Origin of the sequence: Paenarthrobacter nitroguajacolicus (assembly GCF_051027655.1) — a bacterium.
GTDB classification, from domain to species: Bacteria; Actinomycetota; Actinomycetes; order Actinomycetales; family Micrococcaceae; genus Arthrobacter; species Arthrobacter nitroguajacolicus.
Genome location: NZ_CP073234.1, coordinates 2,965,077 through 3,022,159, shown reverse-complemented (window position 1 = coordinate 3,022,159; position 57,083 = coordinate 2,965,077). Strand labels below are relative to the sequence as shown.

The 57,083-nt window shown below is 61.8% G+C and carries 52 protein-coding genes, 1 tRNA gene, 1 other RNA gene and 1 riboswitch (2 of these 55 cut by a window edge); of the genes, 29 read left to right on the top strand and 25 right to left on the bottom strand.

Annotation, left to right across the window (positions count from 1 at the left end):
- Together ssrA and KCX59_RS14345 are read left to right on the top strand one after the other, a co-directional pair.
- Positions 1-250: a transfer-messenger RNA gene (gene ssrA, locus KCX59_RS14350) on the top strand; it begins 119 nt to the left of the window's first position.
- A 171-nt stretch (positions 251-421) separates the two neighbouring features.
- Positions 422-1,405, top strand: a complete 984-nt coding sequence (locus tag KCX59_RS14345) for a S1C family serine protease (RefSeq protein ID WP_179017158.1) — start codon at positions 422-424, stop codon at positions 1,403-1,405.
- On the opposite strand, the gene KCX59_RS14340 is transcribed toward KCX59_RS14345, so the two are convergent.
- Positions 1,402-1,770 carry a hypothetical protein gene (locus KCX59_RS14340; protein WP_256871374.1) on the bottom strand — a complete coding sequence of 123 codons (369 nt, stop codon included), beginning with the start codon at positions 1,768-1,770 and terminating at the stop codon, positions 1,402-1,404. The two genes, KCX59_RS14345 and KCX59_RS14340, sit on opposite strands and share 4 nt — an antisense overlap.
- A 31-nt stretch (positions 1,771-1,801) precedes the next feature.
- Between KCX59_RS14340 and KCX59_RS14335 the strand changes: the two genes are divergently transcribed.
- Complete coding sequence (locus KCX59_RS14335) at positions 1,802-3,256, top strand: DHA2 family efflux MFS transporter permease subunit (protein WP_179017159.1); 1,455 nt, start codon at positions 1,802-1,804, stop codon at positions 3,254-3,256.
- A 49-nt stretch (positions 3,257-3,305) separates the two neighbouring features.
- On the opposite strand, the gene KCX59_RS14330 is transcribed toward KCX59_RS14335, so the two are convergent.
- From KCX59_RS14330 to KCX59_RS14300, 7 genes are all read right to left on the bottom strand, one after another.
- Positions 3,306-4,019 (bottom strand): metal-dependent transcriptional regulator, encoded by a 714-nt coding sequence (locus KCX59_RS14330; RefSeq protein WP_091468491.1) that lies wholly within the window; start codon positions 4,017-4,019, stop codon positions 3,306-3,308.
- Positions 4,020-4,028: 9 nt separating this feature from the next.
- Positions 4,029-4,853, bottom strand: coding sequence for a class I SAM-dependent methyltransferase (locus KCX59_RS14325; protein WP_218649026.1), 825 nt, complete (start codon positions 4,851-4,853; stop codon positions 4,029-4,031).
- Between the two features lie 60 nt (positions 4,854-4,913).
- Positions 4,914-6,323 (bottom strand): aminotransferase class V-fold PLP-dependent enzyme, encoded by a 1,410-nt coding sequence (locus KCX59_RS14320; protein WP_179017161.1) that lies wholly within the window; start codon positions 6,321-6,323, stop codon positions 4,914-4,916.
- Between the two features lie 32 nt (positions 6,324-6,355).
- A riboswitch (SAM riboswitch) is annotated at positions 6,356-6,469 on the bottom strand.
- Positions 6,470-6,650: 181 nt separating this feature from the next.
- Entirely contained in the window at positions 6,651-7,463 is an 813-nt protein-coding gene (hisN, locus tag KCX59_RS14315; protein WP_091468486.1) for a histidinol-phosphatase, read from the bottom strand.
- Between the two features lie 56 nt (positions 7,464-7,519).
- A complete protein-coding gene (gene rsgA / locus KCX59_RS14310; RefSeq protein WP_178996844.1) occupies positions 7,520-8,635 on the bottom strand; it encodes a ribosome small subunit-dependent GTPase A in 1,116 nt (371 codons plus the stop codon).
- Between the two features lie 2 nt (positions 8,636-8,637).
- Positions 8,638-10,020, bottom strand: a complete 1,383-nt coding sequence (aroA, locus tag KCX59_RS14305) for a 3-phosphoshikimate 1-carboxyvinyltransferase (protein WP_256871375.1) — start codon at positions 10,018-10,020, stop codon at positions 8,638-8,640.
- A 6-nt stretch (positions 10,021-10,026) separates the two neighbouring features.
- Positions 10,027-10,542 (bottom strand): DoxX family membrane protein, encoded by a 516-nt coding sequence (locus tag KCX59_RS14300; RefSeq protein WP_178996843.1) that lies wholly within the window; start codon positions 10,540-10,542, stop codon positions 10,027-10,029.
- A gap of 181 nt (positions 10,543-10,723) precedes the next feature.
- On the opposite strand from KCX59_RS14300, the gene KCX59_RS14295 reads away from it, so the two are divergent.
- Both KCX59_RS14295 and rsrA read left to right on the top strand, forming a co-directional pair.
- Entirely contained in the window at positions 10,724-11,518 is a 795-nt protein-coding gene (locus tag KCX59_RS14295) for a sigma-70 family RNA polymerase sigma factor (protein WP_091469589.1), read from the top strand.
- Positions 11,515-11,775: a mycothiol system anti-sigma-R factor gene (rsrA, locus tag KCX59_RS14290; RefSeq protein WP_017198486.1), complete on the top strand. Its 261-nt coding sequence runs from the start codon at positions 11,515-11,517 to the stop codon at positions 11,773-11,775. Before KCX59_RS14295 ends, rsrA begins: the two co-directional genes overlap by 4 nt.
- Positions 11,776-11,876: 101 nt before the next feature.
- Here the strand turns inward: rsrA and KCX59_RS14285 are convergent, their stop codons facing one another.
- From KCX59_RS14285 to KCX59_RS14270, 4 genes are all read right to left on the bottom strand, one after another.
- Entirely contained in the window at positions 11,877-11,951 is a 75-nt protein-coding gene (locus tag KCX59_RS14285) for a 50S ribosomal protein bL37 (protein WP_369299106.1), read from the bottom strand.
- Positions 11,952-12,065: 114 nt separating this feature from the next.
- Entirely contained in the window at positions 12,066-12,680 is a 615-nt protein-coding gene (locus tag KCX59_RS14280; protein WP_179017162.1) for a PadR family transcriptional regulator, read from the bottom strand.
- Positions 12,680-13,528: a DUF4097 family beta strand repeat-containing protein gene (locus tag KCX59_RS14275; RefSeq protein ID WP_179017163.1), complete on the bottom strand. Its 849-nt coding sequence runs from the start codon at positions 13,526-13,528 to the stop codon at positions 12,680-12,682. Before KCX59_RS14275 ends, KCX59_RS14280 begins: the two co-directional genes overlap by 1 nt.
- Before the next feature lie 104 nt (positions 13,529-13,632).
- Complete coding sequence (locus KCX59_RS14270; RefSeq protein ID WP_256871376.1) at positions 13,633-14,658, bottom strand: serine hydrolase domain-containing protein; 1,026 nt, start codon at positions 14,656-14,658, stop codon at positions 13,633-13,635.
- Here KCX59_RS14270 and KCX59_RS14265 point away from each other — a divergent pair.
- A complete protein-coding gene (locus tag KCX59_RS14265) occupies positions 14,657-14,953 on the top strand; it encodes a hypothetical protein (protein ID WP_256871377.1) in 297 nt (98 codons plus the stop codon). The two genes, KCX59_RS14270 and KCX59_RS14265, sit on opposite strands and share 2 nt — an antisense overlap.
- Here the strand turns inward: KCX59_RS14265 and KCX59_RS14260 are convergent.
- Positions 14,931-15,530 carry a GDSL-type esterase/lipase family protein gene (locus tag KCX59_RS14260; protein ID WP_026005442.1) on the bottom strand — a complete coding sequence of 200 codons (600 nt, stop codon included), beginning with the start codon at positions 15,528-15,530 and terminating at the stop codon, positions 14,931-14,933. The two genes, KCX59_RS14265 and KCX59_RS14260, sit on opposite strands and share 23 nt — an antisense overlap.
- 138 nt (positions 15,531-15,668) lie before the next feature.
- Positions 15,669-19,463 (bottom strand): multifunctional oxoglutarate decarboxylase/oxoglutarate dehydrogenase thiamine pyrophosphate-binding subunit/dihydrolipoyllysine-residue succinyltransferase subunit, encoded by a 3,795-nt coding sequence (locus KCX59_RS14255; protein WP_178996840.1) that lies wholly within the window; start codon positions 19,461-19,463, stop codon positions 15,669-15,671.
- Positions 19,464-19,950: 487 nt separating this feature from the next.
- Here KCX59_RS14255 and KCX59_RS14250 point away from each other — a divergent pair, with 487 nt between their 5' ends.
- The 5 genes from KCX59_RS14250 to KCX59_RS14230 all read left to right on the top strand — a co-directional run bounded on the left by KCX59_RS14250 (position 19,951) and on the right by KCX59_RS14230 (position 25,354).
- Positions 19,951-21,303, top strand: a complete 1,353-nt coding sequence (locus KCX59_RS14250; RefSeq protein ID WP_091468474.1) for a hemolysin family protein — start codon at positions 19,951-19,953, stop codon at positions 21,301-21,303.
- On the top strand, positions 21,300-22,370 hold the full coding sequence (locus tag KCX59_RS14245; RefSeq protein WP_179017164.1) for a hemolysin family protein: 1,071 nt from the start codon (positions 21,300-21,302) through the stop codon (positions 22,368-22,370). The genes KCX59_RS14250 and KCX59_RS14245 overlap by 4 nt, the downstream gene beginning before the upstream one ends.
- Positions 22,371-22,476: 106 nt before the next feature.
- The gene (locus KCX59_RS14240; RefSeq protein ID WP_179017165.1) at positions 22,477-23,493 is read left to right on the top strand and encodes a metal ABC transporter solute-binding protein, Zn/Mn family; all 1,017 of its coding nucleotides are present in this window, start codon (positions 22,477-22,479) and stop codon (positions 23,491-23,493) included.
- Positions 23,494-23,629: 136 nt separating this feature from the next.
- A complete protein-coding gene (locus KCX59_RS14235; RefSeq protein ID WP_178997623.1) occupies positions 23,630-24,463 on the top strand; it encodes a metal ABC transporter ATP-binding protein in 834 nt (277 codons plus the stop codon).
- Entirely contained in the window at positions 24,464-25,354 is an 891-nt protein-coding gene (locus KCX59_RS14230; RefSeq protein ID WP_179017166.1) for a metal ABC transporter permease, read from the top strand.
- On the opposite strand, the gene KCX59_RS14225 is transcribed toward KCX59_RS14230, so the two are convergent.
- On the bottom strand, positions 25,351-25,818 hold the full coding sequence (locus KCX59_RS14225) for a Fur family transcriptional regulator (RefSeq protein ID WP_178996835.1): 468 nt from the start codon (positions 25,816-25,818) through the stop codon (positions 25,351-25,353). The genes KCX59_RS14230 and KCX59_RS14225 overlap by 4 nt on opposite strands.
- A gap of 94 nt (positions 25,819-25,912) precedes the next feature.
- Between KCX59_RS14225 and KCX59_RS14220 the strand changes: the two genes are divergently transcribed.
- On the top strand, positions 25,913-26,566 hold the full coding sequence (locus tag KCX59_RS14220; RefSeq protein ID WP_179017167.1) for an MBL fold metallo-hydrolase: 654 nt from the start codon (positions 25,913-25,915) through the stop codon (positions 26,564-26,566).
- Here the strand turns inward: KCX59_RS14220 and KCX59_RS14215 are convergent.
- Complete coding sequence (locus KCX59_RS14215) at positions 26,563-27,645, bottom strand: PLP-dependent cysteine synthase family protein (protein WP_178996833.1); 1,083 nt, start codon at positions 27,643-27,645, stop codon at positions 26,563-26,565. The genes KCX59_RS14220 and KCX59_RS14215 overlap by 4 nt on opposite strands.
- Positions 27,646-27,727: 82 nt before the next feature.
- On the opposite strand from KCX59_RS14215, the gene KCX59_RS14210 reads away from it, so the two are divergent.
- From KCX59_RS14210 to KCX59_RS14200, 3 genes are read left to right on the top strand one after another with little or no spacing between them, the layout of a single operon-like run.
- Positions 27,728-28,627, top strand: a complete 900-nt coding sequence (locus tag KCX59_RS14210; protein WP_179017168.1) for a sulfurtransferase — start codon at positions 27,728-27,730, stop codon at positions 28,625-28,627.
- On the top strand, positions 28,624-29,772 hold the full coding sequence (locus KCX59_RS14205; RefSeq protein ID WP_256871378.1) for an NAD(P)-dependent alcohol dehydrogenase: 1,149 nt from the start codon (positions 28,624-28,626) through the stop codon (positions 29,770-29,772). The genes KCX59_RS14210 and KCX59_RS14205 overlap by 4 nt, the downstream gene beginning before the upstream one ends.
- On the top strand, positions 29,769-30,197 hold the full coding sequence (locus KCX59_RS14200; protein WP_091468455.1) for an HIT family protein: 429 nt from the start codon (positions 29,769-29,771) through the stop codon (positions 30,195-30,197). Before KCX59_RS14205 ends, KCX59_RS14200 begins: the two co-directional genes overlap by 4 nt.
- Positions 30,198-30,266: 69 nt before the next feature.
- Here the strand turns inward: KCX59_RS14200 and hrpA are convergent, their stop codons facing one another.
- The 3 genes from hrpA to KCX59_RS14185 all read right to left on the bottom strand — a co-directional run bounded on the left by hrpA (position 30,267) and on the right by KCX59_RS14185 (position 35,550).
- On the bottom strand, positions 30,267-34,214 hold the full coding sequence (hrpA, locus tag KCX59_RS14195) for an ATP-dependent RNA helicase HrpA (protein ID WP_179017169.1): 3,948 nt from the start codon (positions 34,212-34,214) through the stop codon (positions 30,267-30,269).
- Positions 34,215-34,227: 13 nt separating this feature from the next.
- Positions 34,228-35,220: a helix-turn-helix transcriptional regulator gene (locus KCX59_RS14190; protein WP_178996830.1), complete on the bottom strand. Its 993-nt coding sequence runs from the start codon at positions 35,218-35,220 to the stop codon at positions 34,228-34,230.
- A 159-nt stretch (positions 35,221-35,379) separates the two neighbouring features.
- A complete protein-coding gene (locus KCX59_RS14185; protein ID WP_014922190.1) occupies positions 35,380-35,550 on the bottom strand; it encodes a hypothetical protein in 171 nt (56 codons plus the stop codon).
- A gap of 81 nt (positions 35,551-35,631) precedes the next feature.
- Between KCX59_RS14185 and KCX59_RS14180 the strand changes: the two genes are divergently transcribed.
- The gene (locus KCX59_RS14180) at positions 35,632-36,600 is read left to right on the top strand and encodes a GlxA family transcriptional regulator (RefSeq protein ID WP_091468447.1); all 969 of its coding nucleotides are present in this window, start codon (positions 35,632-35,634) and stop codon (positions 36,598-36,600) included.
- Positions 36,601-36,656: 56 nt separating this feature from the next.
- Here KCX59_RS14180 and KCX59_RS14175 read toward each other — a convergent pair whose 3' ends face one another.
- The 6 genes from KCX59_RS14175 to KCX59_RS14150 form a co-directional block, all read right to left on the bottom strand.
- Positions 36,657-36,959, bottom strand: a complete 303-nt coding sequence (locus KCX59_RS14175) for a protealysin inhibitor emfourin (RefSeq protein WP_178996829.1) — start codon at positions 36,957-36,959, stop codon at positions 36,657-36,659.
- Between the two features lie 80 nt (positions 36,960-37,039).
- Complete coding sequence (locus KCX59_RS14170) at positions 37,040-38,080, bottom strand: M4 family metallopeptidase (protein ID WP_256871385.1); 1,041 nt, start codon at positions 38,078-38,080, stop codon at positions 37,040-37,042.
- Between the two features lie 158 nt (positions 38,081-38,238).
- Positions 38,239-38,311 (bottom strand) — tRNA-Arg (locus KCX59_RS14165).
- 130 nt (positions 38,312-38,441) lie between these two features.
- Entirely contained in the window at positions 38,442-39,944 is a 1,503-nt protein-coding gene (locus tag KCX59_RS14160) for an FAD-dependent oxidoreductase (protein WP_179017171.1), read from the bottom strand.
- Positions 39,941-40,813, bottom strand: coding sequence for an FAD:protein FMN transferase (locus tag KCX59_RS14155; RefSeq protein WP_179017172.1), 873 nt, complete (start codon positions 40,811-40,813; stop codon positions 39,941-39,943). The genes KCX59_RS14160 and KCX59_RS14155 overlap by 4 nt, the downstream gene beginning before the upstream one ends.
- A 5-nt stretch (positions 40,814-40,818) precedes the next feature.
- Entirely contained in the window at positions 40,819-41,313 is a 495-nt protein-coding gene (locus KCX59_RS14150; protein ID WP_178996825.1) for an FMN-binding protein, read from the bottom strand.
- Between the two features lie 235 nt (positions 41,314-41,548).
- Here KCX59_RS14150 and argS point away from each other — a divergent pair, with 235 nt between their 5' ends.
- The 13 genes from argS to KCX59_RS14085 all read left to right on the top strand — a co-directional run.
- A complete protein-coding gene (gene argS / locus KCX59_RS14145; RefSeq protein WP_091468428.1) occupies positions 41,549-43,198 on the top strand; it encodes an arginine--tRNA ligase in 1,650 nt (549 codons plus the stop codon).
- A gap of 4 nt (positions 43,199-43,202) precedes the next feature.
- The gene (gene lysA / locus KCX59_RS14140) at positions 43,203-44,675 is read left to right on the top strand and encodes a diaminopimelate decarboxylase (RefSeq protein WP_179017173.1); all 1,473 of its coding nucleotides are present in this window, start codon (positions 43,203-43,205) and stop codon (positions 44,673-44,675) included.
- Positions 44,668-45,984 carry a homoserine dehydrogenase gene (locus KCX59_RS14135; RefSeq protein ID WP_091468423.1) on the top strand — a complete coding sequence of 439 codons (1,317 nt, stop codon included), beginning with the start codon at positions 44,668-44,670 and terminating at the stop codon, positions 45,982-45,984. Before lysA ends, KCX59_RS14135 begins: the two co-directional genes overlap by 8 nt.
- Complete coding sequence (gene thrC, locus KCX59_RS14130; RefSeq protein WP_091468420.1) at positions 45,985-47,088, top strand: threonine synthase; 1,104 nt, start codon at positions 45,985-45,987, stop codon at positions 47,086-47,088.
- 2 nt (positions 47,089-47,090) lie between these two features.
- Positions 47,091-48,065, top strand: a complete 975-nt coding sequence (gene thrB, locus KCX59_RS14125; protein WP_179017174.1) for a homoserine kinase — start codon at positions 47,091-47,093, stop codon at positions 48,063-48,065.
- 304 nt (positions 48,066-48,369) lie between these two features.
- Positions 48,370-50,532 (top strand): transcription termination factor Rho, encoded by a 2,163-nt coding sequence (gene rho / locus KCX59_RS14120; RefSeq protein ID WP_179017175.1) that lies wholly within the window; start codon positions 48,370-48,372, stop codon positions 50,530-50,532.
- A 256-nt stretch (positions 50,533-50,788) separates the two neighbouring features.
- A complete protein-coding gene (gene prfA / locus KCX59_RS14115; protein ID WP_014922181.1) occupies positions 50,789-51,862 on the top strand; it encodes a peptide chain release factor 1 in 1,074 nt (357 codons plus the stop codon).
- A gap of 34 nt (positions 51,863-51,896) precedes the next feature.
- Positions 51,897-52,769, top strand: a complete 873-nt coding sequence (gene prmC / locus KCX59_RS14110) for a peptide chain release factor N(5)-glutamine methyltransferase (RefSeq protein ID WP_179017176.1) — start codon at positions 51,897-51,899, stop codon at positions 52,767-52,769.
- A gap of 12 nt (positions 52,770-52,781) precedes the next feature.
- Positions 52,782-53,609 (top strand): L-threonylcarbamoyladenylate synthase, encoded by an 828-nt coding sequence (locus KCX59_RS14105; protein WP_091468410.1) that lies wholly within the window; start codon positions 52,782-52,784, stop codon positions 53,607-53,609.
- A complete protein-coding gene (locus KCX59_RS14100) occupies positions 53,606-54,391 on the top strand; it encodes a WecB/TagA/CpsF family glycosyltransferase (RefSeq protein ID WP_179017177.1) in 786 nt (261 codons plus the stop codon). The genes KCX59_RS14105 and KCX59_RS14100 overlap by 4 nt, the downstream gene beginning before the upstream one ends.
- On the top strand, positions 54,392-55,348 hold the full coding sequence (locus tag KCX59_RS14095; protein ID WP_179017178.1) for a glycosyltransferase: 957 nt from the start codon (positions 54,392-54,394) through the stop codon (positions 55,346-55,348). It begins immediately after the preceding gene.
- 281 nt (positions 55,349-55,629) lie between these two features.
- Positions 55,630-56,742 (top strand): MraY family glycosyltransferase, encoded by a 1,113-nt coding sequence (locus tag KCX59_RS14090; protein ID WP_091468403.1) that lies wholly within the window; start codon positions 55,630-55,632, stop codon positions 56,740-56,742.
- 119 nt (positions 56,743-56,861) lie between these two features.
- A protein-coding gene (locus KCX59_RS14085; protein ID WP_178996816.1) for a hypothetical protein crosses the window boundary here: on the top strand, positions 56,862-57,083 show its start. 270 nt of this gene lie beyond the right edge of the window; only the first 222 of its 492 coding nucleotides appear in the window; it begins with the start codon at positions 56,862-56,864; its stop codon lies off the right edge, out of view.

Below are 57,083 nucleotides of genomic sequence, written 5' to 3'. Positions count from 1 at the left end.
CTCTCGCTGCCTAAGCAGTAAGACAGTCCGTCAGCCCGGGGTTGCTATCGCCCCGGTTCCTGGCGTCATTTAGATAGCCACTGCTGTTTGCCTTCGTCATTGAGGTAAACGGGACTCTTAGATGACTGGGCCCGGATCAGCCACCTGTTCGCAGGATGGCTGGGGCCGAGAAAATCCGACGCGAACTGCGCCCGGAGAAGCCCTGACAAAACGACATCGGACGGGGGTTCAATTCCCCCCATCTCCACCCCGGAAAGCCCTCGGATCCTCGTGATCCGGGGGTTTTCTTTTGCCACCTGCCATCGTTCACCCACGGCGTAGCAACTTCCGGACTACCGGCAACTGCATGGCAGTTATACAGGGTAGACGCGTCGCCGAAGGTTAGCGGTGAAGCGCGGCGGACCTTGGCAGGAGGCACGAGATGACGACAAACCAGGCTTTCGAAGAACAGGCGTCAGACGACGACGGAGCCTTGGACGCGTACTCACAGATCGTCATACAGGTTGCCGAGTCGGTGACGCCCCACGTTGCTGCAATCGAAATGACGAGTACAGACCGCCGCGGACGGGTCCGCGGAGGAAGCGGTTCAGCTGTGGTCTTCACCGGCGACGGATACATGCTGACCAACGCCCACGTGGTGGCAGGCATCCAGTCCGGTCGGGCCGTTTTCGCGGATGGCAAGCAAACTGATGTGGAGCTGGTGGGCGCAGACCCCCTCTCCGACCTGGCCGTGCTCCGTGGCGTGAAGTCAACCCCGCCTCCGGCTTTGCTGGGCAACGCTGACACGCTACGGGTGGGCCAGCTGGTGATTGCTGTGGGGAACCCGCTCGGTTTGGCCGGTTCGGTAACTGCTGGCGTGGTGAGCGGGTTGGGGCGTTCCATCCCCGTACGAGCTGGCGAACACAGGCGGGTGATTGAGGACGTCATTCAAACCGATGCTGCGCTCAACCCAGGGAACTCAGGGGGTGCACTGGCGGATACGAGGGGACGCATCGTGGGCATCAACACCGCCGTTGCGGGTCTTGGGCTGGGGCTGGCAGTACCCATAAACACCACAACCCAGCGCATCATCGCAGCGCTGCTGAGGGACGGCCGCGTGCGCCGCGCTTATCTTGGCCTGGTAAGCACTCCGATACCTCTGGATGCAAGTTCGGTGGTTCGAACCGGCCAGAAAGAAGGCCTGAGAGTAGTGGAGGTCATTCCGGGCTCGCCGGCGGAATTGTCCGGGCTCCAAGCGGGGGATGTGGTGCTGCGTGCGCAGGATCGTGCGGTGTCCAGTGCGGAAAGTTTGCAGAAATTGCTGTTTGCCGATGCTATCGGCCAGCCGTTCCCGCTGACGGTGCTCCGGGAAGGCACAGTACTGAAGCTGACTGCCGTGCCATCCGAAATGAGCCAGCTGGCCTAACCATCGCGAACGTCGACAACGCCGATGAAACGGCTTCCCACGCCTTCATATTCGCTGCGGACATCGCCGAGGAACAGTTCGGGAAGTTCGCTGTTCCGGTGGGTGCCACAGAAGACGAAGGAAAAGTCCGGCCACCATTTCTTGGGGCGAACGGCCTCGGTGTATCCGCAGACAGCACACGTCAGGTGTACCCAGACGGGTCGCTTGCCGGTGCGGTTGGCCCTGGACTGAACCAACCACGCCGGGGGATTGTCCTGGATGTCCCGGAGTTCGGCCTCGGAGAGGCGGGACGGAATGCCGTGGCGTTGGGCCATTTCCATCGAAATATCAAGGGCCAATGCGGCATCACGTCTGCTAATCACCATTCAACGATACGGGACTTCCCGGGCGTAGGCTGTGCACATGACTGATGCTGCGGTCCTTCCGCCGAGCACACCTCTCCAGAAACGCGTGCTGGTGGTGGCAATTGTGGCGTCGTTCATCGCCATCCTCGATGGATTTGTGGTGAATCTCGCATTGCCAGCCATTGGAAGGGAACTGGGTGGCGGCCTGGTCATTCAACAGTGGGTGGTGGACGCGTACCTGCTCACACTGGGGGCATTGATCCTGGTTGCCGGTTCACTATCTGACCATTTCGGCAGGGCAAGGATCCTTGAATGGGGGCTGGCCGGTTTTGCCGTGACCTCGGTGATGTGCGGGCTCGCGTGGACGGGCGAAGTGCTGGTAATCTCCCGGGCACTGCAAGGGATCGCCGGCGCCCTCCTTGTTCCGAGCTCGCTCGCCATGATCATCTCGTCGTTCACCGGCCCGGCGCAGTCAAAAGCCATCGGGCAGTGGTCGGGTTGGACGAGCGCTGCGGCTATTGTGGGTCCGCTGATCGGCGGCATTGCTGTCGACTTGCTCTCATGGCGGGTGATCTTCTTCATCAATGTCATCCCTGCTGTTGCCATCTGGCCAATGCTTGCAAGCCTGCGGTCGTCGGATGCGGCGAGGGACAAGAGCAAAAGCATCGACTACCTGGGAGCTTTCCTGGCCATGGTTGGCTTGGGCGGGCCAGTGTATGCCTTCATCGAACAGGGGAGGATGGGATGGGGCAGTGCCCAGGTATGGGCTCCGCTTCTGGTGGGTGTAGTTGCCATGGTTCTGTTCCTCATCCACGAGGCCCGGACTGCTGAGCCCATGTTGCCGTTGCGACTCTTCAGTATCCGTAATTTTGCCTGGGGTAATCTCGCCACTCTGGCCATCTATGCCGCGATCTCCCTGGGTTTCTTCGTGTTGGGCATTTACCTGCAGCAGGTAGGCGGCATGGGCGCCACCGTGGCGGGCCTGGCGCTGCTTCCGGGCACGGTCATCCTGATGCTGGGTGCGTCCTACTTTGGTGGTCTCGCGGGAAAGTACGGTCCCAGATGGTTTATGACGGTGGGCCCTCTACTGTGCGGTGCGGGCTTCCTGATGTCATTGACTGTCCAGGAGCCGCTCAACTACTGGACGCAGGTGTTGCCGGGGCAGATTGTCTTTGGCCTTGGCCTGGCGACGTTGGTTGCGCCCCTTACGGCTGCCATTCTGGGCGCTGTTCCCTCGGAGGAGGCCGGGATCGGTTCAGCCGTGAACAACGCTGTTGCCCGTATTGCGGGTCTGATCTCCATCGCCTTCGCAGGGGTGATTGTGGGGCCGGCCTTCACCCGGGACGGACTGTACAACGCTCTGCTTGTGACAGCGGGCCTGTTCCTGTTCGGGGCGCTGGCGTCCGCCGTCGGCATCCGGAATCCTGTGCAGGAAGCTGCGGCGGCCGCCGTCAGCGAACCTCATACCGCGTCCGACGACGGCGGTGCGAGCGGGCAGCCCAGCTGACCTAAAGCGCGCCTGGGCTCAATGGGGCCTGGGCTTGTCGGGATCGGGCTTACCGGGCTGGAAGGATGCAGCCTTCGTGCGTCTCCGCGCTTTGAACCCAGAGAGCTGAAGTGACCTCGTCCGCGAGGTCGAACTCGCGGCCTTTAGCGCCGCTGCCGATGCGCACCACCAAAGCTCCGCCGAAGGGTTTGCGGCCCACCACTTCAACGGGCGCGTCCAAGGAAATTTCTTCAGAGGCGAGGTATCGCAAGAGGTCCGGATTCTCATCGCTGATTCGCGTGATCCTGCCTGAGTGGCCCTGATCCAGTTCAATCATTCGGTAAGCGTGCGGCAAGTCGACCGAACCATCTTCCGAAGGAATCGGGTCTCCGTGTGGGTCCCGGACAGGATGTCCAAGCTTGGCCGACATCCGCTCAATGAATGTATCGGACACGGCGTGCTCCAACATTTCGGCTTCGTCGTGGACCTCGTCCCAGCTGTAGCCGAGTTCATCCACCAAGTACGTCTCAATCAACCGGTGCCGGCGCACCATGGACAGCGCGAGCCGCATACCTTGAGGGGTCAGCCTGATGGCACTGTAGGGTTGGTGATCAACCAGGCCTTGGTCCTTGAGCTTGCGCACCATCTCAGACACCGAGGAGTTAGCCACTCCCAGGCGCTGGGCAAGCTGGGACGACGTAATTGGTTTGTCCTGCCACTCCGTGTAGGAGTAGATGACCTTGACGTAGTCCTCGATCGAGGATGAGGGCGTACTGGTCTTCACACCCCAAGCCTACCGTGGCGTTGTACCTTGAACCTTGACTGCCCGCCAGGTCTGCGTCATGTAGGGCAACCCGATGGTTTCACCAGGGACATGGCCGAGGTGGTCGTAGAAGTACCACTCCAGGTTGCCCATGACCTTCGCACGGGTGGCGTCGTTGGCGCGGAGGTAGTAGCTGCGCGACTTGGTCAGTTCCATGATGTCCTCCGGCGTCAGGGCATCCTCCCACCGGGTCAGATGACTTTCCAAACCTTCAAACTCCGGGCCGATGACTGGCCGGAATCCGGGCTTGTGGACATCGCCTGCATGCATGATGCGTGAAAGGCGGTGAACCCACGGGACTGAAGTGTCCAGTTGATTCCAGATCAGTCCCAAGATCCCATGAGGCCGCAGGATCCGGGCGATCTCCGTGCTCGCTGCGAGGGGCTCGCACCAGTGCCAGGCCTGGGCAACGCTGACGACGTCGAATACTGAGTCCGTCAGTCCTGTTGCCTCGGCCGTTCCCTCCAGCGCATTGACGTGGGGGTAGGCTTTTCGCAATTGCTCCAACATGTCCGTGGAAGGATCGACGGCGGTGACCGCCAGGCCGCGTTCTACGAGGAGTGCCGTGAACTTTCCTGTGCCAGCTCCGAGGTCGGCCGCGGACCTCGTCCCCGGAGGAACCAGCCAGTCCACGGAATCGGCGGGGTAGCCGGGTCGCACGCGGTTATAGTGTTCGCCGCCGTCCTGGAAGCTCTGACCGAGTTCATGCCGGCGGGAAGCATCCAGCCTTGGACCACGCGGCCCCGCTGGTCCGGGAGTACGTGGCTGTCCGCTGGCGGCAGCCGGTGAACGCAGGGCCACGAAAGCTCCTTCACAGGGTCACTAAAAGTACCCTATGAATTTACCGCAGTGTTCCTAGTCAACAGTGCAGGGAGCTGCGCCCGCAGTGCCGGGAGTGTTCGGGGCCCATTCGGGGTAGCTGCGATGGTCATTTGCAGGAACCCAACGGCCCTCGTCCACCACGTAGTCCCAGCCCAGTCCGTCGCGCTTGAGTCCTTCGATACCTGCGAGCAGCCTGGTGGCGTCCTCCAACCGGGAGCCGACGCCGAAGCTGGCGCGCAGGGATCCGGAGGGGAGCCCGAGGCGTTTGAGGAGCGGGTGGGCACAGAACCGGCCATCGCGGAGGCCAACGCCGTGCTCGGCCGCAAGATAAGCCGCAACCAGTCCGGCGTCGAATCCTTCAACGGAGAAGTTGACCACACCGATGGTGTCCAGGGAGTCAGCGAAGATCTTGTGGACGGTCACGCCATCGATGGCCTCCAGGCCCTGCACCAGGTACGAGCGGATGGCGGACTCGTGGGCGTGCCACGCGTCCTGGTCGAGCCCTGCGAGGACTTGGGTGGCGCGGGCAAGTGTCGCGGCGCCCAGCACGTTGGGGGAGCCGCCCTCGTGGCGCGCCGGGCCCGCGGCCCAGCTCACTGAGTCCAGGCGCGCTTCACGTACCGCGCCGCCTCCGGCCAGGTGCGGTATGCCGGCGTCGAGCCAGTCCGGACGACCCACCACGACACCCGCACCGAAGGGGGCATAGAGCTTGTGTCCGGAGAAGACGATGTAGTCGACGTCCGCCTCGGTGATGTTGATCCGGCGATGAGGTGCGAGCTGCGCAGCGTCCACCACGATCCTTGCGCCGTATTCGTGGGCAAGCGAAGCAAGGCGGGCGATGGGAAGAATCTCCCCCGTCACGTTCGAGGCGCCGGTAACAGCCAGCAGGCTGACCCCGCCCTGGGCAAGTTCGGCCTCGAGCTTGTCCACCGTTTCGGCCAGGGTTGGTGCCGCGACGACGCTGCGGTGGGGGACTCCCTGCCACGGAAGCAAGTTGGCGTGGTGCTCGATGTCCAAGTACAGGACCTCGCCCGCAAATCGGCCATCCACCTGCGGGAGGCATCCGGCCAGGAGGTTCAACGAGTCAGTGGTGTTCCGTGTGAAGATCACTGAGTCATCGGCACGCCCGCCGACGAAATCACGGACGATGTTCCGCGAGTTCTCGTACACCGACGTGCTGATTTGCGAGGCGTACCCGGCGCCCCGGTGAACGCTGGCGTAGTAGGGCAGGACCTCGTTGAGGTAGGCCGAAACGACGGTCAGGGCCGGGGCCGATGCGCCGTAGTCCAAGTTTGCGTAGCGGACGTGGCCACCCTGAATCAGGGGAGCCTGAAGCTCAGCGCCAGTGACCGCGGCAAGCGGACGCACAGCGGTTATCGTCTCTGCTGTGGATTCTTCAACAAAGGACGGAATGATGTTGGAGTTGAACGTGACAGTGCTCATGGAACCTCACTCAAGAGGGACCCCCATAGGGGGATCCGCGCTTGCCGCATCCGTTCCGGACCGGCCGGGTCGTCACCCGGGGCACCCCACCGCGAATGGAGGGTTGCCGGCCAGCAAACCGGGGTTTAGCGCTGGCACTCGTGACCTGTAAAAAAGGCTAAGGCACGTCCGGGGAGGCTTCCAAAGCCGCTCCCTTTTGTTAAGCCCTTTGTTACGTCGAATGCGAAATCCCTTCTTCGCCGAATAAAAAACGGCGGAGACCCCCTACGGGGGCCAACCGCCGTCGAAAATTCCGCCTGCTGCTTGGTTGGCCAGGCGTGGATAGGTTTAGAGAAGGTCGTCCAATCCGGGGTTGAGGCGCTTGAGGACCTCGGAGTGCAGGATCGAGTTGGTGGCCAGGGCGTTACCGCCAAACGGACCGTCTTCGCCTTCCAAGGACGTGAAACGGCCGCCTGCCTCGGTGACGATCGGGACGAGTGCTGCCATGTCGTAGAGGTTCAGTTCAGGCTCGCAGGCGATATCCACTGCCCCCTCTGCCACGAGGCAATACGACCAGAAATCACCATAGGCGCGTGTCCGCCAGATGTCTTCCGTCAGCCCCAGGAATTCATCCAGGTTGCCGCGTTCCTTCCACCCCGAAAGGCTGGAATATGACATGGAGGCGTCGGCCAGGCGGGAAACGTTGGACACCTTGAGCCGCGTTGCCGAGGCCAGGGAGCGGCCCATGTAGGCGCCCATGTCCTTCGCAGCCCACCATCGCTTGCCTAGTGCAGGCGCACTGACTACGCCCACCACAGGTTCCCCCTCATCCACGAGGGCGATCAACGTTGCCCACACCGGGACACCGCGGACAAAGTTCTTGGTCCCGTCGATGGGGTCTATGATCCAGCGACGTGAACCGTGACCGCTGCTGCCGAACTCCTCGCCCAGGACCGCGTCCCGCGGACGGGAGCGGGACAGTTGACCGCGGATTGCTTCCTCTGCGGCCTTGTCAGCGTCAGTGACAGGTGTGAGGTCGGGCTTGGTTTCGATCTGCAGGTCCAGTGCCTTGAAGCGATCCATGGTCTGGGCGTCGACTGAATCGGCGAGGACGTGGGCCAGGCGCAGGTCATCGTTGTAGGTGGAAACGGGATGGGTCATGCCACCAAACTATCCTGAATCGTTCGCTGCATTGGGGACGTGAAGCAGACAACGAATCAGTTGACGGTGCCCAGTTCCTTGGTCTCTTTCGCTTCGAGCCTTGGGTCTGCACCCAGCAATCGGCGCAAGGAGGCCAACCGGGCCACTCCCGATGGCCCGGCATGGCCATCGTTTACCCATGCATCCAGCCCGCAATTAGTGGCTGTGGCACCGTGCTTGCAGCCGCGGTCGCAGGTCTCGGTGCCGGGCTCAAGGTCCGGGAACGAGTGCAGTATCCGGTCCGGATCCACATGCGCCAAGCCGAAGGAGCGGATTCCGGGAGTATCGATGATCCAGCTGCCGGACGGTGCATCGTCCAGCTTCAACGCCAAAGCCGAGGATGATGTGTGCCTGCCACGGCCCGTGACCGCGTTGACGCCCCCAGTGGCGCGCTCTGCGCCTGTCAGCGCGTTAACCATGGTGGATTTGCCAACGCCGGAGTGACCGAGCATGACGGTGACTTTTCCACCCAGGTGCGAGCGGAGTTGGGATACGGCGACCTTGTCCAGCCGGGCTGATAGTCCGTCATCGGAACGGGCATCGATGCCGCCGGCCTCGGAGTCAGCGGTCCGGCTGATGATTACGGGAAAATCCAAGCTCAGGTAATTGGCCAGGAGTTCCGCCGGGTCCTTCACATCCGCCTTGGTGATGAGCAGCAACGGCTCGATGCCGGCGTCGTACGCTGCGACCAAGGCGCGATCAATGAATCCGGTGCGTGGCTCCGGGTTGGCCGCCGCAACAACCACCACGAGCTGATCGGCGTTGGCCACGACCACCCGTTCGATGGGGTCCGTATCGTCGGCACTCCGGCGAAGGAGGGTCTTCCGCTCTTCCACCCGGACCAGGCGCGCCAAGGTATCGGGAGACCCGGAGACGTCACCCACCAATGCGACGAAGTCGCCGGGGACAACGGGGTTGCGTCGCAGTTCGCGGGCGCGGGCTGCGATAACGATCCGTTCGTCGGCGGAATCTTCGCCAACAATTGCCCTGTACCGTCCGCGGTCCACTGTGATGATCCTGCCTATTACGGCGTCATCGTGGCTGGGGCGATCCTTGGTGCGTGGCCTGGATCCTTTTTTGCTGGGACGGATCCGGACGTCGGATTCGTCCCAGGAGCGTGCGTCACGGCCCATGGTTAGTTGCTGGCCTCATCAAGATCGGTGTTGGCATCAGTTGGCTGCAGCATTGCTTCCCACATCTTTGGAAAATCCGGCATGGTCTTCGATGTCGTGGCGATGTCCTCAACCTGTACGCCTTCGACGGCGAGCCCCAGGATGGCCCCGGCAGTGGCCATGCGGTGGTCTGCGTAGCTGTGGACCACGCCGCTGTGAAGGGCCGACGGGCGGATAACCAGGCCATCGGCGGTCTCTTCCGCGTCGCCCCCGAGGCTGTTGATTTCGGCAACCAGCGCGGCGAGCCGGTCCGTTTCGTGTCCGCGGAGGTGGGCAATACCGGTCAGCCGGGAGGGGCCGCTGGCCAATGCGCACAGGGCGGCCACAGTGGGTGCCAATTCGCTTGTTTCGTCGAAGTCGGCACCCTTGATTTCTGCTCCGCCGGTCACCGTCAGTGTCCCGTTTTCGAAAGTTACTTCTGCTCCCATGGTGGTCAGGATGGTGCGCCACTGGTCGCCCACTTGTGTGGTCCCGGCCGGCCAATTGGGGATGCGGACGGTGCCGCGTGTGGCCAGCGCAGCGGCGAGGAAAGGTCCTGCATTCGAGAGGTCCTGTTCGATCCGCTGGTCAAAAGCGCGGATGGGTCCCGGAGAGACCCGCCAGTGGTTGGGCACGGAATCGTCCACGACGACGCCGACGCTGCGGAGGACTTCCACGGTCATGGTGATGTGGTCCAAGCTGGGGACGGGCTTGCCCACGTGTTCCAGATGCAGGCCATCAACGAAGCGGGCACCCACCAGCAGTAACGCGGAAACGAACTGCGATGAGGCGCTGGCGTCGATAACAAGGTGGCCGCCCCGGACCTGGCCGTTTCCCTCTACGGCGAAGGGAAGGGACGACGGCGTCCTGCCGCCGTCTGCTGCCACTGGCACGCCGAGGGCGATCAACGCTTCGATGATGGTTCCCATGGGCCTGTTGCGGGCGTGGGGATCGCCGTCGAAGACGGTGACGCCCGTACGCAACGCAGCCAACGGGGGGACGAACCGCATGACAGTTCCGGCCAGCCCGCAGTCAATTGCCGTTTCAGCCCCTGTTGCGGCGGGATCCATGGGCGTAATTTCCAGGTCCGGTCCGAAGGCGCCGTCCCCGGATACCTCGGTGACGCTTGCCCCCAATTGCCGGAGGGCCTGGATCATGAGCGCAGAGTCGCGGGAATGGAGGGGAGCCCGCAGCCGTGAAGGACCATCCGCCAGTGCGGCCAACACCAGGAACCGGTTGGTCAGCGACTTTGAACCAGGGACCGTCACCGTTGCGTCCACGGGCCCCTTGGCGTACGGGGCCGGCCACAGTGGCAGCATGGTGGCGGCCTTGGTTGATTCGGTGTTTGCGGCGGTGGTACCGGTCATGCTTCCTTATGCTCCAACTGCGTTGTCAACGGCCTTGCGAACTGCTTTGTCTGCACGCTTGATCTGCTTGCCCGTCACCTTCTTGGCATCGGCGGCCAGGTGCTCGGCCCTCCAGGCGATGCTCGGCTGGCCCGCGGTATCAACAGAGGCCAGAAGCACACCACCCGTGAGGGAAATGTTCTTCAGCAGCTGGGCCTTGCGGGCACTTCGGCCTTCCTTGGTGCTGATATCGGCGGACCGCCACTCCACGTAGGAGTTCAAAGCCGACGTCACAGCCAGGACCGTGGCGGCAAAACGGGAGAGCTTGCCGAGCCCGAGCAAGGCTCCGGCGCCCAGTTGCGCCCCGCCGATGACGCGCGCCAGGGTCTTTTCATCAGTTTTGAAGGGAAGGGATTCCGAGGCACGGCGAAGGACTGGCGAGAGTTGCTTCGCAGTGTCGTCCGCGTTCCTGAGCTTATCCAGCCCTGCGACGACGAAGCTCGACGCGAGCATGGGACGTGCGAGAAAACGGATAACAGACATGTCTTGCCTCCTGGATGGCTTGCCACATTAGTTTGATAAGTGTTGTGTTCAAGGGGTGCAGTCTGCTCTAGTCTTGCACTTTTGCGGAATATTTACCCAGCAGCAGCCGTTGTGAACTTCAGGTGCGGTGGAGACCGGACTGCGGCATCGTGTTTGCCGCCTGTTGAACGGAGTTGGTTTTTTGACTTTGGTTAAGGACCGGTTGGTTCTACCGGAGCCTGCGTATGGGATGCAGCCGGAATCCCGGCAGCTGACAGTAGACTTGGCAACGATGAGCACCACTGAACCGGCCGCAGCGGCCATGTACCAGGCAACCGGCGCGGACGACGCGGCGGCTGTAACCGACGTCGATCCTGCTACGGAAACTCCAGAACAGCGGCGGGCGCGCTTTGAGCGCGACGCCATGCAGTACGTGGACCAGCTGTATTCGGCAGCCATGCGGATGGCACGCAACCCATCCGATGCTGAAGACCTGGTTCAAGAGGCTTACACCAAGGCGTTTTCTGCTTTTCACCAGTACAAGCCGGGGACCAACCTCAAGGCCTGGTTGTATCGCATCCTGACCAACACGTACATCAACCTTTATCGGAAGCGGCAGCGTGAGCCGCTGCAGTCCAACTCGGACACGATCGAGGATTGGCAGTTGGCCAAGGCAGAGTCGCATACTTCGGCTGGTTTAAGGTCCGCGGAGACTGAGGCCCTTGACCACCTCCCTGATTCCGACGTGAAGAACGCATTGCAGTCGATCCCTGAGGAATTCCGGCTGGCCGTCTACTTCGCGGATGTTGAGGGGTATGCGTACAAGCAAATTTCAGAAATTATGAATACCCCGATCGGCACGGTCATGTCACGGTTGCACCGCGGCAGGAAGATGCTGCGGGACATGCTGGCGGATTACGCCGCCGAACGGGGCTTCAGGGCCCAAACCGAAGATCAGGCCGCGGCCGGAAGCAACAATCAGGAGAAAGAGAAATGAGCGACTGCCAGGGATTGGGCGATTGCGACGATACGCGAATGCAGCGGATCTACGAGTACCTCGACGGTGCGTTGACCCGCGAGGACTTAACTGAGATCAAGCAGCACCTGGACTCCTGCGAGGAGTGCGCCGAGCAGTATGACCTTGAGTGCCTCATTCGCACCATGGTCAAGCGATCATGCACTGAGTCCGCGCCGGAGAACTTGAAAAACTCCATCCTTGACAGGATTCACTCCATCAAGCCTGTGGACGCCTGATTCGGCTCTCATTCCACTCATAGGGTTTAACATCGAAGGCCCCGGAATCCGCATGGTTTCCGGGGCCTTCGCTTTTAAGCCTGTGACGCTAAGCCGATGGCTTAGGTGTTGGGACGCTTGCCGTGGTTCGCGCCGCCGCGCTTACGGTCACGACGCTTACGTGCACGCTTGCTCATAGCTGGCCTCCTTCAAGGATTGATACTCAATAAAGCTGCCCTCCAGTTTCGCACATCCGGGTGCTGCGCCGCGAACCGGGCGGGTGTTGGGGTATTTCGGAGCCAGCCAGGTGGTTAGCTTTGCAGGGAATTCCTGATCGAGATACGGGCTTGGTCCAAAACTGTGCGAACGGTTTCCAGTGCCAAAGGCGTCAGCGGCTGCGAGGCGCCGTGTTGGCGTAGCTCGACACGGAGGTCGTCCCTGAAGGACTGAACCAATAATTCAGCTTCCTTGAGGATTCGCTGGCCTTCGGGAGTGTAGCCCGCCGTCCTGCTCCGAAAAGCAGCCGAAGAGGCGCCGGTGCGCGCAGCCTCCGCTGTTGCCGCAAGATCTGCCCGCAGGCCACGCATATTTGCCCGGATGTCCTCCCGCAGGTCGTCTGCCAGCCTCCTGACGGAGGCCGATATGGTGTCCTCGACGGCGGCCAACTCCTGCCGGCGGCTGTCCAACTCAGCACGGCCGGAATCGGTAATGAGGTATTTGGTGCGGCGCCCTTCGGTCTCCGTGGCAACGAGTCCTTCCTCCTCCAGCTTGCCCAAACGAGGGTAGATGGTGCCGGCGCTGGGGGAGTAAGTGCCGCCGAATCGGTCGCCTAACGCTTTGATCAGCTCGTATCCGTGCTTGGGACCGGTCTCCAGCAACGCAAGCAAGTACAGTCGCAGGGCGCCGTGTGCAAAGACAGGGGGCATCAGAGGCCCGCTTTCCCAGGAACCGGATGGCCGTTTTCCGGCGTGGGCGCAGATCCGTGCACGATGTAAGTCTTTCCGGATACCGTGTTGGTCCGCACCAGCATCAGCCTTTCGTCCGGGCCGACAATGGTGTGAACGTTGCTGCCAGGCTGGGCGTACATTTGGTCGTCGATCACCACGGTTCCGCTGGCCGATTTCGCTACGATGTCCAGGCCGACGTCGTGCGGCAGCCGGATGGTCAGGTCGCCGGAGACGGAGTTGGCGCCAAGGTCGTTGGTGTAGTCCTGGAGGTCGAAGCTGAGGTCGCCGCTCACGGTGCTCGCACGGACATTCTTGAACTTGCCCGAGGCGGTAACTTCGCCGGAGACGCTTTTGGCGGTGAGGACGCCGTCGTGGTTTCTGGCGATGACCTCGCCACTGACTGTGTTAACGTGCAGTTCGCCGCTGGTGTTGTCCGCCAGGACGGAACCGGAGACGGTGTTCAGGCGGATGCGCCCGCTGATGCCGGACACCATGCCGTCACCACTCACGGTACCTGCTTCAACGTCGACGCCGGACGGCAGCGCAATGCCGACGATCACAGAGTTGGTGCTTGTGTTGTTGACGGTCCCCATCAGGTTGCGGAACCAGCCCTGAGGTCCCTGGAGTTGGTGGCGGACTTCCAGTCTGCCGTCAACAAGCGTGATCGTCAGGGGGTCGCCAGTGATCTCACTGATTTCGATACGGACGTATGGCTCGTCGTGTGTCACCACGTCAAAGCGACCCCTAACGATGCCCAGTTTGAGAGAGCGGACCTCCTCTACATCTATTGTTTGCGGGCCCATCACGGTCCATAGTTCGTCAGGCATGATCCCTCCAAGTTGCGATATATCGCGTTGATACAAAACACGATATATCGCGTCTGATCGGGAGGCAATGGTTTTTTGGCTAATGCGGGACGGCAGGCCTAACGCTAAGGCCGGTAAATCTTGCCGATGAGCGAGCGGGCAATGATTACTGCGGGATCGCGGCCGTCGGCAGTGGGCGCCAAATTAGTCCACACCACCAGCGTGACGGAGTTTATGGGGTCACTGCCCATGAAGGTGTTGAAGCCTGGAAGTTCTCCGGTGTGGCCGAAGAGATTACCGAACTTCGCAATCCCCAAACCATACGAGGCGCCGTCCGGTTTGTCCGGGTTCGTGGGCGTGACGGTCTCAAGCCGCTTTTGTTGCAATTCAGCGTCCAGGAGCTTTCCGTTGACGAGGGCCTCACCAAGAGTCTTCAGATCAGTGGCCGTGGAGATCCCCGAACCCGCTGCCCAAGCCCACGATGGATTGACGTCAGTGACGTCGTTGGGTGCGAGCGTGCCAGCGATGGCTTCCTGCTGCATGGCCTCCGGGAGTGCGGGATTCGTCATGGTCAGGACGTTGTCCCCGAAGAAGTAGCCCTGGGGATGGGGTTCGGGAATACTGTTCGACGCGATGTCGGGGAACACTGTTCCCTTCATGCCCAGCGGCTCGAAGATGCGTTCCTTGAACAGTTGCCCCAACGGTTTCCCGTCGATCTTTTCGGCGATGAGGCCCAGCAGGACCGTGTTGGTGTTGGAGTAATGGAAACCCTGGCCAGGCGCAAAGTACGGTGGGTGTTTGTAGGCCAGGGCAAGAAGTTCGTCCGGTTGCCAAGCCCTTTGCGGGTCCGTGTCCATGGCCGAATTGAGCTCGAGGGTTTCCGTGTAGTTGAACAGCCCGCTCCGCATGGTCAGCAGCTGATCGATAGTGATGTTGTCCCCGTTGGGAACGTCGGGCCGGTGCCGGGACACCGGATCATCCAAGGAAAGCTTGCCCTCCTGGACCATCTGCAGAATGGCAGTTGTGGTCCAGGTCTTGGTGACGGAGCCCACCCGGATATGGTCCTCGGTGGATACTGCGCGCTGGGCGTCGCGGACTCCAGTGCCGTACGAAGCTGTGAGGGTTCCTTCGGGGGTAACCAACAGCATCATGGCCCCGGGTACGAGGACTTCCTTTGCCGTCCGCTCGAAGTCTGCGCGGAGGGTTCCGGCATCGAAGGGCTGCAATGCAGCCGAGGGCGTCGACGGTGATGGCGAAGTGGGTGATGGCGAAGTGGGTGATGGTGACGACGCAGGCGTAGCCGTAGACGACGTCGCTGAAGGAGCCGGTGGACCGGAACTGCAGGAAACTGTGGCTACCACCCCGGCAACAACGGCCGCTGTGAATGCTGCTCTGACAGAAACCTGCACGTTCCGCGTCATGGCTACTCCGGTTGAGCGATATTAAGCCACTGGAACCATCCGCGGTGCAGAACAAGCCACGCAATCAATCCGTAGCCGGCCTGGCCCGGTGTTCCCCCATTGGCTGCGAGGTCCGTCCTCCACTGCTCATGATTGAGCAAGGGGGAGAAGGTGTCAACGTAATGGTGATTTCGGCGGGTGGTGACATCGGCAAACGCAGTGTTCAGTTCAGCAAGCCGCTTATTGCGTGTGGGATCAAGCGTGGGAGGCGGACCCACCACAAAGACTTCCACGCTGCTGTGCGAAGCGCCATCAAGGATGTTGGCAAGATTCAAGCGGCTGCGCGCGGTGGACAGCCCGAACTCGAGATCCCGCCCCGAAAGGCCGATCACCAATCGATTCTCATGCGTATCACTGAAACGCCTGCCGGCTTCATCCTGCCAGCGGGCGGCAAGGCCCTCAGTACCTTCCATGGGGCAGGGGAGCGGGAAACTTTCCACCACGACGGAATCCTGGGGTGTGCGGGCCAGGACTCTTCCGAGCCAACCCAAGGCGCGGGGATCCCCCAGGCCCGCGAGCAGTTCATCTCCTACAGCTGCGATGCGCAGCTTCCTGTCTTCCACGGTTACCTCTTCACACTCGTTACGGTCCTTGCACGGTTTCCGGATCACCGGCCGGTTCGGGAACCGGGTACCTGTCCCATTAAACAGAACTGCCCGGCCTAAGGCGCGCTCATCGCTCCTCAGGCCGGGCAGTTTCGCTTACTTGCGTTCGAACGCCTGCTTGATCAGGGCGTCCTGTTCAGCGGCGTGGCGCTTCATGGACCCGGCAGCAGTGGATGCTGACGCCGGACGTGAAACGAGGCGGAGCTTGCGGTCGAGCTCCGGTGCCAGATTCAGGCCCATGAACGGCCACGGACCCTGGTTGGCGGGCTCGTCCTGTGCCCACACGATGTCAGCGTTCGGGTACTTGGCGAGCTCGGCGTCGATCTCAGCCTTGGGCAGCGGGTACAGCTGCTCTACGCGGATGATCGCCGTGGAGGTATCCCCGGACTTCTGGCGGTTGGACAGGAGGTCGTAGTACAAGCGTCCGGAGACCAGGATGACGCGGTCCACATTGGCGGGCTGCACTTCCGGATCGCCGATAACCGTCTTGAATCCGCCGGTGGTGAAGTCCTCGACAGCCGAGGCGGCACCCTTGAGGCGGAGCAGCTGCTTAGGCGTGAAGATGATCAACGGCTTCCGTGGACGGCTGTAAGCCTGGCGGCGCAACAGGTGGAAGTGAGAGGCAGCCGTGGTTGGGTTGGCCACGATCATGTTGTCCTCGGCGCACATCTGCAGGAAGCGTTCGATGCGTGCAGACGAGTGGTCCGGCCCCTGGCCTTCGTAGCCGTGCGGGAGCATGAGCACCAGCGAGGAGCGCTGGCCCCATTTCTGTTCGGCTGAGGAAATGAACTCGTCAATAATGGTTTGCGCACCGTTGACGAAGTCACCGAACTGGGCTTCCCAGAGGACCAAGGCATCGGGGCGCTCAACCGAGTAGCCGTATTCGAAGCCCATTGCAGCGTATTCGGACAACAGGGAGTCGTAGATCCACAACTTGGCCTGGTCGTCGGAAAGGTTGCCCAGTGGCAGCCATTCGTTGCCGTTGGCGCGGTCGTGGAACACAGCGTGACGCTGGACGAACGTCCCGCGACGGGAGTCCTGTCCGGCCAGGCGAACGGGTACGCCTTCCATGATCAGCGAGCCAAAGGCTGCGATCTCGCCAAAGCCCCAGTCGATGCCGCCTTCACGGGACATCTGCTCACGCTTCTCCAGGAGCTGCTTGAGCTTGGAGTGAACGGTGAAGCCTTCCGGAATTTCCAGGTGCGCCTTGCCGATGCGGGCAAGGGTCTCTGCGGAAATCGCCGTAGACGCGGGCGAATTGGTGCCGAAGTCCGACTGCTGGGCAATGGGACGCTCGATGTCCGAGACCGCCGCGGAGTCAGCCGTGATGATCGGGATCGGCGACGTCTGCGCAGCGTGCGTTTCGGCGAAGACGCGCTCGAGGCGCTCCTGGTAGTCGCGGAGCAGCTGCTCTGCTTCTTCCTCGGTGATGTCCCCACGGCCGATGAGCGACTCGGTGTACAACTTGCGAACGGAGCGCTTGGCTTCGATCAGGTTGTACATGAGCGGCTGGGTCATCGAGGGGTCGTCGCCTTCGTTGTGGCCGCGACGGCGGTAGCAGACCATGTCGATGACGACGTCCTTGTGGAAACGCTGGCGGAACTCGTAGGCGAGCTGTGCAACGCGCACTACGGCCTCGGGGTCATCGCCGTTCACGTGGAACACAGGGGCCTGGATCATCTTGGCAACGTCCGTGGAGTATGTGGACGAACGCGAAGACGACGGAGCAGTGGTGAAGCCCACCTGGTTGTTGACGATCACGTGGATGGTACCGCCGGTGCGGTAACCGCGCAGCTGCGAGAGGTTGAGGGTTTCAGCCACAACACCCTGGCCTGCGAAGGCTGCATCGCCGTGGACCATGATGGGCAGAACCGGGAAGGATTCGCCCTGGTCAAGGCGATCCTGCTTGGCGCGGACGATGCCTTCCAGCACGGAGTCGACTGCCTCGAGGTGGGACGGGTTGGCGGCGAGGTAAACCTTGGTCTGCTTGCCGTTGTCCGATGTGAAGGTGCCTTCGGTGCCGAGGTGGTACTTGACGTCACCGGATCCCTGGACCGAGCGGGGGTCCTGGGTGCCCTCGAATTCGCGGAAGACCTGCGCGTAGGTCTTGCCTGCAATGTTGGTCAGCACGTTAAGGCGGCCACGGTGGGCCATGCCGATGGCAACTTCGTCCAGGCCGTCGTCGGCTGCGTCTGAAATGACGGCGTCGAGCAGCGGAATAAGCGACTCGCCACCCTCAAGGGAGAAGCGCTTCTGGCCGACGAATTTGGTCTGCAGGAAGGTCTCGAATGCCTCAGCAGCGTTGAGCTTGGAGACGATGCGCAACTGCTCTTCGCGGCTGGGCTTGGAGTACGGGTGCTCCAACTGGTCCTGGAACCACTTGCGCTCGGCGGGCTCCTGGATGTGCATGTACTCGATGCCGGTGGTGCGGCAGTAGGCGTCACGCAGTACGCCAAGGATGTCACGGAACTTGAGCTGCGGCTTGCCGCCGAAACCGCCGGTGGGCCATTCCCGGTCCAGGTCCCAGAGGGTCAGGCCATAGGTCAGGACGTCAAGGTCCGGGTGTTTGCGCTGGACGTACTCCAGGGGATCGGTGTCAGCCATCAGGTGGCCACGCACACGGTAGGAGTGGATCAACTGCTGGATACGAGCAACCTTGTTGATCTCGTCAGCGGGGTCAACCTGGAGATCCGGGCTCCAACGCACCGGCTCGTACGGAATGCGCAGGGCTTCGAAGATTTCGTCGTAGAAGTTCTGCGCGCCGAGGAGGAGCTGGTGAACAAGCTTGAGGAACTCGCCGCTGCCTGCGCCCTGAATGACGCGGTGGTCATAGGTGGAGGTCAGGGTCAGGATCTTGCTGATGGCGTTCTGGGCGATGATCTTCTCGCTGGCGCCCTGGAACTCAGCCGGGTAGTCAAGGGCACCGACGCCGATGATGGCAGCCTGGCCCTTGGAAAGACGCGGCACCGAGTGGACCGTACCAATTCCACCGGGGTTGGTCAGCGAGACGGTGGTGCCTGCGTGGTCATCAGCGGTCAGTTTGCCGTTGCGGGCGCGCTTGATGAGGTCCTCGTAGGTGTGCCAGAACTCGGCGAAGTCCATGGTCTCTGCCTTCTTGATGTTCGGAACCATCAAGAGGCGGGTGCCATCGGGCTTGGGCATGTCAATAGCGATGCCGAAGTTTACGTGAGCCGGCTGCACCGCGCTCGGCTTGCCATCGATTTCGTCGTAGTAGACGTTCATCGAGGGGAACTGGGAGAGCGCACGGACAACGGCATAACCGATGAGGTGGGTGAAGGACACCTTGCCACCGCGGGCGCGGGCAAGGTTGGAGTTGATGACCACCCGGTTATCGATGAGCAGCTTGGCAGGAACTGCCCTGACGCTCGTGGCAGTGGGAACTTCAAGGCTGGTCACCATGTTGGTGGCAATAGCCTTGGCCGGGCCGCGGAGGACGGAAACGACGTCTTCCTCAGGTGCCGTGGGAGCCTTGGTGCTCTTGGGCAGTTGTGCCGGGATGGGCTGGGCCGTGGTGCCGGCGGCGGGCTTCTTTGCTCCGTCCCGGGCAACCGTGGCGGGAGCCTTTTTCGCCGGGGCGGGTGCCGCCGGTGCAGCCTCGGGGGCAGCTGCCGGAGCGGCCGGCGCCGGTGCCGGTGCCGCTGCAGACGGAGCTACCACGGGAAGTACTTGGGTTGGGGGATTGGCAGCCGTTGCGGCTGCGGAGGATCCGTTGGAAGAAGTGCCGTCAGCGGAAGCAAAGGACTCGAAGAGCGGCCACCACTTGGCGTCGACCGAATTCTTGTCCTGTTGGTACCGCTCGTACAGTTCGTCAACGAGCCACTCGTTTCCGCCAAATTCCTCTGGTAGACGGTGGCTGGGCTGCTCTGGCACTTGAAATACGCCTCTTCCATGAGTGTTGTTTTCCCGCTGGCCACAGATGCTCTCCACAACGATGGGCCAGGGTCCGGGTCCCGCGAACTCAGACCCATGTCAGTCTAGTTAGGATCGTTGGTTAACTGCCAATAGTGGTGACCTAAATCATGTTGCGGCTGACTTAATGAGCATGTCCTTCATTCATGTAAGCGCACGTGACGCCAGCGGGGCGCCCTGGCCGGGTGGACTGTAGACTGAAATTCTTATGGACAGTAAATCTAGGTGCCGGCCTGGGAACTGTCGGGGGAGCCAATCTGGTAACTCCGCACAGCGCGCCCGTCGAGCCGGCAACACCCGTTCACATGCCCATCACGCGCCGGCGCTCATAGCCGGTGGTGCCGCAGACCATGCGTCCGCGGGACCCGACCAGCCTCCGCCGGGGCGAATCCCCGCGCCAGAGGCGTTACCGCCATTGCACGTGCCCACTCTTGGAGTGATGCGCTAAGTGGAATGGATTCTTCTCCTTGCCGGCTTTGCCCTGATTCTTGGCACCGGCTTCTTTGTAGCAGTTGAGTTTTCCCTTGTTGCCCTGGACCAGGCAAGCGTTCAGCGGGCGGTGGATAACGGCGACCACGCTGCCGCGCCGCTGCTCAAGTGCCTCAAATCGCTCTCCACGCAGCTCTCCAGTTGCCAACTCGGCATCACATTGACGACTCTCCTGACAGGTTTCGTGATGGAGCCCTCTGTGGGGCAGTTGCTCGTTGGGCCCCTCGGCTTGCTTGGCCTCGCCCCTGAGGTAGCGCATTCGGTCGCGCTGATTGTTGCCATGGCGTTTGCCACGCTGCTGTCGATGCTTCTGGGCGAGCTGGTCCCCAAGAACATGGCCATTGCCCTCGCTTTCCCTTTGGGTAAGCGCCTCGCGCGGCCCCAGTTGATGTTTACCGCCGTTTTCAAACCGGCGATCGTGGTGCTCAATGGTTTCTCGAACAAGGTGCTGAACCTGTTCGGCCTCGAAGCAAAGGAAGAGATCTCGGGGGCAAGGACCCCCGCAGAGCTTGCGTCCTTGGTGCGGCGCTCGGCCGAGCTGGGGACGCTGGATGCCGGGACAGCCAACTTCGTTGCCCGCACCCTGAACTTTTCCGGGCGCACGGCGGCGGACGTCATGACCCCCCGCATCCGCATGGAAACCATCGACGCCGATCAGCCGGTCTCAGACGTCCTGGACGCCGCGCGGCGAACCGGATACTCCCGTTTCCCTGTCATTGGGGATTCGACGGACGATATCCGCGGGGTTGTTCACGTCAAGAAGGCAGTTGCTGTCCCTGCGGAGCGTCGGGCCAAGCTTGAGGCGGGCGCGATCATGACTGACGTCCTGCAGGTCCCGGAGACTATCCATCTGGACGCACTCCTGTCTGAGCTGCGCGAAGGCAACCTTCAGCTAGCCGTCGTGCTGGATGAATACGGCGGCACCGCGGGGATCACCACCCTCGAAGACCTTGTGGAAGAGATCGTCGGCGAAGTATCCGACGAGCATGACAAAGTTCGGCCGGGAGTGCTGCAGAGCGCATCCGGTGACTGGTATTTCCCGGGCTTGCTGAGGCCGGACGAAGTGTCCGAGCAGATCCCCAACCTCACTGTTCCTGATGAATCCGCCTACGAGACTGTGGGTGGTTACGTCATGAGCCAGCTGGGCCGAATTGCCAGGACAGGCGATGTGGTGGACACCGTTGGCGGGACGCTGACGGTGACCAGGATGGATGGCCGAAGGATCGACCGGATCTGTTTCCATCACGTGGAGACGGGCGAATCATCATCCGCTGACTCCGGAAGCACGCGTCACGAAGCAGGTGCCGTATGAGCGACTGGGCAGGAATCGTCTGGCTCGTGGTCCTTTTGATCGGCAACGCCTTCTTTGTGGGTGCAGAGTTCGCAGTCATGTCTGCGCGTCGCAGCCAGATCGAGCCGCTTGCCGAAGCGGGATCCAAGCGCGCGCAAACAACGCTGCGCGCCATGGAAAACGTTTCGCTGATGCTCGCCTGTGCGCAGTTGGGTATCACTGTCTGCTCCCTCCTGATTCTTCAGGTTGCCGAGCCCGCAATCCACCACTTGTTGGCGGAGCCCTTGGAACTGGTCGGTGTTCCGGTTGAACTGGCAGACATCATCGCTTTTGCCATCGCGTTGCTGTTCGTCACGTTCCTGCACGTCACCTTTGGTGAGATGGTGCCTAAGAACATTTCGGTCTCCGTTGCGGACAAGGCTGCCCTGCTGCTGGCCCCGCCGCTGATGTTCATAGCCAGGGTGGTCAATCCGATCATCTGGACGCTGAACTGGCTGGCCAACCACATCCTTAGGTTGATGAAAATTGAACCCAAGGACGAAGTCTCCTCTACGTTCACGCTGGAGGAGGTGCAGTCGATCGTCCAGGAGTCCACACGCCACGGCCTGGTGGACGACGAAGCGGGCTTGCTCAGCGGCGCTTTGGAGTTCTCGGAGCATACTGCCTCGCACATCATGGTTCCCCTGGACAAGCTGGTGGTACTGAAGACAGCGTCCACGCCCGTGGACCTCGAGAGGGCGGTCAGCCGCACCGGATTCTCCCGGTTCCCGATGGTTGACGACGACGGCGAACTCGCCGGATACCTGCACGTGAAGGACATCCTGTCCATTCCCGACGAGGGCCGGAGGTACCCCATCGCAGAGGGTCGCATCCGGTCACTGGCAAACCTCTCCCCGGATGACGAGATCGAACAGGCAATGTCCGTCATGCAACGCACGGGTTCACACTTGGCCCGTGTTGTTGGTGGGGGCGGCGAGACTCAGGGTGTCCTTTTCCTGGAGGACGTCATTGAGCAGTTGGTAGGTGAAATCCGTGACGCCACGCAGGCGACCGGCATTCGCCGCTACGGTGGTCAGCAAGCGCAGTAGCAGGAGAAAACGAGTCTGGCGTCGATGGATCACCATCGGCGCCAGATCCGTCTAAACTGGAATCATTCCTATTTAGGGGTACACTGGGTGGAACCCCTAATTGTGTTTGATTCTCATTTTGACTAGATCCGAGGTCTCCGTGCGCCGTTCCGCCGCCCGACTTTCCCTTGCCGCTTCTGCAGGTCTTGCTGCCCTTTTGTTGTCCTCCTGTGCTGCCCCGGCCGGCGGCAATACTCCGTCTTCATCTGATGCCATTGAGGTTGTGACCTCTACCAACGTCTATGGGGATGTGGTCAAGGCAATCGGTGGTGACAAGGTCAACGTGAGTGCGATCATCACCAAGACCAGCCAGGATCCGCACTCCTATGAAGCCACGGCCCAGGACAAGCTGCTGATCTCCAAGGCCAAGCTGGTGGTGGAGAACGGGGGCGGGTACGACGAATTCCTACACAAAATTGCTGACGAGACCAAGGTCGGCCACGAGAATATGATCAGCGCTGTGGAGGTCTCAGGGCTGGCTCCCGACGAAGAAGGCCACGGCACGGAATCCAGTAGTGCCGGGGCCCACAACGAAGATGAGCACGCGCACGATCACGGCGAGTTCAATGAGCACGTCTGGTACAGCCTGGACGCCATGGGCAAGCTCGCCGATGCCGTTGCCGAAAAGTTGGGCAGTCTGGACGCCGGATCTGCCTCCACATTCACTGCGAACGCGGATTCCTTCAAGACCAAAATTTCTGAATTGACCGGCAAGCTCGGTGACATCAAGGCCGGCAACGAGCACGCACCCGTTGCTGTTACCGAACCCGTTCCCCTGTACCTCCTGGAGGCGGCCGGCCTGGAAAATAAGACGCCGGAAGCTTACAGCGCCGCGATCGAAGAGGAAACAGATGTCCCTCCCGCCGTCCTGAAGGAAACCACAGACCTCGTCAGCGCCAAATCTGTGCGTCTCCTCGCCTACAACCAGCAGACGGAGGGGCCACAGACCGAGTCCGTCAAGCGCGCCGCTGAAAATGCCGGGGTGCCGGTTGTGAACTTCACCGAAACACTTCCGGATGGCAAGGACTACCTTCAGTGGATGGCGGATAACGTGGAATCCATTTCGGCAGCACTCAAGAAGTAGCCGTGCCCGCATAACAACGTGCAGTGGAGAGCCCCGTTGGCGTCCTAAGATATTCAGGATGGCTGCGGGGCCTTTTCCTGCCATCAGCACAGCCGCGGATACCAGCGGCACAACTATTGCGCTCCTCCCGGGGCGCATGGATCGAGGACAACTTTTGACACCGGTAGTGAGCCTCCGCGGAGCGAGCCTGCAGTTCGGCAAGAGGACACTGTGGCGGGATTTGGACCTGGACATCCACCCCGGAGAGTTCTTTGCCGTTCTTGGGCCCAATGGCAGCGGAAAAACAAGCTTCCTGAAAGTTCTTCTGGGGCTGCAGGAACTGCATTCCGGAACTGTCTCGCTGGGCGGCCACGCAGTGGAACGCGGCAGTAAACGTATTGGATACATACCGCAGCAAAAGTCCTTTGCAGCGGATACGCCGTTGAGGGCACGCGACCTGGTTGGGTTGGGGATCGATGGGCACCGCTGGGGAATGCGGTTCGCATCCGGCAAGGTCAACCAGCGGATCGACGAGTTGTTGGAGCAAGTGGGCGCGTCAGACTACGCCAAGGTGCCGGTGGGGCAGTTATCGGGTGGCGAGCAACAACGTCTCAGGGTGGCTCAGGCACTGGCCACTGAGCCTCAGGTTCTCCTGTGTGATGAGCCGCTGCTCTCCCTGGACCTGCATCATCAGCAGGGCGTCAGTTCACTGATCAACAAGCAATGCCACGATCGGAACAGTGCCGTGGTCTTCGTGACCCACGAAATCAACCCTGTTATCGACTATGTAGATAGGGTCCTTTACCTTGCCGGCGGCCAGTTCCGTGTAGGGACGCCTCAGGAAGTCATGACCACGGAAGTTCTTTCCGAACTGTACGACAGTCATGTGGAGGTCATCCACACCAACGGAAGGATCGTCGTCGTCGGTCTTCCAGACGCAACCACGCACTTCCATGACGATGCCCACGCCACCGCGGGGGAGGAGTTCTAGATGGATCTCGAGAGCATCCTGCAGACCATTTTCAACTTCGAGAATTACGGTGAGTTGCTGGTACTTGTCCAAAATTCCATCTGGGCAGGAGCTGTACTCGGATTGCTGGGCGGACTGGTTGGCACCTTCGTGATGAAGCGCGACCTTGCTTTCGCTGTTCACGGCATTTCCGAGCTGTCCTTCGCCGGTGCGGCGTTTGCTCTCCTGATTGGCACCGACATCATTTTTGGTTCCTTGATCGGCTCGGTGGCCGCGGCAGTGCTATTGGGTTTCATGGGAGTCCGGGCCCGGGACAAGAACTCGATCATCGGTGTGATCATGCCGTTCGGGCTGGGCTTGGGGATCCTGTTCCTCGCCCTTTACGAGGGGCGCGCGGCGAACAAGTTCGGCCTGCTGACCGGTCAGATTGTGTCCGTGGATACGGTGCAACTGCAGGTTTTGGCCGGCACCGCAGTGGTGGTGATGGCGGCGCTGGCGGCGATCTGGCGGCCACTGAGCTTTGCCAGCGTTGACCCGGAGATGGCTGAGGCCAGAGGTGTTCCGGTTCGCGGCCTGGCTATTGGCTTCATGGTTCTCCTGGGTGTCAGCGTGGCACTGTCCATCCAGATTGTCGGCGCGCTGTTGGTACTTGCCTTGCTGATTACCCCTGCAGCCGCTGCACTGCGGGTCACCACATCGCCCCGTTTGGTGGTGCTGCTGAGTGTTCTCTTCGCGATGACGGCCACCGTGGGCGGTATTCTCCTGGCGCTGGGTAGCCGTATTCCCATCAGCCCTTACGTCACCACGCTGTCCTTCCTCATCTACGTGGTGTGCCGGGTCATTGGCAGGGTCCGCGCCAACAGAGGCATCAACGGCCGGGTGTCGCGGGACCTGCCGGCAGGTGCCCTCTAGAGCTTGCCGGCTGCCTTCCTGGCCGTGCATTCGGGGCATAGCCCGAAGATTTCCACTGTGTGGGCTACCTCGGTGAAGCCATGTTCAGTTGCCGTGCGGGCAGCCCAGGTCTCGACGGCGGGTGCTTCCACTTCTTCTGCTTTGCCGCAGTTGCGGCAAAGCAGGTGGTGGTGGTGCCCGGTGACTGCACAACGACGATAGACGGCTTCGCCGTCTCCGTTTCGGAGGACGTCAATGAGTCCGTCGTCCGCCAAGGACTGCAGAATGCGGTACGCAGTAGCCAATGACACCGAGATGCCCTTGTTCTGCAGCAGCCGGTACAGCTCCTGGGTGCTGACAAAGTCATCCAATTCATCCAGGGCAGCGCTGACGGCCAAGCGCTGCTTGGTGACGCGCTGCTCCTTGACGCCGCTGGTGGCCGGCGCGTCATGGCCGGTCGTGGCGGGACTGGTGCCTTGTGGCATTGAAAGACTCACTTCCCTGGGGATGCTGGCAAACCCCAATTTTACCAGTAGGGGAACCTTGGAAACTGTCAGCGGGCGGCCCTAGGCTGTCTCCATGAAGCTCACCAAGTACACCCATGCCTGTGTTCGGTTGGAGAAGGAAGGAAAGGTCCTGGTGATTGATCCCGGGGCTTTCTCCGAGTCAGAGGAAGCGTTAAGCGGAGCCCACGCTGTACTTGTCACGCACGAGCACAATGACCACATTGACCGCCCGGCAGTAACGGCAGCCCTGCGGAGCAACACCATGCTGGAGGTCCACGCGCCAGCCGGGGTGGCAGCTGCGTTGAAGGAAAACGGGGATGTCGCTGCCCGCGTGCATACTGTGGAACCCAACTCCGGCTTTGACGCGGCAGGCTTCAACGTCCGGACTTACGGTGGTCAACATGCCGTCATCCACGCCCAGATCCCGGTGGTAGCGAACATCGGCTACTTGGTGGACGACAACGTATTCCACCCCGGGGATTCGTTCGTGGTCCCTGACGGAATCAGCGTCCAAACCCTTCTTGTCCCCATTCATGCGCCGTGGTCCAAGGTGGGCGAGGTAGTGGACTTCGTCATTTCCGTACGAGCTCCAAAGGCATTCCCTGTCCATGACGGGCTGCTCAACGAACTGGGCCGGGGGATTGTCGAGGGACATGTCACCCGGATAGGGGCCCGTTACGGAACCACTTACGCGCGACTGGCGCCCAAGGAGTCCGTGGAGGTCTAGCCGGTCCAAACTCCTGTGTTGTGGAAGTTTTCCAAAACTGCTTCATGCGGTGCGGGGTCCAGGCCGTGCGCGGCCAACCATCCGGCATCGTTGTAGCTTCCCGCATAGCGGTCGCCGGCGTCGCACATCAGGGAAACGACGCTGCCCCTGCGGCCCTCAGCCACCATCCCGGCAACCAACTGCCAAACGCCCCAGAGGTTGGTCCCGGTTGAAGGCCCTGCATGCAGGCCGGTGAGTTTCCGGAGGTGCCGCATGGCGGCTACGGACGCGGCGTCGGGCACTTGGATCATATGGTCGATGACCGCCGGCACGAAGCTGGGCTCAGACCGAGGCCTGCCGATGCCCTCAATCCTGGACGGCAGGCCAGTGGCTGCGGCTGCGTTTCCGTCCCGCCACGCCGGGTAGAAAGCCGAGTTTTCGGGATCAACAACGGCCAGGCGGGTGTTGTATCGGTTGTACCGCAGGTAACGGCCGATGGTGGCGCTGGTACCGCCGGTGCCGGCGCCCACAACGATCCATTCCGGAACAGGGTGTTCTTCCAAGGAAAGCTGTTCGAAAATCGACTCGGCGATGTTGTTGTTGCCCCGCCAGTCCGTTGCCCGCTCGGCAAACGTAAATTGGTCCATGTAGTAGCCACCGGACGTCCTGGCCGTCTCTTCGGCCACGGCGTAAACTTCCGAGGCGTGGTCCACCAACAGGCAGGCGCCACCGAAATCCTCGATCAGGGCGATCTTCTCGGGGCTGGTGGTCTTAGTCATGACTGCGATGAAGGGCAAGCCGATGAGCCGGGCGAAGTAGGCCTCTGAAACGGCCGTGCTGCCGCTGGAGGCTTCCACGATCGTGGTGCCCTCGGTGATCCAGCCGTTGACCAGGCCATACAGGAACAGGGACCGCGCCAAACGGTGCTTGAGGCTGCCGGATCTGTGGGTTGACTCGTCCTTCAGGTACAACTGGACTCCCCAGTGGTCCGGGAGTGGAACCGCATAAAGGTGGGTGTCGGCGGAGCGGTTATTCTCGGCCTCGATCTTACGGATGGCCTCGCTGGCCCATGCCCTGTCCTGAATACACGAATTGCTCACCGGATAAGCCTAGGCTGGAATTCGGACACCGGCAGCAACGAAACCTCTGCGGAAGACCAGCCGCCAGAACGAAGGAGATCCCATGGCCACGTTGATGAGTGCGTCAGAACTGCACCAGCGACTCGAAACCGGGCGGCGGACTGTGCTTCTCGACGTCCGATGGGTCCTGGGCCGCACTGACGGGCACCTTGAATATCTGGGCGCCCATCTTCCGGGCGCCGTTTTCGTGGACCTGCCCACAGAGCTGGCCGACCACGCACAGACCGGGCTGGGCCGCCACCCGTTGCCAACCAAGGACCGCTTTCAGGAGTCGGCTCGAAAGTGGGGGATTAACGACGGCGACACCGTGGTCGCGTACGACGACAGCGGCAGCATGGCCGCGGCACGCGTTTGGTGGATGCTGCGGAACGCTGGATTTGTCTCTGTGTACCTGCTCGACGGCGGCCTCGCCGCTTGGCGTTCGGCTGGTTACCCGGTGGAGTCCGGTGAGGTGAGTCCCGCCGTCGGAAATGTCACTTTGGGCGAAGGCCTCATGCCGGCCATCACGGAGCAGGAGGCGGCACAGTGGCATCGCAATGGTGTCTTGCTGGATGCCCGGGCAGGGGAGAGATACAGGGGCGAGGTAGAACCGATAGACCCCAGGGCCGGGCACATTCCAGGTGCGGTGAGCGCGCCGACCACGGGGAACGTCTCAGCCGCCGGCACCTTCCTTCCAAGGGAAGAGCTGCGGAGTCGTTTTGAGGAGTTGGGTCTGGATCAGTCGTCCAACGTTGCTGTTTATTGCGGATCCGGCGTGACAGCTTCCCATGAGATTGCTGCCTTGGAGATCGCCGGATACCGTGCGGCGCTCTATCCGGGTTCATTCTCGCAGTGGTCAAACAATGCTGCGAATGACGTGGTTGTGGGCAGCACGCCGTTTGCCGAGGACTCCGCGGTCCCAAGTGGCACAAGCACGGCTGCCGGGAGTAGCGTCGGAGCATGACTCCCGGACGCCCTGTGCCCCCGCCCCTCGCCAAGCCCGTCACCCTGGATAGCAGTGAACACCGGTCCGGAACGCTGGCTGCAGCGTACGGGGCCACTTCCCCGGACAGTGGTTTGGTGCCGCTGACTGTTGCGCGCCGGACCCCTACAGCGGACGACGTCGAAATCGCGATTGAATTCTGTGGTTTGTGCCACTCGGACGTGCATGCAACGCGCGGTGAATGGCGGGTTCCTCCCTACCCGTTGGTTCCAGGCCACGAGATCGTAGGCCGTGTGACACGTGTGGGTGCCGGGGTGCAGGAATTTGCCCCCGGCGATCGTGTTGGTGTGGGTTGCATGGTGGACTCCTGCCGCGAATGCGAGAGCTGCCTTGAAGGACTGGAACAGTACTGCGAGAGGGGCAACGTTGGTACTTATGGAGCTGCGGACCCGCGTCATGGGGACGACATTACGCAAGGGGGATACTCGACGTCGGTAGTGGTGGACAGGCGCTTCGTGCTGCGCATCCCGGAGGCCGTTGATCCGGCAGCGGCCGCTCCCTTGCTGTGTGCCGGAATCACCACATACTCTCCGCTGCGTTATTTCGATGTGGAGGAAGGCGACTCCGTGGGTGTCGTAGGCTTGGGTGGCCTTGGCCATATGGCAGTGAAGATCGCCAAAGCCATGGGTGCCGACGTCACCGTTTTCACGACGTCGGAATCCAAGTTCGAGGCTGCCCGGGAACTGGGCGCTGACCACGTGGTCCTCTCCAAGGACGCGGACGCCATGGAGGCCGCCAACCGGAGCATCGACGTCATCATCGATACCGTCGCAGCGCCGCATGATCTCAACCCGTACTTCCGGACCCTTCGCCTGGATGGGGCCCTCTTCCAATTGGGCCTCCCCGCGGACGACATGCCGCCGGTCAGCCCGGGACTGCTCATCCGCCGACGACTCGCCTATGCGGGCTCACTGATCGGCGGCATTGAGGAAACGCAGGAAATGTTGGACTTCTGCGCCGAACACGGGGTTGTGAGCGACATCGAGATAGTGGGAGCCGGACAACTCAATGAAGCTTACGACCGCATGGTGGCCGGGGACGTGAAGTACCGTTTCGTACTGGACACCGCAACACTTCAGGAACCATCCGAAAGGGCAGACGCATGAGCACACTGTTCACCAAGATCATCAATGGGGAGATCCCGGGCCGTTTTGTCTGGAAAGACGAGGACGTGGTCGCCTTCCTGACCATCTCGCCCATTACCCAGGGACACACCTTGGTGGTTCCTCGTGAAGAAGTGGATTCGTGGACGCAAGCCAGCCCTGAACTGCTGGCAAAGGTCATGGACGTGGCCCAGCGCATCGGCAAGGTGCAGGAGGCTTTGTTTGACGCCAAGCGCGTTGGCGTGCTGATGGAAGGTTTCGAGGTAGACCATTTGCATGTCCACGTGTGGCCCGCCTACTCCACGGCAGACTTTGAAATCCACAACGTGGACCACAACCCCGATCCCGCAGTCATGGAGGCCACTGCTGTAAAGCTCCGTGCTGCGCTTCGGGAAGCAGGCCACGGCGACGCAGTCCCTCAGGACTGAGTCCTGCACGACTTAACCCGGCGGTGCTTATTAAGCGCCGCCGGGTTTTTTCATGGCATTGCGCCGCGGCTATGCGGGTGCCAAGGCTTGGTTCAGCACCGTGCGGATGCGCTTTTCCGACACCGAGTAGGCAGTACCAAGCTCGACGGCGAAGAGGCTCACCCGGAGCTCTTCGATCATCCAGCGCACCCGGGTTAACTCGGTGCCCGCCCTGCGTCCCGGAAGGAGCGCCGACACAGCGTCGTCGTAGTCGTCCTCCAGTGCCTGCACTATTGCCATGTTGAGGTTGTCCCGTTGAACGTTGCCCGGGAGCTTTTCCAGCCGCTTCTCGATCGCCTGCAGATAGCGTGGCAGTTGGCTGAGCTGCGCATAACCCGTCTGTGCCACAAAGCCCGGGAACACCAGTTGCTCCAGCTGGCTCTTCATGTCATTGAGGGCGCTGATCAGTGGCAGGCTGGTGTTGGACTTCAGCTGCTTCTGGATGCGCCGCGTACTGGCCAGGATGCGTTCGACGACGGCGGTCACCGTGAACACGGTGTCGATCAGTTCTGCCCTGACCACTTCGTACAACGCATCGAAGGCCTCCTTGTCCCACGGCAGATCCTGCGGAACCAGTTTGTCGATGGCTGCCAGTGCACAGTCAGCGATGAGGGCACTCACGGATCCATGCGGGTTTTGGCTGAACGTCAGCTTCTCCGTATTACTGAGGTGTTCCAGCACGTAACGGTCGGGTGGCGGGATCCGGAGGGCCAGCAGCCGGATAACACCGCCCCGCATGGCGGCTTCCTGTTCCGGCCGGGTCTGGAAAACACGAAGGGCGACAGACTTGCCCTCATCGACGACTGCAGGGAAGCCCGTCACGGCGTGACCCTTCACGGTGCGCGTCACTTGGCGTTCCACTGCGCCGAAGTCCCATGCGGTGATACCTTCGCGTTCGGCAACCGCTCCGCCACCGGCAGGAGCCGGCCCTGAAGCCGGCGTTCCGCCGTTGGGTGCGCTCAGCGGGCCGGTTGCCTTGACGCCTTTGGCGCGTGACGTCGTCGCAGGTGTTGCTCCGAGTGATTCGGCAATGGCGCGGCGCGTGGCCGGTGCCAGCTTTTCCTGGAGTCCAGCGAGGTCCTTTCCTTCGTCGAGCACCTTGCCACTGCTGTCCACCACCTTGAAGCTCACGCGCAGATGCGGCGGTACTGCGTCCCAATTCCAGGATCCAGGGGGAATGACGTGCCCGCGGAGCCGTCGAAGGACAAGTTCCAAGGACGGCTCGAGCTCATCGGTGGCGGGATCGAAGTCTGCTTCCAGTGCTGCGGTTGCTTGCCTGGCAACGTCAGGGGCAGGCACGAAATTCTTCCGGACTTGCTTGGGCAGCGATTTGATGAGGGCAGTGACCAGCTCCACCCGTTGGCCCGGGATCTGCCAACGGAAGGGGGCGTCGTCCAATTGGTTGAGGAACAACACCGGAACTTCGGCGGTGACGCCGTCGGACGGGTTGGGGGCCGAGCCTGGAGCCACAGGATGGAATTCGTAGCTCAGGGGCAGTTCGAATCCCTTGTGCAGCCAACTCTTCGGATATGCGGAGTCGTCCAGTGCCTCGGCATCTTCGCTCATCAGCAACGATTGGTCGAAGTCCAGGAGGTCGGGGTCTGACTGGCGGGCATCCTTCCACCACTTATCAAAGTGCCTCTCGGAAACCACTTCCTTGCCCACACGTGCGTCGTAGAACTCGAAGAGCGTCTGATCGTCCACCAGGATGTCGCGGCGCCGCATGCGGGTTTCGAGTTCTTCGATTTCCTGCAGGAGGGCGCGGTTACGGTGGAAGAACTTGTGATGGGTCTTCCACTCGCCTTCTACCAGCGCGTGGCGGATGAACAGTTCACGTGAGAGTTCGGGATCGACCCGTCCGTAGTTGACGCGGCGGTTGGGAATGATCGGGACGCCGTAGAGCGTCACTTTCTCGTGAGCCATGACGGCCCCTTGCCGTGAAGACCAGTGCGGCTCACTGTAGGACCGCTTTACCAGGTCCGGAGCTACCTGCTCGGCCCACAGGGGATCGAACTTGGCGGCGACACGTGCCCAGAGGCGGCTGGTTTCCACCAGTTCCGCCGCCATAACGAACGTAGGCGATTTCTTGAATAGTGCTGAACCTGGGAAGATCGCAAACCGGCTTCCGCGGGCGCCGGCATATTCACGCTTGCGCTCATCCAGCAGGCCGATATGGCTTAGCAAGCCGGAAAGCAGGCTGATGTGGACGCCCTCGTAGTTGCCTACGGGATCCGCTTCCCGTTTGTTGTCCAGCGATATGCCAAGGGGTTTGGCCATCTGCCGGAGCTGGGTGAAGAGGTCCTGCCACTCACGCACGCGCAGGTAATTGATGAATTCGTTGCGGCATAGCTTGCGGAACTGGGTGGAGGACAGCTCGCGCTGCTTTTCCTGGATGTAGTTCCACAGATTGAGGAAGCCGGTGAAGTCCGAGAGTTCGTCCCGGAATCGTGCATGCTTCTCCGCAGCCAGCTGTTGCTTGTCTGTTGGCCGTTCACGGGGGTCCTGGATAGTGAGGGCGGCCGCCAGGATCATGACCTCGCGGACACAGCCGCGCTTTCCCGCCTCCACGATCATCCGGCCCAGCCGTGGATCCACAGGCAGCTGAGCCAATTTCTGCCCGACGGCGGTCAGTCCACTGCCGCTGCGACCGTTGCCACCCGCGTCACCGGACTTGGGCGACGTCAAGGCGCCGAGTTCGCGCAGGAGCGTGACGCCGTCGTTGATGGCCCGGGAGTCGGGCGGTTCCACGAACGGGAAGTTCTCTACGTCTTTGGGTCCGCGGGCAACTCCCATCGCGGTCATCTGCAGGATGACGGCAGCGAGGTTGGTCCGGAGAATCTCCGGGTCCGTGAACAGCGGACGCGACTCGAAGTCCTCCTCCGAGTACAAGCGGATGGCAATGCCCTCGGAAACGCGCCCACAGCGGCCCGAGCGCTGGTTGGCCGAGGCCTGTGAGACGCGCTCGATGGGAAGGCGCTGGACTTTAGTACGGTGTGAGTACCGGGAAATACGAGCGGTTCCGGTGTCGATCACGTACTTGATGCCTGGCACGGTCAGCGACGTTTCGGCAACGTTGGTGGCCAGGATGATGCGCCGTTTTCCGCCGGGGTTGAATACCCTGTGCTGCTCTTGCAGGCTCAATCGGGCAAAAAGGGGCAGAACTTCCGTCCCGGCCAGGCGCCTGTTTGTTTGGATGCGGCCGTTGATGGCTTCAGCAGCATCCCTGATTTCGCGCTCGCCGGAGAAGAAAATGAGGATGTCGCCGGGCGCTTCCTTGGCGAGCTCGTCCACGGCGTCGCACACAGCGTCCAGGGGATCGCGGTCCTCTTCGAGTTCATCGTCCGAGGTGTCTTCGTCCCCGCCCGCCGGCTGCGATAAAGGCCTGTACCGGATCTCCACGGGATACGTTCGTCCGGAGACCTCGATGATCGGAGCCGGATCTTCTTCGGTGCCGAAGTGTTTGGCAAACCGTTGGGGATCGATGGTGGCCGAGGTGATGATCACCTTGAGGTCCGGGCGCTGGGGGAGGATGCGCTTGAGGTAGCCCAGGATGAAGTCGATGTTGAGGCTGCGCTCGTGGGCTTCGTCGATGATGATGGTGCTGTATTTCCGCAGCAGTTTGTCCCGCTGGATCTCTGCGAGGAGGATGCCGTCGGTCATCAGCTTGACTTTGGTGGAGGCGCTGACCTCTCCGGTGAAGCGGACCTGGAAGCCCACTTCCTGGCCAATTTCCACGTCGAGTTCGGACGCGATGCGTTCGGCCACGGTGCGGGCTGCCAGCCGGCGTGGCTGGGTGTGCCCGATGAGGCTCTTGTCTCCAAGGCCAAGCTCGAGGCACATTTTGGGGATCTGGGTGGTCTTACCCGAACCGGTCTCGCCGGCAATGATGGTCACCTGGTTTGCGGCGATGGCCGCCATCAGATCCTCGCGGCGCTCGGATACGGGCAGCTCTGCGGGGTAGGAAATATGAAGTGTCATGGCTGCTGTCAGTCTACTGTGAGTGGGGTTCCACGTCCGCTGTGTCCGTCACAGTCCCGGCCGCAGCACGCAGCCGGCTCGATAGTTCCATGGCGTAAGCCTTGAATTCAGCAGGCTCGAGGATCTCAAAGTCCAGGTCCATAGCTGCCAGGTACGCCGCCGGGGCGGCAAGGTTGTCCCATCCGGAGCGCAGGATGGTGGCATTCAGGCCGTCGGCAGTCAGTGTCGCATATTGAGAACTAATGGTGGCGGCTACCTCGGCCAGTGGAGCGCGGAGCCGCACCACGACGTCGAACCTGTACGGCGAGCGGGTGATGGACTGCTGCACGTAAGCGGCGAGGTCTTCTGCAGGCAGGGGCCTTGGCGTGTACCTCTTCCGTTCCGATGGCAGGGAAGCAAGACGGTCAGCCCTGAAGGTTCGCCAATCTTCCCGTTCAACGTCCCACGCCACCAGATACCAGCGGCGTCCGGTGTCCACCAACCTGTAGGGCTCCACCAGCCGGCGTGCTGATTCGCCGTCGGATTTCACGTAGTCGAAGGAGATTTGGCGCCGGTCCGATATGGCGGCGGAGACGACGGTCAGTTGCTGGGGATCAACGGTCCCCGCGTTGCTGGGGAGGGTGGTGACGGCGGCTTTCAGCATGGCGAACTTGGGACGCAGGCGGGACGGCAAGACCTGCTCCAGCTTTGCCAAGGCGCGGACGGATGCCTCACCGATGCCTGCCACGGGGCCCGCGGCTACGGAATTCAAACCCAGGGCGACAGCCAGGGCTTCGTTGTCATCCAGCAGCAGCGGCGGAAGCTGGGCGCCGGCACCAAGCTGATAACCACCGGCTATGCCGGGGGAGGCGTGTATGGGATATCCCAGGTTGCGCAGCTTGTCGATGTCCCGGCGCACGGTCCGCTCCGTCACACCCATGCGGTGGGCCAAGGCTGGTCCCGTCCACTCGCGGCGCACCTGCAGCAGTGACAACAGCTGGAGGAGCCGCGCAGACGTTTGGATCATGCATGTGAATCTAGCCCATGGGACATCCGCATGGGTCCATTGGCGGGACCAGGGGCAACATAGGGACGCCCGCCGTTCGGGGGAATCCTGCAGAATTCCGTGAACGGGCGGGCGTCATATGGATGTGGCCTGGTGCACCTCGCGGCGGCTTGGCATCCCCTAGTAGATACGGGGGTTCCAATACGGGCTGCTCGGAGCGTCGAAAGCGCTCCAGGGTTCCTTGGAGTTGATGGGCGGGTTGTGCCCGCGTCCATCCTTCAACAGGGCTGAAACGGTGGCAGCGACGGCGGTGATGAGGACGATGAAGAGGATGATTCCAAAGATTTCCATGCCTCAAGCCTGCTCTCACGGCAGCTGAAGAAACAGTGGCAGAAATGCCCCATTTAGATAAATTTCTGCCACACTGGAGATATGTTGAAATCAGTGGCGGTGATCGTGGTTCCCAACTTCTCGGTCTTTGAATTCGGTACAGCCTTCGAGGTCTTCGGCATTGACCGATCGGACCGGGGTGCCGGAGTACCGGCTTTTGACTTCCGCGTGGTTGCCCCGGAACCGGGTGATATCCGCATGAAATCCGGCTTGTCCCTTCATGTAAACCTCGGCCTCGAAGCAGCAGCCGACGCGGATCTCGTCATCATGGCGCCGTTTGGCCGTGACCAGGACGTCCCCGAGTCCGTTATGGCTGCCTTGCGCGCAGCGCATGCCAGGGGCGCGTGGGTGATGTCCATTTGCTCCGGTGCCTATGCCCTCGCCCGGGCAGGTCTACTGGACGGGCGTCGCTGCACCACGCACTGGCACTATTCGCAGGACCTGGCCAGCCGGTACCCGAACGCTATCGTGGACGAGAACGTCCTCTACGTTCAGGACGGGACCATCATCACCAGTGCTGGCACGGCCGCCGGAATCGACGCATGCCTCCATCTCGTTCGTGAGGAGCTGGGAGCGAACGTAGCAGCCGCGATCGCGCGCGACATGGTGGTACCGCCGCATCGCGACGGCGGCCAGGCCCAGTTCATCGACAGGCCCATGCCCCGCTGCGGCTCAGCGCCCATGGAGGCATTGCTGCGCTGGATGGTTGAACACCTCGACGAAGAGCACAGCGTGAACGAGTTGGCTGCGCGGCTCCACATGTCTCCCAGGACGTTTGCCCGCCGTTTCCGGGCGGAAACCGGAGCGACGCCCGCAGCCTGGCTGAACTCGCAACGTGTGCTGCGTGCGCAGGAACTGTTGGAAACCACTGAGTTGAACATCGACGAGATCGCCCGTGTTGCAGGGTTCGGGCATTCCGTCCTGCTGCGTCACCACTTCACCAAAGTGTTGGACACAAGTCCGCAAAGCTACAGGCGGGCATTCCGGGGTCAGTTGGCAGAAGCCATCTGAAATCGCGCAAACCAGAAGCAGACCGAAACCGCTTCGGGCTATGAGTGCGGCTCCTCCTAGCGGCGGTTTCCGAACCCACCCCGCGACTCTGCACCTTCGGCCTTGGCGCATTCCACCAGTTCCTGCCAGGGGCCTGTTACGGCGCGGTCGGGAAGGGTTGCCCGCCGCTGCCCCGCACGGATGGAGTACATAAACCGGTCCGCCTCATTAGGTGTCCGGGACTGACTCTTGGCTTCGTCCCACGGGCAGGCCTCAACGATCGGCACCCATCGTTCCTTCTCATCGGGGGATACAGCATCTACGCTCCAGACGCGTGTCATCGCGGCGATTCCCCCACTGCGTTGGACGGTGATCTTCATGGCCGGCTGCTTCTCGTTCGACGTTCCGTTGTCAGCCAGCCGGCAGGGACCGAACCAAACTGTCCGGTCCCGCCACCTGACTAAACCTTGACCTTCACAGTCTCCCACGCCTTCAGGACGGCGTCATGCTCAGCTGATCCGGTCCCGAAAAGTTCCACAGCAGTTGCGACTGTGGTCTTGGCAAACTTTCCAAACGTGCAGGTTGCCGGCAAGGATCCACTGGTCAAGGTGTCGTACCAAATCTGGCCGGGTGCCTCCCACGCATGGCCTCCGAGTTCCGAGGCAACCACGTAGAAGGCCTTATTGGGGATGCCGGAGTTGATATGCACTCCGCCATTGTCAGCACTCGTCCGTACGTACGTATCCATGGAATCCGGTTGCGGGTCTTTACCCAAAACGTCGTCGTCATAAGCCGTCCCCGGCGCTTTCATTGAGCGCAGGGCGGCGCCTTGGACCTGATCTGTAAAGAGGCCCTCCCCGATGAGCCAACTGGCATCCCGGGCGGACTCCTGCTTCAGATACTGCTCGACGAGGACCCCGAAAACGTCCGACATGGACTCGTTCAGCGCGCCGGCCTGGTTCCGATAGGCCAAATTGGCTGTGTATTGGGTGACTCCGTGCGCAAGTTCGTGGCCTATGACACTCACGGACTTGGTGAAGCGCTGAAAAATCTGGCCATCGCCGTCACCGAAGACCATTTGGCTCCCGTCCCAAAAGGCGTTGTCGTAGAGCTTCCCGTAATGAACCGTTGCATCCAGGGCGAGCCCTGCATCGTCAATGGAGTCCCGCCCGAAGATCTCCCCGTACAGCCGGTGTGTGCTCCCGAGGCCGTCGTAGGCCTCGTCCGCAGCAACGTCGCCGACGGGTGGGGTTCCTTCCTTGCGGACAATGCGGCCGGGCAAGGCCTCGGAGGACTCGGCATCGAAGATTGTCCGCTTGGGTGGACCGGGTTTGGCTTGACGTGCGCTCGGCGGTGCAGCAGGGATGGGGGCTGTCCGGATGGCCTGCAGATCCTTGATATGCAGCAACGACTCCTTCGCGGCCCTGGCAACTGCCCGGAGTCGTGGTTCGTTCCGGGCAGCGATCCTGCGCAGCATATACGGCGGGACGATTGAACACATCACGGCAAAACCCCTTTGGCTATCGGTATGACCAACTGAAATCAGCCTAGGAGCAGGGGCTGACAATATTGCGGTCCAAGCCCGGCAAGCCCCCAACTGATAGTCCATATCCGGCACACAAAAATACCCCGCCAGCAAGGCTGGCGGGGTATTCGTTGTGCCCTCGATAGGATTCGAACCTACGGCCTTCTGCTCCGGAGGCAGACGCTCTATCCCCTGAGCTACGAGGGCATCCAGGGTTCCCTCCGTTGCCGGTGGGACGTCCTAGAGCTTAGCAGTCCCTGCGCCGCAAATGAAAACCCGCCACAGCAGACGAAATTCACGGCGCAGGAGCAGCAAGCCCGGCCTCGAACCCTTCGAATCAGTAACCCGCAAACGAGTCCACGTGCACCCGACGCGCTCCTGCGCCACGTGCTGCAGCTCGAAGGGAATCCACACTCGCCGGGGAGCCCGAGACAAAGACCTCCCGATCCCCAATGTCCGGAACCAGCTCTTTAAGGCGCGCTGCATCGATTCTGGAGGTACCGGCGTCGACCATGTACTCCGGGGGAGTGGAACCGTCCGCAAGGCGGGCGACGACCTTGGCCCCGGAGGCTTCCAGCTGTTCCACGCAGGCCAGCTCATCGCGACCTTTCGCGAGGTACACCACCACCGTGTCGCGTGCGGCGTCGTCGGCGGCCAGCTGTGACAGGAACGGCGTGATGCCGATTCCTGCGGCGATCAGCAGGACCGGCTTGCCGGCGTCGTGCGGTAAAACAAAGTCTCCACCCACGGCTGTTGCGGAAACGCTGTCCCCGGGTCGAAGCGCAAGCAGTGCCTTCTTCGCTGCAGACAGCGGCTCGGCCGTACCCACGCCGAAGGTAACCTCAGCCGCGCCAGGTGGGCTGGTAATGCTGAAGACGCGGCGACGGCCCTTGCCGTCGGATCCGGAATGCGGCAGGTTGAGCTCCATGAACTGTCCGGGCTCAAAACGCACAGGCCGCTGCGGTTCGAACCTGAATTCAGTACTGGCGGGGGTGAGGGGGCGCGAGCCCTTAAACGTCAGATGGACGCCGCCGCGCTGTCCAAGGAAGAACGCAATGAGGTTGCCCAGCAGCAATGCGAGCTCCGGGGAGTTGGCAATGAAGCCGAAATTATAGGGGACTGCGAAAACGACACCCACGACGGCGGCAAGCGCCAACTGCTGCCAGCGGCGGGGAGGCAGGGTGAGAGGTTCCGAAAGCATGAAGCCGACGAAAAACAGCAACGGCCGTTGGGCCAAGGCCTGCCATAAAGCCTGTCCCAGCGTCATATCGCGGCTCAGCAGCTCCACGGTGATGATGCTTGTGGCAGCCACCAGGAAAACGGCGCCCATCAGCATTTTCCGTGTGCGATACAGGACAATCACCACTCCCGGAACCAGGAGCCAGAGCATGGCCGGGGTGGCGGCCCACCACGTGGCGATATTGAGCCCCGTCAGGCCCGTAATGAACGCACCTGCGGCGGCCGGGTTGAAGATATGACGCCCGCGGAAGGCCAGAGCGTACTTGGACACGCTGGCCAGCACGCAAGCCAAAGCAACGCCCGCCATATCCATCGCTCCAAAGGCGGGCCAGAAGAGGAAATACAGCAGCAGTCCGGTGATCAGTGACGACTCCGTATGCTGCTTGACACCAAAGAGCAAAGCCAGGAGTCGGCCGGATGCATAGGTTGCGCCCAGGCAGAGCACCAGATGGACCAACATCTCAGGTAGGCCAAAGGTCAGCCATCCCAGGATGTTGAGGACCATGCTGTAGGCCGCCAGTACACCCAGCACCCAGAGAATCAAGCGGTACATGGTGAAGCGGCCCAACCAAGTGTCCACGCGGGACTTAGCGGCAATCATGTGAACAGTCTCCCCTCAAAACCCTTCGAAAATGCGGCAGCACCGCTCGACGACACCGTAAGCCATGAGAATTCGAATTCCTTCTCCAGCGGAGCAGGTTCCTGCATGAACAATGCCGTGGCCAGGCCGTCCGCCATCAGGGCGCTCGCAGCCATGGTCCAGGTTGCCACTGTGGTGTGTATTGGCTTGCCCGTGGTTCCATCCAGGACATGGTGCAGGCCGTCACCCCACGTGCGACGATTCGAGGCCGAGGCACACAGCGCGAAGTTATCCAGCTCCACCGTGCCTACGGCCTGGCGCGGGTTATAAGGGTGCTCCAACGCAACGGTGACCGGGCGTTTTCCGGAGTGCAGCATGTCGCCGCTGCCGTCCACCAGGAAATCGGTGCAGCCCGCTTCCCGCAGGACTTCACCCAAGAGGTCCACGAGCTGGCCCTTGCCGGCAGCTCCAATGTCCAAAACCACCGGCTCCTTCACTGTTATCTCGGTTCCTGCCCAATCAAGGACGTCTTCCCAGCGGGGCGGAGGGAGGGGAGTGCCCGACGGTGTGAGGGCATAAGTGGCGTCATAACCCAGCCGCTCCAGGCTGCTGCCGACGAGTGGGGTCATGGCACCACCGGTGAGGCGATACAGCGCGGAATAGACCTCCTGCAGGACGACGGCGTGCCCCGGCAGGGTGATCTTGCCGGCATTACGGGAAAGGCCGGACACCAGAGAATCCGTCCTGAACCGTGACCACGTCTTGTCGTATGCCGCTACTGTTTCAAGCAGTTCGCTGCGGACGGCGGGTACTAAGCTGTCCGGCGTCGAAATCTCCCACTGCGTACCGATCCCTTCGAAGCGGAAGGTGCTCCAGCCAGGGTGGGGCATGGCTGCTACTTGGCCTGGGACTTGATCTGTTCCACGGCTTCGTTGAAGCCACCGGACGTCAGTGAAGAGCCAGCCACCTTGGAGACGTTGAGCTCATCGATGTCCTTGCCCACGATCTGTGCGGCGATGCCACTGGCGAACTCACCCTGGAACTTTTTGGTATTGGGATTGGAGGGGTGGACCGTGATGTTGACCGCAGAAACCTTGTCGGCTGCAAGCGTCAGCTCGACGCCCACCGTCTCCTGGCCATTGGGCGAAGTGTACGTGCCGTCGGAGCTGTAGGTCCCGTCCTTATAGGTGGAAGCGCCGGTGGAAGCGACAGCCGTTGACGATGACGTGCCCGCTGATGAAGGACTGCTGGAAGCGGCCTGGCCCCCCTCCTGGGTAGCGGGGGTTTGGGTTGAGGGGGCTTCGGTTGTGGGGGCGCAGGCCGCAGCTGTTCCAATGATGGAGAGGCCGGCGAAACCAACGTAGAGGCTCTTGCGGAGTGGCGTAGTCATGGTTCTGCTCGTTTCAACTGGACAAGAATTCGTCAATGGTCATTTACGTCAAGGGATACTGCGTGTACCGGGATGACCAACGAGGCCACCTCCTACGTGTTCACAACGTTGAATTCAGCGTAATGGTTCAGTCTGCGGCGTCGGGCAGCCGTTCCTGTGAGTGGGCTGTGACCGGCTTATCCACATACGAGACCCTCAATTCCGCGACTTTGCGGGCCCCCGGTAGGCTAGGAGAGTGACTCCCGAAGAACTCTCTGCCGCCATATCCGCCTGCCTTAAGGACGCCGTTTCCACCGGCGAAATCGCCCTGACGGAATCTGCCGTGCCCGACGCCGTACGAGTGGAGCGACCCAAGAACCGGGATCATGGAGACTGGGCCACCAACATCGCCCTGCAACTCTCCAAGCAGGCCGGCATGAATCCCCGCGAATTTGCTGGAATCCTCAGCAACCATCTGCAGGGCATTCCCGGCGTTACCGGAGTGGAAATCGCCGGTCCGGGCTTCCTGAACATCACCGTCGATGCTGCCACAGCCGGCGCCCTCGCCAAGGCCATTGTTGAGGCCGGAACCAGCTATGGCACCAACCAGGCGCTCGCAGGGCGAGTGGTCAATATGGAGTTTGTTTCCGCGAATCCAACCGGTCCGTTGCACATCGGGCACACACGCTGGGCCGCTCTGGGCGATGCCATTGCCCGTGTTCTGCGTGCCTCGGGTGCCAACGTCACCGCCGAGTATTACATCAACGACGCCGGCTCGCAGATGAACGTCTTCGCAAACTCGGTCCTCTCCCGCCTTCACGGACGTGGCGTGCCTGAGGGTGGCTACCCGGGCGAGTACATCCGCGAACTTGGCGACGAAGTACTGAAGGCCCATCCGGATATCCGCGAGTTGACGGACGAGGCAGCCCTGCCCGTTATCCGCGCCGCTGCGTACCAGGCACAGATGGCAGACATCAAGACCACGTTGGCGGAGTTTGGCGTCGAGTTTGACGTCTTCTTCTCGGAAAAGGAACTGCACGACGCCGGTGCGATCGAATCCGCCGTCGCCCGCCTTCGCGAGCAAGGCCACGTTTTCGACGATGGCGGTGCCGTCTGGTTGCGTACCACAGACTTCGGTGACGACAAAGACCGTGTGATGATCCGCGCCAATGGCGAACCTACCTACTTCGCTGCGGACGCCGCGTACTACCTTTCAAAAAAGGACCGCGGCTTCACGGAGAAGATCTACCTGCTCGGCGCGGACCACCACGGATACATCAACCGTTTGAAGGCCATCGCCGCCTGCGCGGGAGATGATCCCGAGGTCAACATCGAGGTCCTCATCGGCCAGCTTGTGTCCGTTAATGGCGCCAAGCTTTCCAAGCGTGCCGGTAACATCATCGAGCTCAAGGACCTTATTTCCTGGCTCGGCAAGGATGCCGTCAGGTATTCCCTGGCCCGCTTCCCGGCTGACTCGCCACTGACGCTGGATCCGGAACTGCTGAAGAAACACAGCAACGAGAACCCGGTGTTCTACGTGCAGTATGCGCACGCCCGCTCCCGCGGCACAGCACGCAATGCTGCGGAGGCCGGCGTAGAGCGTTCCGTCTTTGACGCATCGCTCCTGGACCACGCCACTGAAAACGAGTTGCTCTCCTACCTGGGCAGCTACCCGTCTATTGTGGCGAAGGCTGCCGAACTGCGTGAGCCGCACCGCGTGGCCCGCCACCTCGAAGTCATCGCCGGTGCCTACCACCGCTGGTACGACGCTTGCCGCGTCTCGCCGCAAGGCGATGAACCCGTGCAGGACGTTAACCGCACGCGCCTGTGGCTGAATGACGCCACCAGCCAGGTGCTGGCCAACGGACTCGAACTGCTGGGCGTTTCTGCGCCGGAACGGATGTAGGGAAATGACCATAAACGCTACACACGCTTCTCCGCTCGCACCCGAATGGTTGGCTGTTCCCGAAGACCTCAACGCCTTGCAGGCACCCATGTGGGCTGCCGGGGTTGAGAAGAACGACGCCGGTGAGGTCACCATTGACGGCGTGTCCGTCAGTAAGCTCAAGGAACAGTACGGAACTCCGCTGTTCGTCATGAGTGAATCGGACTTCCGGTCCCGTGCACGGGCGTTCAAAGACGCGTTTGATTCCGCCTTCGCCGATATTTGTGGGGGAGTGGATGTCTACTACGCCGGAAAGTCGTTCCTGTGCACTGCAGTAGCCAGTTGGGTTTCCGAGGAAGGCCTTCGCTTGGACACCTGTTCGGGCGGCGAGCTGGCTGTTGCCGCCCGTGCGGGAATCGAAGGGCCCAATCTTGGCCTGCACGGCAACAACAAGTCCGACGCCGAGATCAAGCGCGCCCTGGATATGAAGGTCGGCCGAATCGTGGTGGACAGCCTCGATGAACTGGAGCGGGTGGCCAAGATTGCCTCCAGCCGTGGCGAAACTGCCAAGGTCATGCTTCGCCTGACCCCCGGCGTACACGCCCACACCCATGAGTTCATCGCCACGGCACACGAGGACCAGAAGTTTGGCCTCTCCATGGCCGGAGACACCACCGATGAAGCAGGCCTGTCAGCAGCCGAGGAAGCGGTGGCTGCAGCAACCTCCTACGCCAGCATCGAGCTCTTGGGCCTGCACTGCCATATCGGCTCACAGATCTTTGAGCCCGACGGCTTTGCCCTTGCAGCGGAGAAGCTGCTGGGCTTCCTGGCCTCCATGCAGGCCAAGTACTCCATCGTCATGCCCGAACTGGATCTGGGCGGCGGCTACGGAATCGCCTACACCCCGGTGGATACACCCCGGCCGCCAGCCGAAATTGCGCAGGCGATGGCCGCCGTCGTGCGTTCCAAGTGCGTGGAACTGGACATCACTCCACCGCGTATCTCGATTGAACCCGGACGCGCCATCGTGGGCAGCACCACGTTCACGCTCTACGAAGTCGGCACGCTCAAAACCGTTCGTGTTGACGCTACTGAGGGGGAAGACGGGGACAACAACGTTACGTATCCCCGCCGCTATGTGTCGGTGGACGGCGGGATGAGCGATAACGCGCGCCCGGTGCTTTACGACGCGGATTATTCGGCAATTTTGGCTTCCCGGAACTCTTCGGCGGATCCTCAGCTGTCCCGCGTAGTGGGCAAACATTGCGAGAGCGGCGACATAGTTGTTAGAGATGTATATCTGCCCGCGGACGTGGCAGCCGGTGATTTGCTCGCAGTACCGGGTACCGGCGCCTACTGCTGGGCCCTCTCCAGCAACTACAACTACCTGGCCAGGCCTGGCGTTGTCGCTGTAAGCGACGGAGCCGCCCGGCTGATTGTCCGCGGGGAAACCGAAGAAGATCTCTTGAACCGCGACATGGGAGTGGCGAATGTCTGAAGTGCAAACCTTGAAGGTGGCCCTGCTGGGCTGTGGCAACGTTGGGGCCCAGGTTGCGCGGATTCTGATTGACGACGCCGAGGCCCTCGCAGCCCGCAGCGGAGCCCGCTTGGAACTGGCCGGCATCGCCGTGCGCAATATCGACTCCCCACGCGACGTAGAACTGCCGCGCGAACTATTCACCACGGATGCCGAAACCTTGGTGAAGGACGCAGACCTCGTCATTGAACTCATGGGCGGCATCGAGCCTGCCCGTTCGCTGATCCTGACGGCCATCCAGAACGGCGCATGCGTTGTCACCGGCAACAAGGCACTGCTCGCACAGGACGGCCCCACACTCTACGAAGAGGCAGACAAGGCCGGCGTCCAGCTGTCCTACGAGGCCGCCGTTGCCGGTGCGATCCCCATCCTGCGCCCTATCCGCGACAGCCTGTCCGGCGACCGCATCACCCGCGTCCTGGGCATCGTTAACGGCACCACCAACTTCATCCTTGACCAGATGGACACCACCGGTGCGCAGTTCTCCGACGCCCTGGCCGAAGCCCAGCGCCTTGGCTATGCGGAAGCCGACCCCACAGCCGATGTCGAAGGCCACGACGCTGCAGCGAAGGCTGCGATCCTTGCATCGTTGTCCTTCCACACGCGCTTCTCCCTGGACGATGTCTATTGCGAAGGCATCACCAAGGTCAGCGCTGCGGACATTGCCTCCGCCAAGGAAGCCGGCTTTGTCATCAAGTTGCTCGCAATCGCCGAGAAGATCGACTCATCGGACAACGGCAGCGGCATTTCCGTGCGCGTCCACCCCACGCTCCTGCCGCGCGAACACCCGTTGGCTGCTGTCCGTGGTGCCTTCAACGCCGTCTTCATCGAAGCGGAAAACGCCGGTGAACTCATGTTCTATGGCCAAGGTGCAGGTGGAACGCCCACCGCATCCGCTGTGCTGGGTGACCTCGTGTCTGCCGCGCGGCGCTTGGTCCTGGGCGGCCCGGGCCGGACGGAGACCACCACTGGCCACGTTCCGGCGCTGGCCATCGATGCGTCCACCACGAGCTATTACATCGGCCTGGACGTCGCGGACCAAGCCGGCGTTCTGGCCCGGATCGCGCACATCTTTGCGGAGAACGGCGTTTCCATCGAAATAATGCGTCAAACGATCCACCGCGACTCTGCCTCGAACGTTGAGTCGGCCGAGCTGAAAATCGTGACGCACCGTGCATCCGAAGCTGCACTCGCGGCAACCGTCGAGGCCGTGAAAGGCCTGGACGTCATCAATTCTGTAACATCCGTACTCCGGGTAGAAGGGGTCTAAGTGGCTCACCAATGGCGCGGAGTAATCCGCGAATACGCTGATCGTTTGCCTGTAACGGAAGCCACCAAGGTCATCACCCTGGGCGAGGGCGGCACGCCTCTGGTCCACGCGCAGAAGCTTTCAGAGCTGACCGGCTCCGAGGTTTACCTTAAGGTCGAAGGCATGAACCCCACGGGTTCGTTCAAGGACCGTGGCATGACAATGGCCATGACAGCTGCTGTGGAGGCCGGTGCTAAGGCCGTGGTTTGCGCCTCCACCGGCAACACCTCCGCCTCAGCTGCTGCGTACGCGACGGCCGCAGGCCTCAAGTGCGCGGTGCTGGTACCCGAAGGCAAGATCTCCATGGGCAAGCTGAGCCAGGCCATCGCCCACGGTGCCACCCTGCTCCAGGTTGACGGTAACTTCGACAACTGCCTGGACATTGCTCGGAAGCTCGGCGAAGCCTACCCGGTGTTCCTGGTGAACTCAGTCAACCCGGCGCGCATCCAGGGCCAGAAGACCGGAGCCTTCGAAGTTGTGGACACGCTGGGCGACGCCCCCGACATCCACGTATTGCCAGTGGGCAACGCAGGCAACATCAGCGCCTACTGGAAGGGCTATAAGGAGTATTCCGCGCCGTTCGAGACGGCTAACGGAACACTTCCGGCTGTTTCCACCAAGACGCCCGTCATGTGGGGCTTCCAAGCTGCAGGTGCCGCACCGTTCGTTGCAGGGCATCCCATCACCGAGCCCGACACGATCGCTACTGCCATCCGCATCGGCAATCCGGCCTCGTGGGAGACCGCCGTTGCGGCCCGTGACGAATCGGGTGGCTTGATTGAGGCTGTGACCGATGACGAGATCCTGGCCGCCCACCGCTGGCTTTCCGCAAAGGAAGGCGTGTTCGTAGAGCCCGGTTCCGCTGCCGGTGTCGCGGGCTTGATCAAGAAGCACGCTGCAGGCGAGGTTCCGTCCGGCAAAACCATCGTCATCACGGTCACCGGGCACGGGCTCAAGGACCCGCAGTGGGCCCTCCGCACTGAGGACGGCAGCGATGTCCAGCCCGTCAAGGTGCCGAACGACGTCGTCACCGTTGCCGCAGAACTGGGACTGGAAGAAAACTAAGAGTGGAATCAACGCAGCCCACCGCGACCGATCGTGCACTTGTCGCGGCAGGTCAGCGGCTGACCGTCAAGGTCCCCGGTACGAGTGCCAACCTGGGACCCGGTTACGACAGCCTCGGCTTGGCCTTGTCGATTTACGACACCTTGACGGTGGAAACCCTCAGTACCGGAGAGCTCGAGTTCGAGCTCTCCGGTGAGGGCGCTGACTCCCTCCCACGTGACGCCAGCCATCTGGTTGTTCGTGCCATTGACCTTGCGCTGAATCGGCTTGGATTCCGGCACTCAGGTCTGAAGATCATTGCGGACAACGTCAATCCACATGGCCGGGGGCTGGGGTCTTCAGCCTCGGCTGTGGTTGCTGCCGTATCTGCCGCCAACGCATTGGTCCCTGCCGAATTCCGGCAGGACCGCGATTGGATCCTGCAGTTGACCAGCGAGATGGAAGGCCACCCGGACAACGTCGCACCCGCCATTTTCGGCGGACTGGCGCTGTCGTGGCAGGACAGCGAGCAGTACAGCACCACACGCGCTGACGTCGCACGGTCGGTGATCCCAGTGGTGGCGGTCCCGGACTACGAACTGTCCACGGAGACTGCACGCGGATTGCTTCCGGCATCCGTTGGACATCACGCGGCAGCAATGAATTCCGGACGTGCAGCCTTGTTGATTCACGCACTCACCGCGGATCCCACGTTGCTGTTGCCCGGCACGGAAGACTATCTCCACCAGAGCTATCGCGCTCAGGCAATGCGCCCCAGTGCCGACCTCATCGCTGCTCTTAGGTCGGCCGGCCATGCAGCGGTTGTCTCCGGCGCAGGCCCCACCGTGATGGTGCTGGCCAATGGCGCTGAGGAAGCAGTAAGCGTCGCCGAATTCATCGGCACACTCACGGCGGACAACACACCCGACGTCGGTTGGCGCGTGATGACGCTGGCTGTGGACGATCAAGGTGCTAGAGTGGAAGTGCACCGCCGGTAAAGCCGCGGGCAGTTCCCTGATTTTGGATCTCGGTGTTTTGCCGTACCTTTCGTCAACTGTGCCAACGTTGGTGGTGTCGTCTCTTTCCGGCCTGTCTCAGGTGCCGCAGAAATCTCTCTGTTTCCTGAATCTACGCCGGCTGTCCGGGCAACTGGATCCAGTGATGACGATCAGTATCCGGCCCTGTTGGCCACAATCCATCAGGCACGGCCCAAATCACCGGCTGCAGATCTGAACTGCAGCCCAGAACAAATCATCGCGTCCAGCTCTCGCTCTGGACGCCGTCGAGGGGGAAGGATCCTTCGTGACAGAAACCACTGAGCTGGCTTCAGCTGTGGACACAACATCTTCTGCTGCTGAGTCGTCAACTGCAGCAACCACCAAGAGCAGCGGCCTCGCAGGCCTTAAGCTCGCCCAGCTCCAGGCTCTCGCGAGCCAGCTGGGCATTTCCGGGGGATCCCGTATGCGCAAGGGGGATTTGGTCACGGCCATCTCCGCCCACCGTGCCGGCACCTCCACTACCAAGGCGCCCGCCAAGGCCAGCACGGCGAAAGCAACTGCGGCCAAGGAAGCCCGGGCTGCAGAGCCGAAGGCCGCCCCTGAAAGCAGCGCACCCGCTGATGCAGCTGTCGAGGCCCCGGCCCAGGAAGCACCCCGCGGCCGTGGTCGTGGTCGCAGCCGTCGGGCTACAAGTGACGGAGTAGTAGCAGCCGCTGAAGCCGCTGCTGCGCCTGCCGAGACCTCAGCCGCACCGGCTGTTGAAGCTCCGGCGCCCGTCGAGACCGGCGAGGCCGCAACTGAGCGTCGCCAGCCGCGAACCCGTAACCGCCGCCGCGGCGAAGCTGCCGCGGCACCTGCCGAAGCAGCAGAAGCACCAGCAGCCGAGCAGCGTACGGAACAGCGTGAGCAGCGTGCCGACCGTACCGAACAGCGTGAGCAGCGTGCTGACCGCACGGAACAGCGTGAGCAGCGTGCCGACCGTACCGAACAGCGTGAGCAGCGTGCTGACCGCACGGAACAGCGTGAGCAGCGCGAACAGTCTGACTCGGGCGACCAGCAGCGCGAACGTCGCGACAACACCCGCGGACGCCGTGAAGACAACAACGACGGCGACGACACCGGCAACCGCCGCAACCGCCGCAACCGCCGTGACCGAAACGAACAGAACGACCGGAGCGACCGCCGTGGCGGTCAGGACAGCCGTGATGGAAACACCCGCAGCGACCGCTTCCGCGACCGCAACGAGCGCCGCCGTGGCCGCGCGCAGGGGCCGGACGTTGACGACGTCGAGGTCACCGAGGACGACGTCCTTCTTCCTGTAGCCGGCATCCTGGACGTTCTGGAGAACTACGCGTTCATTCGGACCTCCGGATACCTCCCCGGTGCAAACGACGTCTACGTTTCCCTGGCACAGGTCAAGAAGTACAACCTTCGAAAGGGCGACGCCGTCGTCGGCGCCATCCGGGCACCGCGGGACGGTGAAGACCGCAGCCAGCAGTCTGCCCGCCAGAAGTTCAACGCGCTCGTCCGCGTCACCTCTGTCAACGGCAAGACGCCGGAAGAACTCAAGGATCGCGTCGAGTTCGCCAAGCTCGTACCGCTGTACCCGTCCGAGCGCCTGCGCCTCGAGACGGATCCCAAGAAGATCGGTCCGCGTGTCATCGACCTCGTGGCCCCGATCGGCAAGGGCCAGCGTGGCCTGATCGTCTCCCCGCCGAAGGCCGGCAAGACGCTCATCCTGCAGTCCATCGCGAACGCGATCACCACCAACAACCCTGAGGTTCACCTCATGATGGTGCTGGTGGACGAACGTCCCGAAGAAGTCACGGACATGCAGCGCACCGTCAAGGGTGAGGTCATCGCCTCTACCTTCGACCGTCCCGCAGACGACCACACCACCGTTGCCGAGCTCTCCATTGAACGCGCCAAGCGCCTCGTGGAAATGGGCATGGACGTGGTGGTCCTCCTGGACTCAATGACCCGCCTGGGCCGCGCCTACAACCTGGCAGCACCGGCCTCAGGCCGCATTCTGTCCGGTGGCGTGGACTCCGCAGCTCTGTACCCGCCCAAGCGCTTCTTCGGTGCAGCCCGTAACATCGAAAACGGTGGCTCGCTCACCATCCTTGCAACCGCGCTCGTCGAGACCGGCTCCAAGATGGACGAAGTCATCTTCGAAGAGTTCAAGGGCACCGGCAACATGGAGCTCCGCCTGTCCCGCCAGTTGGCAGACAAGCGCATCTTCCCGGCAGTGGACGTCAACGCGTCCGGTACGCGCCGCGAAGAGAACCTGCTCTCGCCTGAAGAAGTCAAGATCATGTGGAAGCTGCGCCGCGTCCTTTCCGGTCTGGAGCAGCAGCAGAGCCTTGAGCTGCTGACCAACAAGATCCGGGAGACGCAGAGCAACGTCGAGTTCCTCATGCAGGTTCAGAAGACGACGCTCGGAGCGAAGTCGGACAACGACAAATAGCTGTGCTCTAACCGCTCAAAATATGCCGGCCCCGCCCCTACGCCGGGTAGCTTCTGATCTACGATCAGAAGCTACCCGGCTCCGGCAGGCCCGAAGCCACTCCCTGGCCGGCATATTTTGAGCGGTCCTTGTTTAAGACGGAATCCTTGACCCGACACCACGCGAGGTCATTTGGCCCATGTGGGCCCGCCAGATGGGCTGTACGTGACCCTACGTTGCAGTTATTAGACTTGTAGAAGTCGAAAGAGGTTTGAAAATGTTTGAGTCCGTACAGGGATTGCTGGATGAGCATGCTGCTATTCAGGCGCAGTTGAGTGATCCTGCCGTTTATGCCGATCAGTCTGCTGCCCGGAAGTTGGGGCGTCGGTCTGCTCAGCTCCAGGGCATTGTGGAGGCGTACAACAAATGGCGCGGGCTCAATGATGATCTGGAAGCTGCCAAAGAGATGGCAGACGAAGATCCCGAATTCGCTGCAGAAGTTGTGCAGTTGGAGGAGCAGATTCCTGCGGCACAGGAGCGGCTGCGCCGTCTGCTGATCCCTCGTGATCCGGACGATGCCCGCAACGTGATTCTCGAAGTCAAGGGCGGCGAAGGTGGCGACGAAGCTGCACTGTTCGCTGGCGACCTTCTGCGGATGTACATGCGTTACGCCGAGTCGCGGGGCTGGAAGACTGAAATGATCTCCGCCACCGAGTCCGATCTTGGTGGATACAAAGACGTCGCCGTGGCCATTAAAGGCAATTCGAACGACCCCGCACAGGGCGTTTTTGCCCGCTTGAAATTTGAAGGTGGCGTGCACCGCGTCCAGCGGGTTCCTGTGACTGAGTCGCAGGGCCGCATCCACACGTCGGCTGCCGGCGTGTTGGTGCTCCCCGAAGTTGATGAGCCCGAAGAACTTGAGATTAACCAGAACGACCTCAAGATCGATGTTTACCGTTCATCCGGACCGGGTGGCCAGTCCGTGAACACCACCGACTCCGCCGTCCGCATTACCCACTTGCCTACGGGCATCGTGGTGGCCATGCAGAACGAAAAGTCCCAGCTGCAGAACCGTGAAGCCGGTATGCGCGTCCTCCGCGCGCGCCTTCTGGCCCACCAGCAGGAACAAATTGATGCTGCCAACTCTGAACAGCGCAAGTCGCAGATCCGCACCATGGACCGTTCAGAGCGCATCCGCACATACAACTTCCCGGAAAACCGTATTGCGGACCACCGCACCGGCTACAAGGCCTACAACCTCGATGCCGTCATGAACGGCGATCTTGAACCCGTGATCCAGTCAGCCATTGAAGCTGACGAGCAGGCACGCCTGGACGCCATCGGCGAATAGCGCTGCCGGACAACAACCACAGCAGAGTTCATCCATGACGTTTTACCAAGGCCAGAGCCTCGCGGACGCTGTTCGCGAGGCTACTGCCGTCTTATCCGACGCCGGTGTGCCCAGCCCGCGTGTCGACGCCGAGTTGCTTGCCGAACACTTGCTGGGTGGCGGCCTTGGCCGCCTACGGGCCATGATGCTTGGCGACACACCAGCTCCCGACGGCTACCGGGAACTGGTGGAGGAGCGCGCCGGACGGGTCCCACTGCAGCACATCACCGGCGTCGCGTATTTCCGTCACTTGGCGTTGCGTGTCGGTCCCGGCGTCTTCATTCCGCGTCCTGAAACGGAATCGGTAGTGCAGCTGGTCATTGACCACCTCGCTGGAATGCCGAAACCCAAGGTGGTGGACCTCGGCACAGGATCCGGTGCAATTGCCGGTTCCATCGCCCATGAGGTTCCGGGCGCTGAGGTTCATGCCGTGGAATACAGTACGTTCGCGCATGCCTGGGCGGCCAGGAACCTGGAACCCTTGGGGGTCATGCTCATTGAAGGCGATCTGCGGGATGCGCTCCCTGAGCACAACGGAACTTTCGACGTCGTCGTGTCCAACCCTCCGTACATCCCGGCCGAAGCGATCCCCACGGAGCCGGAAGTCGCCCTCCACGATCCGCCGGAGGCACTGTACGGTGGGGGATCGGACGGCATGGAACTTCCGACGGCGGCAGCGGCCTCAGCGGCCCGCCTCCTTAAACCCGGTGGTTACTTCGTGATGGAACATGCGGAAGTCCAAGCGGCCTGGATCGCCGGCATGCTGCAACGAACGGGGCGTTGGAAAGACGTCACCACGCACTGTGACCTGAACGGCAAGGAACGTGCCACCAGTGCCGTCCTGGCAAGCCCGTCTCCCGATGAGTGAAAGAATAGCGCTGTGACCACAACCTATAACTGCACTTCCGATGACCAGCGGACTGAAGGCCTTCAGCATGCCCAGCGCGCCATCAGTGAAAAGAAGTGCATCGTGATGCCAACGGACACCGTCTACGGCATTGCCGCTGATGCCTTTTCGCCGTTGGCCGTGACCATGTTGCTGGCCTCCAAGGGGCGTAGCCGGCAGATGCCCCCTCCGGTCCTGATACCCCGGGTCAATGCCCTGGACGGGCTGGCCACCGATGTCCCTGCCGATGCGAGGGCGCTGGCGCAGGCCTTCTGGCCTGGTGGCCTGACACTGATCCTGCATGCACAGCCGTCCTTGGACTGGGACCTCGGCGAAACCAAGGGCACCGTCGCCCTCAGGATGCCCGATGACCAGATCGCCCTGGAACTCCTGGGGCTCACAGGTCCGTTGGCCGTTTCCTCCGCCAACCGGACGGGCCAGGAAGCAGCACAGACGGCCTCGGAAGCACGACTCCAACTGGCAGAGTCCGTAGAGGTCTACCTCGAGGGCGGTTTCCGTCCCGTCAAGGGGACTGCTGCCCTGCCCTCCACGATTGTGGATGCCACTTCCACTCCGTTCCGGGTAGTGCGCCAAGGAGCCATCGAGCTGGAGCGACTCCGCGAGATCGTTCCCTCGATTCTGGGCATCGGTGAAACCATTCCTGCGGAGGTGCCTCCTGTGGAAGACGCGACCCCAACAGCGGGTGACGCGACCCCAGCAGCGGATGACGCGCCGATCGAAGTAACGGAAACGGCCGCCGTCGTGGATTCAACCCAAGAATCAGTGAAACCAGGGGCCCCGAGCGAAGCCAAACCCGAATGATTCCGGAGCGCCAACGCGTCCCCGTCTTCGACGTCGACGCCACTCCCATGCGCGTCAACGAGCTAATTGAAGCGATGGCCGGACTCATCGCAGCCGGAACAACCGCCACCGCCCTTGGACATAATCTTCACAGCATCACGCTGCTTCATTCGCGCCCGGATGTCCGTTCCTTATACGAGGAAAGCTCGATCGTCCTACTGGATGGTGCTCCCGTTGCGATGCTTTGGGGACTCGCCCACAAACGTCAACTCCAGACGCTGGGTGAGGGCCCCATGGCCTACCGGCTCGGTTCCATGGATTGGATCCCGGATCTCGGCAAGGTCAACGGTCTGGAGCGTGTAGCCGTGGTTGGCGCCGGACGGGCGGCCAATACGAAGGCGGTCGCCCGGCTGCGCTCCATCATCCCCGGTGCAACGGTGGATGGAATGCCCGGTGAGGGATGGGACAGCACCCTGGAGGACGCGGTGGTGAACTGGCTGACGGATTTCCGTCCGCAACTGGTCCTGTTCGGACTTGGGATGCCGCTGCAGGAAACAGTCCTGCACCGCCGGCTCGCAGAGTTGCCCCCCGCCCTCTATTGCGCCGTCGGCGGTGCCATTGAACAGGTTGCAGGCATCCAAAAACTAGCGCCACGTTGGCTCGGCCGCTTGGGGCTCGAATGGGCCTGGCGGCTGGTCCTTCACCCGGGCCGTGTGGCCTACAGAGTTTTCGTTGAACCTTGGAAGCTGGCAGGCCTGCTGATTCGGCGCCGTTTCCAACCATCCAAGACCAAAGGCAAGTAAATGACGTCCCACCCTGTCGTGGTCGCTGTTGTGGTGACCTATAACCGGCGTGAACTCCTCCAGACGACCTTGGAAGGCATTGTTGCAGGTACCCGGGTACCGGACGCCGTGGTCATCGTGGACAATGCCTCCACGGATGGAACCGCAGAGTTCCTCCAGCAGTATCAAAGCCCGGTAACCATTGATGTGGTCTCGTTGAACACGAATGTGGGCGGTGCCGGTGGGTTTGTTGTCGGTATGGAACGGGCCGTGCTGGACCACGGTGCCGACCACGTATGGATCATGGACGACGACACGGAACCGCAGGCGAATGCCCTTCGCGAAGCATTGGACGTGTCGGAATCCTACCAACAGGAAACGGGAGAGGCCCCGGCCTTCATCGCAAGCCGTGTTGTGTGGACTGATGGCCGTGACCACCCAATGAACCGTATGCGTCCGCGGATGGGAGCGAGCGAGGACCAACGCAGCGTTGCTGCCCGTCTGGGCGCCACCCAGATCCGGAGTGCTTCGTTCGTGTCGGTGCTGATACGCGCTGGAGAGATCAAGCAGCATGGCCTGCCAATTGCGGACTATTTCATCTGGAACGATGACCTTGAGTACACCGCGAGGATTTCCCGCCGCGGTACCGCTTTGACCACCAACGCATCGGTGGCCAACCACCACACGAAGGTATTTGGTGATGCGGGAGCGGATCCCGGCCCGCGCTTCTATTATGAAGTGCGGAACAAGCTCTGGGTTTATACCCGATCGAACGCCTTGGCGCCGTGGGAAAAGGTCCTGTTTACCGGCGCTTCGCTGCGCAATTGGACCCGCACCATCGCCGCCTCTCCGAACCGCAAAGTGCTTTTGGCCGGGCTCTTGAAAGGCCTGCGCCACAGCCTGAAAGCTCCGCGGTCCAACGCCCAGGTGCTCGATGGGATCTACGCACTGCGTAACGTCCAGGGGCCCGTCAGGTAGCAGCTGCGCCGCTTGAGTTTCCAGCTGAACACGCTGGGTCTTGGTGGCTGCATCACAGGGTGGTCACGGCCATTGGCATTAGTATCGTGACTAGAGTCCACAGTAATCCCGCAACATTCGGCACAGCCGGTGCAGGCATGGCGACGGAGTAGTTCCATTTATCCAAAGACAGAATTCCACACCTTGAGCTGCCCACAACCAGACGGCAATCAAACCCGCCGGCTGCATTCGATGATTCATTCTTCCGGTGTGGTGTGCAGGCTGCTGTCCGGGGCCGCGTCATGATCATGTACATGCTGATGGCCCTTACAGCGGCCGTTGTGTCGTACGCGGGGACTTGGGGTGCACGCGTCGTGGGAAACAAGCTGCGCTTATACCAACCCATCCGAAGCCGCGACATGCATTCAGCCCTGATCTCCAAACTCGGGGGGCTGGGCATCTTTGTGGGCTTCTTCGCTGCGTTGGTGGTCGCGAGCAATTCCTTCTTCGTCAAGGACATCTTCAGGCACAACGATGCCCCATGGGGCATCCTCGCTGGTGCCGTTGTGATTGTCGCGGTGGGGGTCGCGGACGACATCCTGGACATCCGTTGGTGGATCAAGCTCCTGGGCCAGGCCGCAGCCGCCTTCATCGTGGCTATCTGGGGTGTGCGGATGTCTGTGGTGCCCTTTATTCCCGAACCGATCTTCCTTGAGTCCGAAGTCGTGCAGATTGTGCTCACCGCAGGGCTCATTGTCACCACCATGAATGCCGTCAACTTCATTGACGGACTGGACGGTTTGGCAGCAGGAGTCGCCATCATTGGTGGGGGAGCGTTCTTCCTCACCGCCTATTGGGTTCACAGGAACAACCCATCCACTGACAACTCAGACCTCGCAACACTCCTGATGGCCATCCTCGTGGGCAGCTGCATCGGGTTCCTGCCGCACAACTGGTTTCCGGCAAAGATCTTCATGGGCGATTCGGGAGCCATGCTTATTGGTTTGCTGATGGCTTCCGCCGGCGTCGTGGCCACGGGGCAGATCGGCTCCGGTCTCTACGACCGCGCCAACGGTATCCCCACCATCGTTCCCATCCTGCTGCCCTTCGCGGTGTTGTCCCTTCCCCTTCTTGATTTGGGGATGGCCGTTGTCCGCAGGACAGCCAGGGGCCAATCGCCGTGGTCGGCTGACCGCGGGCACCTCCACCACAAGCTGGTGGACCTTGGTTACTCGCACCGCAGCGCCGTCGTCATGCTCTATGTGTGGACGTGCATTCTTGCCTTCGGTGGCGTCGCCTTTGCCGTGTTCCCCTGGCAAATCGTGCTCATCGTCATCATTGTGGCAGCGCTTGTCATGGCCGCTGTGACGGCATGGCCCTACTTCACCCGGAACTCGCCGCGGCCGGGGGAGTAGTTGTGACGGCTGGTTATGGTCACAGTTCTATCTCATGTAGAATTCTTTCTGCGGACAGTCACTCGCCCGTAACCCCACTTTGAGAATATGGCACCTGTGCCACGAGGATTGGTATCCCCATGACATCCAACGCCGAAACCGGACGCCCGTCCGGTAAACGTGGTGTTGGAGTTTCCGGTGCGACCACCAATCTTTGGCTCCGGCTGCTTTATTTCAGCGTCGTTGCTGCACTGGCAGCCGCCGCCGTCACGTGCGTCATTGCGGCCCTCGTGGCCGGCGGTCAGAGCGCACTTTCGGCTGCTCTCGGCGCCATGCTGGTCATGCTCTTCTTTGGCATCAGT

Excerpts from the sequence above, each read along its gene's own strand:
- KCX59_RS14345 (WP_179017158.1), top strand. The coding sequence starts at position 422 with ATGACGACAAACCAGGCTTTCGAAGAACAGGCGTCAGACGACGACGGA.
- KCX59_RS14340 (WP_256871374.1), bottom strand. The coding sequence starts at position 1,770 with ATGGTGATTAGCAGACGTGATGCCGCATTGGCCCTTGATATTTCGATG.
- KCX59_RS14320 (WP_179017161.1), bottom strand. The coding sequence starts at position 6,323 with ATGAGCACTGTCACGTTCAACTCCAACATCATTCCGTCCTTTGTTGAA.
- hisN (WP_091468486.1), bottom strand. The coding sequence starts at position 7,463 with ATGACCCATCCCGTTTCCACCTACAACGATGACCTGCGCCTGGCCCAC.
- rsgA (WP_178996844.1), bottom strand. The coding sequence starts at position 8,635 with ATGGGCCGTGACGCACGCTCCTGGGACGAATCCGACGTCCGGATCCGT.
- aroA (WP_256871375.1), bottom strand. The coding sequence starts at position 10,020 with ATGACCGGTACCACCGCCGCAAACACCGAATCAACCAAGGCCGCCACC.
- KCX59_RS14300 (WP_178996843.1), bottom strand. The coding sequence starts at position 10,542 with ATGTCTGTTATCCGTTTTCTCGCACGTCCCATGCTCGCGTCGAGCTTC.
- rsrA (WP_017198486.1), top strand. The coding sequence starts at position 11,515 with ATGAGCGACTGCCAGGGATTGGGCGATTGCGACGATACGCGAATGCAG.
- KCX59_RS14280 (WP_179017162.1), bottom strand. The coding sequence starts at position 12,680 with ATGCCCCCTGTCTTTGCACACGGCGCCCTGCGACTGTACTTGCTTGCG.
- KCX59_RS14275 (WP_179017163.1), bottom strand. The coding sequence starts at position 13,528 with ATGCCTGACGAACTATGGACCGTGATGGGCCCGCAAACAATAGATGTA.
- KCX59_RS14265 (WP_256871377.1), top strand. The coding sequence starts at position 14,657 with ATGGCCCCGGGTACGAGGACTTCCTTTGCCGTCCGCTCGAAGTCTGCG.
- KCX59_RS14270 (WP_256871376.1), bottom strand. The coding sequence starts at position 14,658 with ATGATGCTGTTGGTTACCCCCGAAGGAACCCTCACAGCTTCGTACGGC.
- KCX59_RS14245 (WP_179017164.1), top strand. The coding sequence starts at position 21,300 with ATGAGCGACTGGGCAGGAATCGTCTGGCTCGTGGTCCTTTTGATCGGC.
- KCX59_RS14235 (WP_178997623.1), top strand. The coding sequence starts at position 23,630 with ATGGATCGAGGACAACTTTTGACACCGGTAGTGAGCCTCCGCGGAGCG.
- KCX59_RS14230 (WP_179017166.1), top strand. The coding sequence starts at position 24,464 with ATGGATCTCGAGAGCATCCTGCAGACCATTTTCAACTTCGAGAATTAC.
- KCX59_RS14225 (WP_178996835.1), bottom strand. The coding sequence starts at position 25,818 with ATGCCACAAGGCACCAGTCCCGCCACGACCGGCCATGACGCGCCGGCC.
- KCX59_RS14220 (WP_179017167.1), top strand. The coding sequence starts at position 25,913 with ATGAAGCTCACCAAGTACACCCATGCCTGTGTTCGGTTGGAGAAGGAA.
- KCX59_RS14210 (WP_179017168.1), top strand. The coding sequence starts at position 27,728 with ATGGCCACGTTGATGAGTGCGTCAGAACTGCACCAGCGACTCGAAACC.
- KCX59_RS14205 (WP_256871378.1), top strand. The coding sequence starts at position 28,624 with ATGACTCCCGGACGCCCTGTGCCCCCGCCCCTCGCCAAGCCCGTCACC.
- KCX59_RS14200 (WP_091468455.1), top strand. The coding sequence starts at position 29,769 with ATGAGCACACTGTTCACCAAGATCATCAATGGGGAGATCCCGGGCCGT.
- hrpA (WP_179017169.1), bottom strand. The coding sequence starts at position 34,214 with ATGACACTTCATATTTCCTACCCCGCAGAGCTGCCCGTATCCGAGCGC.
- KCX59_RS14190 (WP_178996830.1), bottom strand. The coding sequence starts at position 35,220 with ATGATCCAAACGTCTGCGCGGCTCCTCCAGCTGTTGTCACTGCTGCAG.
- KCX59_RS14185 (WP_014922190.1), bottom strand. The coding sequence starts at position 35,550 with ATGGAAATCTTTGGAATCATCCTCTTCATCGTCCTCATCACCGCCGTC.
- KCX59_RS14180 (WP_091468447.1), top strand. The coding sequence starts at position 35,632 with ATGTTGAAATCAGTGGCGGTGATCGTGGTTCCCAACTTCTCGGTCTTT.
- KCX59_RS14175 (WP_178996829.1), bottom strand. The coding sequence starts at position 36,959 with ATGAAGATCACCGTCCAACGCAGTGGGGGAATCGCCGCGATGACACGC.
- KCX59_RS14170 (WP_256871385.1), bottom strand. The coding sequence starts at position 38,080 with ATGTGTTCAATCGTCCCGCCGTATATGCTGCGCAGGATCGCTGCCCGG.
- KCX59_RS14160 (WP_179017171.1), bottom strand. The coding sequence starts at position 39,944 with ATGATTGCCGCTAAGTCCCGCGTGGACACTTGGTTGGGCCGCTTCACC.
- KCX59_RS14155 (WP_179017172.1), bottom strand. The coding sequence starts at position 40,813 with ATGCCCCACCCTGGCTGGAGCACCTTCCGCTTCGAAGGGATCGGTACG.
- KCX59_RS14150 (WP_178996825.1), bottom strand. The coding sequence starts at position 41,313 with ATGACTACGCCACTCCGCAAGAGCCTCTACGTTGGTTTCGCCGGCCTC.
- lysA (WP_179017173.1), top strand. The coding sequence starts at position 43,203 with ATGACCATAAACGCTACACACGCTTCTCCGCTCGCACCCGAATGGTTG.
- KCX59_RS14135 (WP_091468423.1), top strand. The coding sequence starts at position 44,668 with ATGTCTGAAGTGCAAACCTTGAAGGTGGCCCTGCTGGGCTGTGGCAAC.
- prfA (WP_014922181.1), top strand. The coding sequence starts at position 50,789 with ATGTTTGAGTCCGTACAGGGATTGCTGGATGAGCATGCTGCTATTCAG.
- prmC (WP_179017176.1), top strand. The coding sequence starts at position 51,897 with ATGACGTTTTACCAAGGCCAGAGCCTCGCGGACGCTGTTCGCGAGGCT.
- KCX59_RS14100 (WP_179017177.1), top strand. The coding sequence starts at position 53,606 with ATGATTCCGGAGCGCCAACGCGTCCCCGTCTTCGACGTCGACGCCACT.
- KCX59_RS14095 (WP_179017178.1), top strand. The coding sequence starts at position 54,392 with ATGACGTCCCACCCTGTCGTGGTCGCTGTTGTGGTGACCTATAACCGG.
- KCX59_RS14090 (WP_091468403.1), top strand. The coding sequence starts at position 55,630 with ATGATCATGTACATGCTGATGGCCCTTACAGCGGCCGTTGTGTCGTAC.